The sequence below is a fragment of the Mesobacillus stamsii genome (assembly GCF_030814065.1).
Classification (GTDB): domain Bacteria; phylum Bacillota; class Bacilli; order Bacillales; family Cytobacillaceae; genus Mesobacillus; species Mesobacillus stamsii.
The window spans coordinates 229,470-287,140 of sequence record NZ_JAUSUN010000001.1; the positions used below are offsets into that span (position 1 = coordinate 229,470).

Genomic DNA, 57,671 nt, shown 5'->3' on the forward strand with positions numbered 1-57,671 from the left:
ATCATGAAATCGTTGAAGGGCATATTCCAAGTTCTGCAGCAATCTTTCCGATAATTCAATAAGATTTTGTTCGGCTTCCAAGTACATCACGCTTTCTTTTATCCGATTCTATATTGGACGGTTTGCAGCTTTCCCTAAATCCGCTACTTTCATCTATTCTAGTATATTTTAACAACTGATTTCAAGTTTGACCGAAGCTTGCCCATGAATCGTCTCGCTTGAAAAAGGAATGGGTTGCTGGATTTCCCCTTCCAGTTTATCAAGAAGCATACTTGTGCTTTCTAAATGCACTAAATGGTCACGGTACATTTTTTCTCGGACTATCTGCACAGATTCCTGTAAATTCATCTCAGTGTCTTCTAGGCAATGGGTCATTTCAGTCAACATTCTTACAAAATTTTCTTTTTCCATTCCTGGCTTCATTATCATCTCTCCCAATTTGGTATTTTAAGGTCTAGCAGAATGAACACCCGGTCTCCGACGACGAAACATTCCTTGTAAATTTTCGTCTCTTGACTGTATCATTCTACCTGCAGATATAACCTCCTTCCCAGTTGACAAAACTAGTAGGAATTCGGCAAACAAAGTGTTTTTCAGCACGAAACTTTACAGTCTTCGACATTGGCCAAATCGCATGAAATTTTCCCAAATGAACACACTAATTGTCGGGAGGTGTTTACATGAATAAAAAACAACTTAAAACGGCACAGCAGCCGAATAAAACGGCAGAGAAAAAAGCTGGCTATGGCAACAAAAAGCTGGAAGGACCGAATCGCCCGGCTGAATGATGAGAAAAGCGCAAGCGCCTTGGTCAGCCTCGACAAGCGCTTAACTAGACCATTCTCGAAGTGGAGAAAAAGCAGGGAGAATCCCTGCTTTTTTCTATGCCCACATTAATCTGAGGTGAATAATTCTTTGATTGTTATCAAAGCATGCAATTGTTTTTGCTTTTTTTTATACCATTTGGTCAGATGAATCGGATGCCGATTAGCAGGGTCAAAATATTCCCAATCTTTGCGAAATCTCCGCTGAACATACCAATCCATTTGTTCCCTGTAATGATGCCGGATGATTGGATACGTACAGCGCAGGAATGGCGTGTCCCTTTTTTTGGGCACCGAAAAGAATTGCTCATAATCATGTCTGGATCCGGTATGTTCCGTACTTACTGCAAATTCCAGAAAGGACGAATAAAAACGGGGATCAAAAAGAATTGATGCCAACTGCTTACCAAGATTGATCCGATTGCTGATATATTTGAAACCATGTACGCTTGCTCCGTACAGCTCCCCAGCGCATGTAGGAAAGAGGACGGTACTAAAATGCAGATAATCCTCTAGCATAAATATAGACGTATTGAAAACTCGTTTCTTATATACCGGTTCGTTGATTACTGGTTCCTGGATGACATTCTGTTCGTTAATAATCAAGGCAGTCATGAGCCTTCTTTTGTCTCGAGCCTTCCAAAAGAACTTCCACTCCTTCTCCATATAAGCCGATACATCCAGAAATCTAAGCAAGTGAAACATTGGAGTGCTCCTTTTCGTCGAATAAGAGTACAATAGAAGCTGTGCGTAGGCGTCACGAAAAATCAACCAATTCGCCCGTTCATAAGTAAGGAATAGCCGGTTGCGAATAACAGGGTCAAGCATTTTCGGAAACCATTCCCCTTCCAGGTCACACATATTGTAACCTCCATTTCGTGACACCATGCTTGCTAGAAAGGACCAAATCATTTCGGGATACTCGAGATAGAAATCCAGATAGGCATTTGTTCTTGTGATATTATCCAGGTTTTTTTTGGCCGTTTTGCTTTTGATCTTTCGAATCAACTCTGCTTCCTGTTCAGGGAGTTGATTAAAATGAGGAATATTAGTCATTGACACATTATTTCTCTTCCTTTTCTATAGGTTGTTCTTATAGTGAAGGGAAATAGGGCTTTTTATTCAACCAAAAGACGTTTAAATTTGGTATGATAAAGAGTAGTCTGTGAGGTGATCAACTTGACTTTCCATTATCCAAACGGAAAAAAATTTATTCCTGCTGCAAATAAAGAAGCATTACTTAAAGGAAAAAAACGCAAAAATGCTGCATATAGCAACAGAGGGATGACGTTGGAGGCAGACCTAAATGAAACCAACTCCTTTTATCTTGATCGCAACATCGCGGTAATCCATAAAAAACCAACTCCTCTGCAAATCGTCCAAGTGGATTATCCGCAAAGGAGTGCAGCGGTCATTAAAGAGGCATACTTTAAACAAGCATCTACTACAGATTATAATGGCGTTTATAAAGGAAAATACATTGACTTTGAGGCGAAGGAGACGAAGTTTTCCACATCTTTTCCATTAAAAAACTTTCATGAACACCAAATTGTTCATATGAAGTCCGTTCTAGACCAAGGAGGAATCTGTTTTGTCATTCTTCGGTTCTCGACCGAAGAGGAAATCTATCTCCTAGAAGCGAGTCATTTGCTTGCTTTTTGGAACAGAATGACCAAGGGTGGCAGGAAGTCAATCACAAAGGCAGAAGTAATGGATTGCGGCCATAAAATTCCGCTTGGCCTTCATCCCAGAATTGACTATATCAAAGTTATCGATTATCTTTATAAACTTAGTTAGCTTTTCGATTGCGAGAAAGGAAGGAACTATACATGGCACAAAAACCTCAGACAAGAGAGGAGCGACGCAGACAGCAGGCGGCCAAGAATGAGAAACCTAAAGGCAAGAAGGCGAAAAAAGGATTGTTTAAAAAAATATTCCTAACCCTGATCCTCTTAGGGATCATTGGCATGCTGACTGGTATCGCTACATTTGCATTTATGATAAAGGATACGCCAAAACTGGATGAATCCTTGCTCAAAGACCCGATCTCATCAAAGATCTATGATAAGGACAAACAACTTGTAACAGAAGTAGGCTCACAGAACAGGGATTATGTTTCCTATGAAGACATACCGAAACTAGTTGAAGACGCATTTTTGGCTACGGAAGATGTCAGATTCTACAAACATAATGGAATTGATGTCATCCGTCTTGGCGGAGCAGTCATTGCCAATGTTACAAATGGATTTGGCTCTGAGGGTGCTTCCACTATCACCCAGCAGGTAGTGAAAAACTATTTTCTTGGCTTTGAAAAGACACTGTCCAGAAAAGCACAGGAAGCTTGGCTAGCCTATCAGCTTGAACAGAAATATACGAAACATCAAATCTTTGAGATGTATGTAAACAAAATTTACATGTCAGAAAACATGCACGGTGTCCTGACAGCTTCAAGAACCTATTTTGGCAAAGATTTGGATCAGCTGGAGCTTCATGAAGCAGCTCTGCTTGCAGGAATGCCGCAGAGCCCTAATAATTACAATCCTTTTACAAATCCAGAGAGTGCCGAGAAGCGCAGGAATATTGTTTTATCGCTGATGCACCAGCATGGCTTTATATCAAAGGAACAGATGGAACAAGCACAAAAAATTCCGGTAGAATCCAGTCTCGTTTCGGAAGAAAACAGGAAGAAAAAGAACGAAGAACCTTATGATGCATTTATTGATATCGTCATTGAAGAAGTAACCGCAAAAACCGATTTTGATATTTTTTCCGACGGGCTAGAAATATATACAACACTTGATCCAAACGCTCAGAAGCATGTGGAGAATATCCTAAATACAGATGCTGCAGTTCAATTCCCAAATAATGAAATGCAAGCGGGAATTACCCTACTGGATACAAAAACCGGTGAAATACGCGCTATAGGCGGGGGCAGGAATCAGCAGGTAAAACGCGGACTGAATTATGCGATCGATGTCAAAAGGCAGCCTGGTTCAACCATTAAACCCATTCTTGACTATGGTCCGGCAATCGAGTATTTGCACTGGGGTACCTACCATATGCTTGAAGATAAACCAATGACCTATTCCAACGGGGACCCAATCAGAAACTGGAACAACAAGTATAACGGCATCATGACGATAAGAATGGCTTTGGCAAAATCCATCAACATCCCTGCCCTCCAGACATTCCAGGCTGTTGGTCTTGATAAGGCAAGGGAATTCGGCACCAATCTTGGATTAACACTGGATGATCCTTTCTATGAATCCGCAGCAATCGGTGCGAAAGAAATTGCTCCCATTGAAATGGCTGGTGCATATGCAGCATTCGGAAACAACGGCTTCTATACAGAGCCATACTCAGTCAAGAAGATTGTCCTTCGCGACAAGACAGAAATGGATCTAACTCCTGAAACCAAAGTCGTTATGAAGGATTACACTGCCTTCATGGTATCTGATATGTTGAAAACAGCAATCACACAAGGAACTGGTGCAAGTTACGCTAATATCGCCAATCTTCCTGTAGCCGGTAAAACAGGAACAACGAATTACACGGAAAAGGATATTGAAACATTTGGAATCAAAGATGGAGGGGTGCCTGATTCCTGGTTTGTTGGATATACAACAAGGTATACTGCATCTGTCTGGACTGGTTACAGTGATCGAAAAACCGCACTTTACGGTACAGAGCAAAAGATCTCGCAAATGCTATTTAAGGATCTGATGACCTACGTATCAAAAGATGTTGACACACCCGATTTCACCGTTCCTAACAGTGTTGAACGAGTAAAGATTGAAAAAGGCAGTTTTCCTGCCATGCTTGCAAGTGAGTTTACTCCGAAGGATCAAATCCTTTATGAGTGGGCAGTAAAAGGAAATCTGCCAAACGAAACATCCAAGAAGTTCGAAAAGCTTGAAACGCCTTCAAAGCTTGAAGCAGCCTATGATGAAGTGAAAAATGAAATCATCCTGACTTGGGAATTTAAACAAGATAACAAACAGGATGTCCAATTCGAGGTGACTGCATCACTTGATGAAGGTCCTGAGCAGGAATTAACGAAGACAACGGAAAAGAGTATAACCATCGCCAATGCCGTTCCAGGTGGAATATATTCCTTCAAAGTAACGGCAATCCGTGGAGACCAACGTTCTGAACCAGCCACTGCGAAAATGGAAGTTCCAGATTTCACGGTTCCTGACAATGCGGGGGAAAACGGAGGTACAGACGGAAATGGGAATGGTCGCGGCAACGGGAATGGCGGGGGAAATGGTAACGGAACCGGAAATGACACTGGACCTGGAAGCGGAACTGTACCAGGTACTGATCCCGGTACTGGTACCGATCCTGGTACTGGTACTGATCCCGGTACTGGTACTGATCCTGGTACTGGTACTGATCCTGGTACTGGTACTGATCCTGGTACTAATCCCGGTATCAGACCAGGATCAGGCGACGACACTGGTGGTGCCGCTGGTACAGGAACCACTAATGATAGTGGCAACTGAAGCTGATGCTAAAAAAGCAAACAACACCGTTCACAAATGTGGACGGTGTAAAATAAACTTGTTTCGTTTTCTACACATTTTTACTTTCTAAAGAAATCAGAGATGACAATTATGTACCATATGGAGAGTTAACATACTTTCATATTCTGTAATACAAACGAAACGTCCTGATTAATCAGGACGTTTCTCTTTTGCTTGATGTAAGGCAATCTTGCTAGCATATTGCTTTTCTTGTTCAGTGAATAATTCCACTAGCTGTTTATAAGACTGAAAAAGGCCAGGTCGTGATGAAACAAATTCTAGTCTTTCGCTGACATTCACCGGCTTGAGCTTGCAATGACCCATCGAATCCAAGTTTGGATTCAGACCGTTCGACATAAAAAGAAATTGCTTAAATAAATCAATGGACTTTCTCATCAATGGTAGAGCCTGTTCGTGATCCCTGTTTGCAAAGTGATGGCTCAGCTCTATTTTATAATGATTCCATTCACTAAGGATTCTCTCCATGCCTCTTTCTCTCCCTGATGTAATCTCTTATGGTTTATCCTTCATCCTTTTCTTGCCTTCTCTGCAAACATCAAGCAAAGGACAAGTCTCACATCTTGGATTCTGCGCTTTGCAATGGTACCTGCCAAAAAAGATCATCCTGTGGTGGGTAATCGACCATTCTTCTTTAGGAACTTTTCTCATTAAAGTCTTCTCTACCTCTAAAACAGAATCTTTCCACCGGCAAAACGCAAGCCGCTTGCTGACTCGCTCGACATGGGTATCCACTGCAATAGCGGGAACTCCGAAGGCCACGGAAACTACAACATTAGCCGTTTTCCGGCCTACCCCAGGTAGCTTTGTCAATTCATCCCTATCTGCTGGAACTGTTCCTCCATATTCATCAATTAGCATCCTGCACAGCTTTTGAATGTTCTTCGCTTTGTTACGAAAAAGACCAATCGAGCGGATATCTTGCTGCAGCTCCTCCTGTGTCACTGCCAGGAAATCTTCTGGTGTTTTGTATTTTTCGAACAAATCCTTCGTCACTTTATTGACAAGTGCATCCGTGCATTGAGCCGATAATGCCACTGCGATCACGAGTTGAAAAGGATTGGACTGGATCAGCTCACAGTGTGCATTTGGAAACATCCTGCCCATTTCATCAAGACAGAACCTGATTTGCTGCTTATTCAACATGATTATTCACCCGTTTTTTCCATTTACAGATTTGAACTATTTTATATGGAAGATGAAAAAAGAGAGAATGATGAATTCTCTCATAAATTACTGTTCTAACCAGTTATAAAATGGTACAGGGTTGGCAGAAACTTTTGGCTCTTCCTTCCCTGGTCTTTGCGTACTCTGATGCTGCCTGAATTTTCTTCCATAACTTTTAGCCTGTTCGATTGTTTTGATTCCATTCTTTTTCCATTCGAAAAGAATTCGGTCTATGTACCGGAAATTTAATTTCCCCGATATCACAGCCTCTCTTAAAGCTGCTTTAATGATGATCGGATCGTGGTGATCATCATCCATCCACATAGCAAGCGATTCGCATTCAAACGGCGACAAAGGCCTGCCGAATTCTCTTTCAAACACAGTATATAAATCTGTCTCTTCCTTCTGCTCCACCAGCTCTTTTTCCTGCTGGCGTTTCAGCAGAAACTGGTCAAACAGCTTTTCCCACAATGGTTCCAGTGAATATTTTTCATATCTAATTCCCTCAGTTGAATTTCCATCCATGATCGAAATAAACCCTCTCTGTATCAGGGATCGAAGCAAATCAGTACATTCAAATGCGGATATCGTCATGCGGGCTGCAAGTTCAGTAGGTGTAGGAAATTCATTTCCTTTTTCAGAAAAATAGAAAACATGGAGTATTAAAGCCAATTCTTGCTCGTTCAGTCTCATTTCTTTATATTGCGTCAACAATACAGAAGGAATCGTAACATTTCCTTCTTTCAGCCATTCTAACAAATCTGCTTTTTTCATTCCGGACACCTCTTTTCATAGTATAGCATGAAATAGCCCGGCTGGTAATCAAATAAGAAAGGGAAAAAGGTACCGATCGCCTTACTAAAAAAGAGACCGAGAACCGGTTTCCAGTTCCCGTCTGCTATTTTGTTTTTATACACGTTTGTTGACAAACTGATGAATTCGGCGGATTGCTTCCTCTAATTGGCTTAGTGATATGGCATAGGAAAGGCGCATAAAATCGGGAGCTCCAAACCCAGAGCCAGGAACAACCGCAACATTCGCCTCAGTCAGCAGCATATTGCAAAATTCGTCTACATCCTTGCAGCCAGTCATCGTAGCTGCTGTTTTCGCATTTGGGAACAGGTAGAACGCTCCCTGAGGCTTTAGGCAGCTAATACCCGGAATCTCATTCAACTTAAGATGGATGATCTCAAGCCTTTCTAAAAAAGCTGAACGCATCTTCTCGACCTCCTCCTGCGGTCCTGCATAAGCTGCAATTGTCGCATATTGTGCCGGTGTAGTTGGATTCGATGTGCTGTGGCTTGCAAGGTCGGTCATCGCCTTAATGAGCGCACTGTCACAAGCTGCATACCCGATTCTCCACCCTGTCATGGAATGAGACTTTGAAACACCGTTAATAATGATTGTCTGCTTTTTCAATTCATCTGAAAGTTGTGCGATCGAGATATGTTCAACTTCTCCATAAATTAGTTTTTCATAGATTTCATCTGAAATGATCAGGATGCCTTTTTCCAGACAAACTTCTCCTAGTGCCTGCAACTCCTCTTTTGAATAAACCATTCCCGTAGGATTGCTTGGCGAATTGATGATAACTGCCTTTGTCTTTTCCGTCACCTTTTCCTTCAGCTGAGCTGGCGTGATCTTGAAATTATTTTGTTCCAGCCCTTCAACATAGACTGGATTCCCTCCTGCCAGTTTCACTTGCTCTGGATAGCTGACCCAGTAAGGGGTCGGAATGATGACTTCATCGCCGTCGTTCAGCAGTACTTGAAATAATGTGTACAATGCATGCTTGGCACCACTCGTGACAATGATTTCATTCAACTGATACTCAAGACCTTGATCTGCTTTTAATTTGGCTGCAATTGCCTTTTTCAATTCTGGAAGCCCGCCTGAAGGAGTGTATTTTGTGTATCCCTCATTCATTGATTTCACAGCAGCCTCGATTATATGCTGCGGTGTATTAAAATCAGGCTCACCTGCCCCAAGCCCGATTACGTCTTTTCCTTGTGCTTTCAATTCTTTTGCCTTGGCTGTGATTGCTAAAGTTGAAGAAGGTGTCAGAGCCCTCACTCTGTCTGCTAACTGGATCTTCATTTTTTTCCTCCTCGTTCATTGGAATTTATAAATTATCAATTGCTCTCAGTTTCTCGCCCGTTTCAAAATCAACATAATAATAATTGATGGTTCCGCTGTTTTTACGGTAATAAATTTCCCATGCTGGCCTGTCCGTCATTTGAATCCTGGACATACCAAGCCTTATGGCAATGATTTCATCGGGCTGTTTTTCCTGATAAAGTTTGGTTAACGCTTCTTTTTGCGTGATTCCATTTTTAGCAACTTTCGTGATCAAATCGCCATTTTTTTCATTGATCCAGACATAGACATCCTCCTGCCCAGCGTTTTTCCCAGTCATGACATAATAGGTTTCCTCTCCACTGTACAGCTTGAAATCCGTGAAATCGGAAAGGTACGTTTCTTTCGCTGCAATCTCCACCGCTTTCTTTTCTGCAACACTAACTGGTTCAACCGCATTCAAGTAAACATTCACCACGATACCGATCATAATTGCCACAAAAAGAATCCCTAGCAACATCCACTTTTTCACATGAATCCCTTCTTTATGTAAACTACTCACCGCTCTTCACATTCTAATTGAACAAGCGGTAAAAATTTCTCATTAGGTTCGGTAAATAGTAAAAATAGCCTTCTCTTTATCTTCCTGATCTAAAGCCAGACCAAACATAAGGTCATCATGTTTCAAGGACCTATTAAGAGCATCCACTATTTTATATAAATCCGGTGTATTCTGGACCTTCACCGTAGAGATTATTTCGATTTTACTTTCCATCCTGCAACTCTCTCCTTGCCGATTTTATCACTTTTTTAGAGCAGCATCTAGCTGCAAATAATACAACTAACACCTATTATATCAGGAGATCGCTTTTCTGTAAGGTTAAGGGGAAAAACAAACGAAAAAAATCCTGATGCTAGGCCTACAGCCAATCATGAATCATGTCAACAATTTCATTGATTGATTTTGATTCGACCGGGACATCAGCCACTGATTTTAAAAAAGCATTTCCGTATTTTGTCGTTACGAGCCTTCGATCAAAGACAAAAATCAGTCCACGGTCATCGGAAGTTCGAATCAACCTTCCAAATCCTTGCTTAAAGCGGAGAATTGCTTCTGGCAAGGAGAACTCAGAAAACGGGTTACCACCATTTTGTTTTATCAACGCGCATTTCGCAGCCGTAAGCGGAGCGTCCGGGGGCGAAAAAGGAAGTCGGACGATAATCAAGCATGAAAGATCTTCTCCTGGTATATCGACACCCTCCCAAAAACTGCTCGTTCCAAACAGAATCGCTTTATCGAACCGTTTGAAATTCCTTGTCAATCTTGACCTGCTGCCTGCAGAAATGCCTTGGGCAATTAGGATAAAATCTTCCAGAAGGCCACTTTCCCTAATCAAATTGTACGCCTTTTTCAGCATTTCATTCGAAGTAAACAGAATCAGCATCCGTCCCTTTGTTGCTTCGGCAATCGAGATGATATGTTCTGTAATTGCCACTACATAGTCATCATCTGAAACAGATTTAATATCTGGCAAGTCCTCTGGGACAACGAGTTTCACTTGTGTTTTGTAGGAGAAGGGAGACGGGATCTGTTTCTCTAGCAAAACTTGCTGTAAACCTAATTCTTTTTTAATGAAACGAAAGGAATGATTAACAGATAAAGTCGCGGATGTTACCACAACACTTTTTTTCCTTGAGAAAAATTGTGCCTCCAGAGATTCGGATACATGGACAGGACGGAAAAAAAAGGCTGTTGAATTTTGCATAGACCGTGTGTCGGCTTCAATCCATTTTACATCCCTTCCCTCTTCCGTAACGATTCTTTTTGCCATGAAGCAAGCTTGTTCTAAATCTTGCATCAAATGTACAACTTCATCTAATATCGCCATTTCCCTTGTTGAAAAGCTGTCCGCACTTCTCCAGGCACCATCCATCCTTTTCTCAAGGGCATTCTGTAAATCTCTAAGCTGAAAATAAACCCTCTCAGCAGTTGTTACTAATGCCGACCATACTCGATTTTCTCTGGCTGGAACCAAGCTTGCCTGTATCTTGCTGCCTTTATTTTTCATAGCCTTCCTTGCATAAGTACCTGCGAGCTTAAAGAGGTCTTCGGTTTCATAGATCAAATCGGCTATCAATTGATTGATTTCAGAGGTTTGCTGATGCTGGGAATGGAGAATGCCAGCCTTGTTCAGCAAGTTTTCCAGCTTATAAAATAGCTGATGTTGTTCGTAAAGTCCGAGTTGATTCAGCATTAACCTAACTGACATATAATCGAGTGACTCTCCAAAATATTTGCCCGCTGCCTTTTCGAATTGATGCCCCTCGTCTAGGATCACATGCTCAAATTCTGGCAAGGACCCGTTTTCAGACACTAAGTCGGCAAGAAGCATCGAATGGTTCGTGATAAGTAGATTCGCGTTTTGCGCATTTTCAATGGCCTTATGATAAAAATCATATTCCTCCCAGTGCTTTGTTTTGATAAAAATGGAGCGGTCATTCTTTATTTTATTCCAGTAAAGCATCCCTCCGCTGGACAAATTGAGTTCATCCACGTCCCCAGTTTCTGTTTGGGTCAGCCAGACAAGAATTTGCATTTTTGTAAGAGCCGTATCGTAATTCTCTTCTATTTCCCTGAGAGACTGTTCAAAGCGAGCCATATTGATATAGTGGTTTCTCCCTTTGATCAGTGCAACCTTCACTTTAGTCTCTAATGCTTTGTTCAGTTTAGGAACATCATTCGACAGCAGCTGCTCCTGAAGCTGGGTTGTATATGTACTGACCACTACTCGGTTATTGCTTTCTAGTGCAAAAATAGCGGAGGGGATCAAGTAACCGAGGGATTTCCCTACCCCAGTTCCAGCTTCGATCAACGCATGTCCGTTTTTATGGAACGCATCATATACAAGGTCCATCATCTCAAATTGTCCCGGCCGCATTTCATATCCAGTAAACGCCCTTTTCAGGAGGGCTTTTTTTTCTTCCATTGTTTTTGGAAAATCAATGACCTGATGCTCTTTCATCTCACTCCCTGTTTTCTTTCTTAATGCTATTCCGCGAAAAACTTCTAAATGCTCTGGTAGTGGTTCGATTCTGGTTTCTTTCCCATTTGATATCTCATCAAAAATCAAATGAAGATCACTTTTCAGTCCCTCTGAAAGCTTTGTAAGTTCTTTAATGGTGACAAGCGGAAGCGCCTCAACAACATTCAGCATGATTAACAGAAGTTCTGCTGTCACACGGGCATCACTATCTGCTTGATGAGGCCGGTCGTGTTGCAGACTCTCCTTTGCAGCAAGATCAGTCAATTGGAAACTATCTGAAGTTGGATAGACAATTCTCGCCATTTCCACTGTGTCAATTACCGGACCATAAAAACCTTCCTCGCCTGCATTTATTAATTCTTCCTGTAGAAAGGAAAGGTCAAATAAGACATTATGTGCCACAAAATAAGCATCTTCTAGCAAATTAGAAACCAATGGAGCGATTTCTTCAAACAATGGAGCATTCTTTAACATGGAATCAGAAATGCCCGTCAGTTCTTCAATGAATACTGGTATTTTCTCCATTGGATTGACGAGAGAGGCGAACTGGTCGGTAATTCGGCCATTTTCCACAACAACTGCTCCAAACTGGATAATTCGGTCTCCTTTTTTTGGAGCATTACCCGTCGTCTCTAAATCGATCACAACAAATTTTTGACTCATTTTTCACTACACCTCTTACCTTCAGTCAAACAAAACCGTACCATTAAAAATCTGAAAATGAAAGCAGGAGCTTACTTGTTTTTTGGATTCGCTCTGTTTACCCCATAGTATCACCATTATACTCCGCTTTAGCGCTAAACACATACAGCTTTTTCGTTCGTGCACCGTCTAATATGAGAAAAAACTCCCGGTGATCGGGAGTTTTTTCCCTTATAAAAATACTGTTTTTTCGGGTTCTGCATGGATCAATTCAACGATATGGTTGTTTTCGTCCATCAATGCAACTTTCGGCTGATGGGTCGCCACTTTCTCCTCAGAAATGAGCGCATAGGAAATGATGATCACAACATCGCCTTCCTGAACTAAACGAGCTGCCGCACCATTTAGGCAAACCACCCTGCTGCCTCTTTCTCCTGCAATAATATACGTTTCAAAACGGGCGCCATTATTATTGTTCACGATTTGTACCTTTTCGTTTGGAACCATCCCGACAGCGTCCAGTATCTCACTGTCGATGGTGATGCTGCCTACATAATTCAAATTTGCCTCCGTAACTCTTGCCCGATGGATTTTGCCGTTCATCATGGTGCGGAACATGGAATATACCTCCTAAAGTTTTTCTACATCTAAAATAATATTGTCGATCAATCTGGCTTTCGAAAACTTGACTGCCAAGGCGATGATCATCCTGCCAGTTACTTTTTCAAGCGATTGCAGCTCAGGATAAGAATAGATTTCAATATAATCGACTACTCCGGCGGTATTATCGTTAATATGCTTCTTTATTATTTCGATTAGCCTTGCTGAACTCCGCTCACCGCTTTCGAGCGCAGCTTTTGCCAAAAGAAGACTTTTGAAGAGCTCTGGCGCCTGTTTTCTTTCTTGTTTATTTAAATAGACATTTCGAGAACTTTTGGCAAGGCCATCCTCTTCCCTGACTATTTCGAGCGAAATCAATTCAATAGGGAAATTAAAATCTGCGACCAAGCCTTCAATCACCGCGACCTGTTGGGCATCCTTCAGCCCAAAATAAGCCCTTGCAGGCTGAACGATGTTGAAAAGCTTAATCAAAACCGTTGCAACCCCATCAAAATGCCCAGGTCTCGATTTGCCGCAAAGGACATTCGTTCTTTCAATTACGGATACTTTCAGCGAGGCATTCTTCGGATACATTTCCTCTGCTGTAGGATAGAAAATATAATCTACCCCTTCCATTTCGGCAATCCTATGATCACGATCAAAATCACGCGGATATGCATCGAGATCCTCAGCAGGGCCAAATTGGAGGGGATTCACGAATATACTTAGGACAACAATTTCATTATCCTGGCGTGCTTTTTTCATCAAGGAAATATGTCCTTCATGCAGGAATCCCATCGTTGGTACGAAGCCAATGCTATTGCCTTCAGCTTTTAATGTTTGCATTTGTTGTTGCATTTCTGTAATCGTCCTAATAATTTTCATTCTCTTCCCCCGTACAATGCCTGCAATTCTTCTTCCTTCATCGTGAATGTATGCTTGTCTTCTGGGAATTCTTTACGCCTCACTTCGGAAACATAGGAACTGAGACCTGCTGTAATTTGCTCATTCACATTCGTATATTGTTTCACAAATTTCGGGACACGATCCACTCCATATGTGATGATATCATGGTAAACAAGTACTTGTCCGTCTACTGCTGCACCTGCTCCAATACCTATGGTCGGAATGGTAAGATCTTTGCTGATTTGTTCAGCAAGCTGCTTTGGAACACATTCGAGTACAATGGCAAAAGCACCGGCTTCTTCACATTTTTTTGCATCGTTTATCAGCTTTTTGGCTTCGTCTGCACTTTTGCCCTGGACTTTATACCCGCCAAGTACACCAACAGATTGCGGGGTCAGGCCAAGATGTGCAACTACCGGTATTCCTGCCTTTGTAAGTGCACGGATATGATCAATGACCTCATCAGCACCCTCTACCTTAACGGCATTAGCCCCTGTCTCTTGCATGACTCTGGCACCATTTAATAAGGTGTCTTTGATTGACAGATGATAGCTCATAAATGGCAAATCGACGACAATAAATGTATTGCCTGCTCCGCGCCGAACGGCTTTTGAATGGTGGACCATATCATCCATTGTTACTGGAATGGTGGAATCATACCCCAGCACGACCATGCCCAAGGAATCTCCAACGAGAATCATATCAGCTTCAGCTTGTTCGGCATGTTTTGCTGAAGGGAAGTCATAGGCAGTTACCATCACAATTTTGTTTCCGCTTTGTTTCATTTTCCAGAAATCAGTTGTTTGTTTCATTTCCTTTCCTCCTTTTCTAAAGAGGAGATAAAACAATCCATTCATGCATGCATGACACTAAAAAAAGACCCAACTATGCCAGAAGGATCTTTTGAAGCCTGCATGTGTTTCATCCCTCCGTCCCAGTCCGATTTCGGATCCAGGCAGAACTATTTTTTTATATGCCTACTAAAGGTGCAGTTCTCTCGATACCGCCCAAATTGATTATAGCAAATGACTGTTTTTTTGGCTACATTATGGAATTATTCATTCATTTTAATATCTGCAGAATAGATATGGTGGATGACACCAGCAGAATCTTCGATTAAGAGAACACCATCTTCCGTGATTCCAATGGTTTTCCCGCTTATTTCCCCCGTTATCGTGCGGGCAATGATCTGTTTACCAATACTGATGGCATAACTTTCCCACATTAATTTTATCGGTAAAAAACCTTTTGTTAAATAAAGCAAGTATAGCTTTTCCAATTTTTCAAGAATTGTCCTGATCAATTCTTCCCTGCCTATTGTCCTACCTGCTTCTATGGAAAGCGAAGAAGCGGTTCGCCGAATTTCTTCAGGGAAATCTGCTTCCAGAGTATTGACATTCATGCCAATGCCGATAATCACTGAATGGATGCTGTCTGCCTCCGCTTGCAATTCGGTCAGAATTCCTGTTATTTTTTTCCCGTTTACCATAATATCGTTTGGCCATTTTATTTGAGGCAACAATTCGGTTGCTTCTTCGATGGCCTGTACGACACCCACCGCAGTAATCAGTGTCAATTGTGGTGCTTTCGAGATTGGAATTTTTGGACGAAGCAGAATGCTCATCCAGATTCCAGTGTGTTTTGGTGAATGCCATTTACGGTCCATTCTTCCTCTGCCAGCAGTTTGTTCTTCTGAAATGACCACTGTTCCTTCTTCGGCAGCTTCATTAGCAAGTTTAGAGGCAATTTTTTGAGTCGACTCCACGCTGTCATAATAGTACAGATTCCTTCCAAAGATTTCTGTCTTTAAGCCGAGAGTGATTTTATCCGCCGTCATTGCGGTTGGGATGGAGACAATCTTGTAGCCTTTTCTCCTGACAGCCTGAAACTGAAAGCCTTCTTTGCGGAGTTCTTCTATTTGTTTCCATATTGCTGTTCTGGAACATCCGGCTATATCTGCCAACTTTTGTCCTGATAAGTATTCATTTTCGTTATTGGTAAAAGCCTCGATCAATTTTTTTCGGATTCCCGATTGAACGCGTTCAGCCATTCCTTTAGTTTCTCCTTTTCATTTGGCACTTTGCCAAAGATTACTGCTCGTTCGATTTCAGCCATTGTTTCGCTTAGCCACGGGCCAGGCTGTTTAGTCATCCATGTCATCACATCATTCCCGGAAACAGCTAATTGCCGGCGATTGTAGATTGGCAGTAAGTCGTATAATTGAATAACCACTTCCAGACTGCATTCATCTTGCCGTAGAGAACCGAATACTTTTTCCGCGCTGATGGCGACATCGAGTCCTGCCTTATAAACGGATTCCAGATTCCATTGGTATTCGAAACGATGTAAAAGCATCGAGTGGATTTGCTTATACCTCTTGATCTTCTGGACAGAATGCTTCCATTCCCTCAAGAAATTGTCGACTTCTTTTCCTGACAGCCCTAATTCAAACAGGAGCAATACCCATATCTCCGCAAGGTCAAGATCTGATGTCAAATGGGAGGAGAAGCTTATTAATTGCCTATTTTTTTCATTTAAACCAGGCAAATACCGAGACATACCACTTTTAGAAAGGAGTTGGATCGCCTCTTGCCTTCGGGGTCCGAGCAGCAATTTTTCAAATTCGCTTAATTTTCGTTCGGCAGCTATGTTCTCGAGCCTCTGACTATTTGCCGCTAGCGATTCAAAAGTGTGCTGCTCGATGGAAAAGGATAATTGGGATAGGAACCTGACTGCCCTAAGCATCCTTAACGCATCTTCGCCAAACCGCGCATCTGGATCGCCAACAGTAACAATGATCCTTTGGTCGATCGCATCCCTTCCTCCGAATGGATCGATGATTTGACCTGTTCGATCCATGGCAATCGCATTCATGGTAAAATCACGGCGTTGGAGATCCTCCTTTAGCGAGCGGATAAAGGTAACGCTATCAGGTCTTCGGAAATCAGAATAGCCTGTTTCAGACCGAAAAGTGGTCACTTCATAATGGTTTCTGCCGTGATGGACTAAGATGGTGCCATGCTCAATCCCGACGTCAACGGTCTTGCTGAAAATCCGCTTCAATTCCTCTGGCAAAGCAGACGTAGCAATGTCTACATCAGCAATTGACCGGCCAAGAAGGTGGTCCCTGACAGATCCCCCTACAAAATAAGCTTCATAACCGGCATTTTCAATCAATTCAAGGACAGGTGCCGCCTCTTTAAATAGATTAGGAAGCATCTTCATCATTCTCCAGCAGGCTGTAATAAATGTTTTCGTATACCGAAACAATTTGTTCGGCGCCAAAGTTCGTCTCTGCCCGGTGCAAAGAGTTCAGTGCAAAATGGTCATGGACGCTACGGTTCATAAGGATATGTAGCGCCTTTTCGGTGATTTCTGCTATATTTCCTAGGTCACATATATAACCAGTTTGCCCATCAACAATTACCTCCGGAATCCCTCCGACATTCGTTCCAATGCAAGGTACGCCACATGCCATGGCCTCAAGCGCCACGAGTCCAAAGCTTTCTTTTTCGGACAAAAGAAGCATTAAGTCACTCAATGAGTAAAGCTCCTCCACTCTTTCCTGTTTCCCAAGCAGCAATACTTTCTCTCGAATACCCAGCTCGCTGGCGAGGCTGCATACTCCCTTGATTTCAGGTCCATCTCCGACAAGCAGCAGCTTTGCCGGAAGCTTCTCGGCTATCCCCGCAAACACTCTGATGACATCGAGCGCTCTTTTAACTGGCCGGAAGTTGGAAACGTGGATGATAACTTTTTCATCAGGGAGGATGCCAAGCTCACCCCTGAGGTCTGAAGAATCTACTCGTTTGTTCACCCGAGTATCGATAAAATTGTACACACAGTCAATTTCTTTCTTTGGTTTGATTAATTCATAGGTTTGTTTGATCAATGAAGCAGACACAGCCGTCACATAGTCTGACTTTTCAATTCCGAATCGAATCGCATCCGTCATAGATGGATCATATCCAAGGACGGTAATATCGGTTCCGTGTAGGGTAGTAACGATTTTTAAATCCCTTCCGCTCATCTGACGTGCGAGAATCGCACATACGGCGTGTGGGATAGCGTAATGTACATGAAGAACATCTAAATTCTCCAGAACAGCAACCTCAGCCATTTTGCTAGCCAGAGCAATATCATAGGGAGGGTATTGAAACACAGAGTATTGATTGACCTCTACTTCATGAGAATAAATATTACAGTACATTTTTGTCAACCGGAAAGGAAGACTGGAGGAAATGAAATGAATTTCATGGCCTCTTTCTGCCAGCAGCTTTCCAAGCTCTGTTGCGACAACGCCAGAACCTCCAATTGTCGGGTAACAGGTGATGCCAATTTTTAGTTTCTTCATTTTTCTTCCCCTAACAAATCGTTATCGATCAACAGCGGCTTTTTCGACAAAAAGCCCTCAGCAAAAACCACACCTGCTTCCTTGCCAAATAACCTTTCCCGAGCCTCTACTGTTTCGATATAGCCGTTGATAAGCGGTGTATCAAAAGCAGCAGCGTTTTTCCTGAACTGACTTTCATAAGCATGGAGGGCATCCAATTTCTTATCCATAAACTCAGATACATTTACAACGAAATCAGGTTTATGAAAACCATTGACCATATAGAAATAGATCGCTTTTGGCCGGTGAGCATCCAGCCCCGCCTGTTCATCATATTTTCTTATCGCTGTCGAAAAGACCGCCTCCTCAACAAGGCGCGCACAGCTGCCGTGGTCAGGATGACGGTCGATAATATAGGGTGCAAAGACCAATTCCGGGCGATACCGCCTAATCACTCTAACGATTTCCTTTATGTATTCATCGTTAAGAAACAAGCCCCTATCCGGGATGTCAAGTGTTTCCCTCACCCGAACTCCAAGGATATTCGCCGCCTCTTTCGCTTCTTGCATCCTTGTCTCTACAGTCCCGTTTGAGGACATTTCTGCTCTTGTTAAATCACAGATGCCAATTATTTTTCCCTTTGCAGCAAATTTGGCAATCGTTCCGCCCATGCCGATTTCCACATCATCTGCATGGGCGCCAAAAGCCAATATATCTAGCTTACTAGCTTCCATGTTTCTCACCAAATATCTCTTTCACTACGTTTCTCCAATCAAGATCGCCTCGCTCCATGCCTCTTATCAGTATTTCGGCCGTTCCCATATTGGTTGCAAGAGGAACGGCATATACATCACAAAGACGGACGAGGGCTGTGACATCTGGTTCATGCGGCTGGGCAGTCAGCGGATCTCTGAAAAAAAATACAGCGTCGATTTGATTATTGGCGATCCGGGCGCCGATTTCCTGGTCTCCTCCCAGCGGACCTGAGCGGAATCTTTGAATCTCTAACCCGGTTGCTTCCATGATTCTTAAACCAGTGGTTCCAGTGGCAAATAATTGATGTTTTTCAAAGATATGTTTGTATGCGACCGAAAATCCCACCAAATCATCCTTTTTCTTATCATGAGCGATTAAGGCAATATTCATAAACTCTCCCCTATTCGATGATATTCTCTAATCCATAAACAAAAGCATCCATTTTCATTACAGTATCAACAGCCAGTTTTACACCAGACATAAAGGAGCTGCGATGATAGGAATCATGCCGGATTGTGAGCGTTTGTCCATCAGCACCAAACATAACCTGCTGGTGGGCAATCAGACCTGGCAGCCTCACTGAATGGATATGCATGCCTTGATAATCAGCACCGCGGGCTCCATGCAAGGTTTCTTTTTCGTCCTGGTGTCCCTGTCTTTTTGCTTCCCTGACATCGGCAATCATCTGCGCTGTTTTCACTGCGGTTCCAGATGGCGCATCAAGCTTCTGGTCATGATGAAGTTCAATGATTTCCACATCAGGGAAGTATTTCGCAGCCATTCGAGAAAATTTCATCATCAATACAGCTCCAACAGCAAAGTTTGGTGCAATGATGCAGCCCGTTTCCTGTTCCGAACAAAGCTGCTCCAGTTCAGCAAGATCCTCATCGGAAAAACCAGTCGTACCAACTACAGGACGGACTTTGTATTTCAGAGCTGTTCTAGTATGGAACATGCCGACTTCCGGTGTAGTAAGATCAATCAGAACGTCCGGTTCCGTCTCCTGGAGACATTTCTCGAAATCTGTGTAGATCATCGCATCACTTTCTGGAAAACCGTCAAGATCACCAACTTTGAATCCTTCATATTTTCGGTCAACTGCTCCGACAAGAGCATACGTTTCAGACTGAAGGACGAGATGGACTGCTTCTTTCCCCATCCTTCCTCGTGGACCTGCAATAACAATTTTCACTTTTTCCAATCCAAACCCTCTCCTTTAGCTGTCTTTCCTTGTCCAGCGATCTTTATCCCTAGTTTTAAATTTTTCCATGACTTTGTTATGTGCTTCTTCTAGGTCTATATGTAGCGAGTTGGCAAAGCAAATCATAACAAACAACATGTCTCCCAGCTCTTCTTCGATTGTTTTTTCCTGTTCGGCTTTTTTCTTAGGCTTTTCTCCATAGTAATGGTTCACTTCCCGAGCCAGTTCACCAAGCTCCTCCGTCATCCGTGCCGTCAAAGCCAGGGGACTGAAATAGCCTTCCTTGAACTGGCTGATATAATCGTCCACTTCCTGCTGGAGTTTCTTGACCGTCTTGTTACTCATGAAACCCACCCAATCTTTTTATGTATGCTTATCTATATCGATGTTAGCTCAACAGAGTAGCTTTGACAAACATTTTTATTTCCTATCCTTTTAAAAGATTGCCCTTGCTTGCTATTTTTTATATAATAAAAGCGCTTTAGTCAGGGGTTTTGTCCCTGACACTAGGAGGGAATTCATTTGCTTAATGGCCTGAAGATCAAAAATATCTTGTTCATTTTGCTCGGTGCTGCTATTTTTTCGTTTGGTCTTGTCCATTTCAATATGCAGAACAACCTTGCAGAAGGTGGTTTTACCGGGATCACACTCTTATTGTATTTCGTATATGGCTGGTCTCCTTCCATCACTAACCTGCTGCTGAACCTGCCCCTGTTCTTCCTCGGCTGGAAACTTCTTGGACGAAATATTTTTATTTACACGATCATCGGCACGATCGGTGTATCGCTATTTTTGAGTATTTTCCAAAAATACACAATCAACATGCCTTTGTATGAGGATTTGTTTTTAGCGGCATTGTTTGCTGGGGTTTTTATTGGCATCGGACTTGGAATTATTTTCCGATACGGTGGGACAACTGGCGGAGTGGATATCATCGCAAGGCTTGCTCAAAAGTATTTAGGCTGGACAATGGGCCGGACGATGTTCATGTTCGACTTTTTTGTCATCACCCTGTCACTTATAACTTATTTAAACTATCGTGAAGCGATGTACACGCTCGTCGTCGTATTTGTTGGAGCGAGGGTAATAGATTTTATGCAGGAAGGGGCCTATGCTGCAAGAGGGGCAATGATCATTTCTGATAAAAACGAAGAGATCGCTGCGAACATTATGAAAGAAATGGACCGCGGAGTAACCAGTTTAAAGGCGGTTGGTTCTTATACGAAGGCAGAAAGGGATGTTCTTTACTGCGTTGTTGCGAAAAATGAAATCGTCACCCTTAAGAATGTGATTAACTCAGTGGACCCACATGCTTTCGTTTCTGTTACCGTCGTCCATGATGTTCTAGGTGAGGGCTTCACACTCGATGAAAACAAACTTCCACTGGAAAGATAAAAAAAATCCGGAAAAGTCCGGATTTTTTAGTCTTCACTTGTCATTCCAGTATAAATCATTACTAGACGCACCAATTCCAGAACTGCAACTGCTGCTGCGGCAACATAAGTCAAAGCTGCTGCATTTAAAACCTTCTTTGTTTCTCTTTCTTCATCATTGCGGATAATCCCTGCTGAGACTACTTGGTCCATCGCACGGTTGGAAGCATTGAATTCAACTGGTAAAGTAATTACCTGGAAGACAACAGCCGCCGCCATGAAAAGAATACCAAGCAGAAGCATTCCACTCAAGTTTGCAAAAATCCCTATCATGATCAAAACCCAAGAGAAGTTAGAACCAAGGCTTGCTACCGGAACTAGCGCATGGCGGAATCGAAGAAATGCATAATCTTCGGCATCCTGCATGGCATGGCCAACTTCATGGGCAGCAATGGCTGCTGCTGCAACGGAATGACCAACAAAGTTATCTGATGAGAGACGGACAACTTTTGTCCGTGGGTCATAGTGATCACTTAAATACCCTCTTGTTTCCTCGACACTCACATTATATAAACCGTTGTCATCCAATATTTTTCGGGCGACTTCCGCTCCTGTCATCCGGGATGAGGAAGCCACTTGTGAGTACTTTTTGTATGCGCCTTTGACTTTGAATTGAGCCCAAATCGGGATCAAAATAATAATCGCGAAATAAATAAGATACATCTTTGACCTCCTTTTTTATTCTAGCAGTTATCATTATTTTATTAATACTTATAAAAACTGTCAACTTTTACGTTCGTTTTGAACATCCTTTGTTTTCTGGCGATTGCCAATATATTTTCTCCAGCCAACGTAAGACAATGTAAGGATGATGATGCTTCCGGTCGATATCATCACCCACCACAGCGAAGGATCTGCTTCATCCTCTGTCAAACCATCAAACAGATTTTGCAAATCCGTTTGTAAAGCCTCCAGTTCTTTCCTGTCCGAGGCCTTTTGGAGTAATTGCGGGCGATACTGGTCGATATAACTTACTTTTGCATCCACCTTTTGGATTGTTACCGGGTCGATATCAATGTTCATGCTAGGGTGGATGACGTTGTATAATGCAAGAAATGAGTTAAGCTTCCTGTCAAAACGATCGTTGTCCCCTTGATAGGCAGCAGTTTTCATATCATTAAAAACAGTCATGATTGGATCTTCCATCTCGGCCCACAAAGGTTGGTGGGTGGAGACAATCGCGTCAATCACCAGCCGGAATTTTGTCACCCTATTCATTTTTTCAGCATGTCCAAGATCATTATTGGCAACTGCCTCCAATGCCTCATCATGAGCAACCGTAATGATGCGCAGTTCATCCATTGCAAATGGACGGCCATTTCCTGTCACCAGCAAAAATTCTTCAGAAAAATACTCCAGCAATCTATTTGCATCTTTATACCGATGAAGCTTGACCATTTGCAAAGCTTGGTCTGATATATTGTCCAGCTCTTCAACAGGCGACGTTGGTTCTGCATATGCTGCAAACGGCACAATCCACATTAGCACCGCAAATAATATGAGTAATTTTTTTGCTTTCATTCCTGTCCCCCCCTAAATACTATTAAAAATGTATGAAAGGGTGGACAAGGTTATACCAAAAATCCATGAGGTTATCTTGACCTTTTTAACGATAGATGGAAGCGGGACGGCCTTAGTCCAAAGTAATATCCAACTGCAATCGAGAAAATACTAAGCCAAAAAGTAAAATACCCTATCTGGTCCATATATAAATCTAGCGTATGATACCTTGGCATCATCATAAAAACATAATCGATCATTTCATTATGCAAAACAAACACAGCTGCAACAATCAGATGCCAGGGTTTCATCCGATAAAAAGGAGCATAAAGGACCCCTTCCACTGCCATCGAAAAATGGGAAGCCATCAACATTAGCCCAATCCAATCCAGCTGTCCAGAGACGAAGTAAACCATTAAATTCATGGCCACCGCCCAAAGACCATATTTTACGAGGCTGACGATCGCCAAAGCTTCCATCAGCGGCCAGTTTCTCCCCATTAATAAGGCGGCAAGCACGAATACAAAAAATAAGCTGGCGGTTGGACTATCAGGCACAAAAAGCCAGAATCGTGGCGGCGTGTCCACCAGTTGCCATTTATACCAGTAGTATCCGTAGGCAGTTCCTAGCACATTGACCCAAAGTAAAAGCCAGAGGATCGATCTGTTTCCAAGCAAAGGATAAAGTTTCTTTATCATTCGACTACTCCATTCCTTTTTTCTCATTTGAAAAAAAAGAACCTGCAAAATGTGATTACAGGTTCCTAGCTATTATTTGCTTAGACCGTCGATAAACTCAGATAGCGTCTTAAGTTCTTCGTCCGTCCCTTTAAAAACTGCAGGCATATTGCCTCGCCCATTCTTGGCGACATCAGCAATTTCTTCCGCATTTAATTTTGTTTCAAGCAGGCTCGGTGCTGCAGCTCCGCCGGAAAGTTCCCCGCCATGGCAGGAAGTACAAGTCTGCGCCTGGGCAATTTTGTAACCATCAGAATTCTTATCGATTTCTACATCGACAATCTGTCCCTGTTTCTCTGCAGCAGCCCAGTCATGAGTAGCAACCGATTCCCAAGTAAGGTAAAAAACTGAAGCAATTGCCAGTAGCATAAACCCTGTCGCAAGCGGGCGTTTTGATGGACGGCGCTCAATGCCACCGTCAATAAAAGGAGCCAACAGTAATGCACCGAAAGCCAGTCCAGGAATAACCATAGCACCAATTACAGTATACGGACCTGAAGCATAAGAATATTTCAGCAATTGATATAAGAATAAGAAATACCAGTCTGGCATTGGAATATAAGCCGTATCTGTAGGATCGGCAATCCTTTCTAGCGGAGACGGGTGAGCAATGGTCAAGCTCAAGTATCCGATTAAGAAAACAGCACCAACCATCCATTCTTTCAATAGGAAGTTAGGCCAAAACGCTTCCGTTTTGCCAGGGTATTCCGAGTAATCTTTCGGAATATTAGGCTTGCGGTCTGCAGGAACACGTGAGTCTCCTACGAACTTCATCCCTTTTCCACGATGCATCGAATGATCCCCTCCTTTTTCCGTATCGTTGAACGAATCTTATTTCGCGCAACGTAATTTTTTCAAGTTTTTACAATGGACCAGAAATACCTTGCTTCCGAATCATTAAGAAGTGTGCTCCCATTAAGCCTAAAAGTGCAGCAGGCAGGAAGAATACGTGGATTGCAAAAAAACGTGTCAATGTTTGGGCACCAACGATTGTTGAATGGCCGGAAAGTAATATTTTAATGTAAGGCCCAATCAATGGGACAGCCTCTGCAATTTGTAATGTAACCTTGGTTGCGAATAATGCTTTCATATCCCAAGGAAGCAGATAGCCTGTCAAGCCAAGACCTAGCATAACAAAGAAAATCAGAACTCCGACAACCCAGTTCAATTCACGTGGTTTCTTATAAGCACCCTGGAAAAACACACGAAGAGTATGTAAGAACATCATCACAATAACAAGGCTTGCTCCCCAGTGATGCATGCCACGGACGATTTGCCCAAACGCTACTTGATTTTGAAGATAATATACAGATTCCCAGGCATTCTTTATGTCCGGCACATAATACATAGTCAGGAACATTCCGGAAAGAATCTGAATGACAGTAATAAAAAACGTCAAACCACCAAAGCAGTACACGAACGCAGAAAAATGATGCGCCGGATTAACGTGTTCTGGAACTTCATGATCCGCGATGTCGCGCCACAAAGGCGTAATATCCAATCTTTCATCTACCCAATCGTAAATTTTGTTTAACAAAGATTACGCCCCCTTTCGTGGTTCGGCTTTTCCTACATAAAGGAATCCATCTTTTTCTTTCGTTGGATATACATCCAATGGTGCTAATGGCGGTGTACCCGGAACATTTGTTCCATCTTTTTCATAACGGCCGTAGTGGCAAGGACAGAAGAATTGTTCAGGATGTTCCTTGTCCGTCCCCCAGTCTACTATACAACCGAGGTGTTTACACACCGGCGACAAAGCAACGATTTCCCCAGCTTCATTTTTGAAAACCCATGCTGTTCCTGTTTCTTCTGATTCATACCAAGCATCTTTTTGTTTGAATTTAAAGTTAACTTTTTGCGGTTCAGTATTAATATCTGTGGTCTTCAATGGAGTTGCGATAAAATCTCCTGTGTCTTCCCCTTTTAGCACAGGATCGACGGCAAAACGAACCATTGGCATCAGCATCCCTGCAGCCATGAAACCGCCTACACCAGTTAGTGTGTAGTTTAAGAATTGACGTCTTGAAACACGATGCTTACTCACCTTATTCCCCCCTTTATTCCCAAGTTAAGTACCAAATGGACATAATTTAAACATAATTTAAACACATTTACTACTCGGACATAACCATGATATATCAATCTCATTACAAAATCAATATAATACTATGTTGAAAACATTTTTTGCAGTGATAAAAATAACAGTTGATTATTTTTCATTCCATAGCTCAATGAATAAAGGTAATAATTGCTTTACTTGTTCTTCGACGATCGTTCTCTTTTGCTCGTCCTGCATCTGATCCAGAGACAAGGAAGGAATCCATAGGACGTTTCCTTTCAAGTCTTTTTCCCGCTGCCTCCAGCTGCTGTCAGACGTAACATAAAAAATGTGGTGAAACCTCTTTTCCAGCAGGGTATTTTCCCAATGATTCAAAGCAATTAAGCTGTCCACTTCATCCTTCATGTACACAAAACCAGGAAAAAGGAAGATTCGTCCTCTAAACTGCTTTTCCAGCTGAGTCGTTAGCAGCCCTGTGAACTCAGCCATAGAAGCATGTTGTTTCATCTCGGCGTCCAACGATACCGGCAAAAGCGGGACGATTACCGTGTCTACGTACTCAGCAGCCTTTTGATACATTTCAACATCTGCTGCCATCCATCTCATAACACATCAACTCCATCTTTCTATTAGACTAGAACTGTCTGCATAAGCTCTCCGTTATGTACTTTATACATCCATTCTACCATATCATCTTTAAACCAGGTTTAAGACAAGGGGATTTTTTTACAGCCTTAAGGAATTTTCGTTCATTGGGTTAAATCGGGCAAAATAAAAAGCCTGCGTTTTAGCAAGCTATAAAGAGTTAACTGCACTTAATTTTTTTAGTTGCTCTGTAAGGCGTTCGAAGGCTTCCTGGTCCTGACTGTCCAATGCCTGGTCAATCAGGGACAACAATTTGTCTCTTTGGAAATGATGGATGCTTTCCTCAAGAAATCTTTCTGCCACCAATTTATCGCTTTCACTGATTTGGATCTGTCCTGGCATATATGGATTTTCTTCCAGAACGGCCGCAAACTGATGGGCTTTGTTTGAAGCATGGAAATTTAATTGAATATAAATTTCTTCTTCCCGGTTCAAACGAATATCATGAAAAGACTTCTCAGCATCTGTGGTCATAACATTAGCCTTGAAGAACCGGAAAGGCACCTCATCCACGCAATGGGTGGACATTACTAATCCCCTTGGACAATGCTCGATATTATCCACAAAGTGTACCTTTTCCATCAGCTGATCATGGCTCATCAAGTAGTTAAGGATCCAAACACATTCCCGCTTTTTCAGCTGATAATGGTTCAAAAACCAGCGGATAAAATCCTTTTTCTCGTTGACAGATACAGGGGTTGTCATTTTTGAATCCCTCCTCTGCATAACTCAAATTTTTTCGGTTACTGATTTTCCGTCAAACGCTCCAGCATTTCACGGAATTCTTCATTGCCTGGTTCCTTTTCAACTAACATACTTAGAATTTCGGCAGCGACATCCATTTTTCCTTCTTCAATTAAAAAATATCCGTAGTCTGACAAAAATTCTTTGTCGTCTTTAAAGAAAGTATATGCTAGTTGGTATTTGTTTAATGCCTGTGAATATTCTTCCTTATGCTGATAGGCGATTGCTGCATCCCAGAGAATTTGCGGTTCCTCGTCTTCATTGTAATCCACAATACTAATTAGCTCCAAAACATCCTCATACCGCTCTTGCTTCAATAAAAGTTTGTTCAGCACAAGCATTCCTTCCATGAACCCTGGATCAAGCGCAATCGCCTCACGAATCATCTTTTCTGCAGTCTCCTCATCCGGAAGCTTAAGAGCGAGCTTGCCACCAAAAAAGTATAGCTCTTTATTGTATTCATCCTGCTCAACGCCCTGCTTGACAGCCTCAAACGCTTCCTCAACCATTCCTTCCCGTTCATAGGCCTTGGCCAGATGGAGGTAAAGTGAGTGATATTCCGGGTCGAATGTCTTCAATTCCTCAAATTTTTCGATGGCTGTTTTATTAAAACCAGCCTGCAATGCTGTAAAAGCATAGCCGAATAAAGTATTGATTTCCAGCTTCTGTTCCAAGGCGATATCGTAAAAATGCAGCGCTTCTTCAAAGGATCCTCCGGCGCTTAACGTGTCCGCCAGCCGCTGATTGATGTTTACTCCGCCGATTTCTTCTTGTATTTTTAGGACCGTTTCATAATGCGAAATCGCTTCTGCAAGCCTTCCTTGATGAGCGTAAAGTTCACCTAAAGCAAAATCAATCACCGTTTCATCTGGCAACAATCTTTTTGCTTCGAGCAACTTGTTTTCGCTCACTTCATAGAGACCTTCCATCTGATATAAATCAGCCAACAAGAGCAGAGCCTGAGGAAAAGCCGGGTCATCCTTTTCCACCTTTTCAAGAGCAAGCATAGCCTCTTCTTCTTTGCCGAGTTCTATTCTTGTTTCTGCTAACAGAACAAGGAGTTCTCCCTCATCAGGATAATTTTTTACTAAACTTTCCATCAAAGCCTCTGTTTCTTCCATAAATCCATAACGGAAAAGCTCTTCAGAAAGCAGAAATTTCTCTTCGTCCTTTCCATGATCAAGTATTTCCCTATAAGCAGACATTGCTTTATCAAGCTGTCCATTTTCGATTAGATTAGTTATTTCCTTTACTGCGGCCATTGCAATCATCCTATCCAAATTATTAAGCACTAGTTGTTTTAAAGGTACCCGTTCCGTTTTTCAATCTTGATCAGTAAAAAATCCTGGTGTTTTAATTATAACATTCTCTCCCTTTCCTGGCCGATAATAAACCTCCGTTCCTGCTCGAATGACTTTTCCTTTGTCCACCGTCACTGCTAAATGCTTGGATTGGAAAAATAATGCTTGCTCCTCACAATAATTTGCTACTGCCTCCATATTATAGAGATTATAGCTGACTTCCCCGCCATTGTGCAGATTTGATTTTTCTGGAAAGATTCCGGTCTTTTTTAAAACCGATCTAGAAACCGGAAGGCCATTCTTCAATTCCTCGTATATAGCGGGGATTTTCTCTTTTTTCATCCAACTGCTCCAGCGATTAAGCTGTTTCTGCTTCTCTTTTTCGTACTGTATTTCTGCAAATAACGGAATAATTGGACAGTTGTAAGGAAACAGCGCCTCCCTGATCCACCCCCAAGGCATGATCTCCAGGCTGCCCATCTTATCTATTTCGAGAAAGATAGCCGGTATGTGCAATTTTTTACACTTGCGAATAAAGGAAGGGGTAAGCAATCTTAACGGAATCGAGATTCCCAGGACATAGTCAATTGGACTATCAAGCAAATCCTTTTTTGCCTGCTTGAGACTTTCTTCCAGCTGCCGTTCAAATTGGACGGAGACAGCTGTGAAGAGTACGGTGCTACCCTTCATGAGAAAGTTCTTCAGGAAATATTCTTTTCTGGCTGTAAAGGAACCTGTAAGCGGAACTGTGGAATCAAACAGGACATGAGTCGGGGTCATGATATATTTATCTGCATCCATCTTCATTTGCTGATACCTTTTGAATCCTGAACCTGTCGTCATAATCCGGCCATCTTCCACCAGCATGCTTGTATTAGTGAGAGCCTGTCCCTTCATGAGGTGGACATTTTCGATAATGTATGCCATAAATACCACTCCTTTATCGGTCTTATGACAAACTATGCAAAAAATTCAGGAATATAACGGTTTTGCATTACTGTTACCGCTAAATAACGAATCGAGGGCCAACCATTTTCATGGTTGGCCCTCGATCTGCTTTTTAAGCTTGAACTAAGTTATATAGATCATCGAAAAAACCAGGATAAGAAATGGCGACGGCATCACTTCGTTCCAAAACGACTTCTTGTTCGCAAAGAAGTGCAGCGATGGACAGCATCATCCCGATTCGGTGGTCCCCATGGGCAGAAACGGTTCCTCCCGCTAGGTTTTGGTTTCCGTCAATGACCATCCCATCCTCCGTTGCTTCTATATTCACCCCAAGCTTCTTAAGCTCCTTTACAACCGTATCAATCCGGTTCGTTTCCTTGACTTTCAATTCTGCTGCATCTTTGATTACCGTCTTGCCTTCCGCCTGTGTAGCAAGTAAGGCAATAATCGGTATTTCATCGATCAGCCGGGGAATCAAGGCTCCTTCTATCGTTGTTGCCTTTAGACTTGAATATTGAATCCGGATATCCCCAGCAGGCTCGGCCGCCTTTTCTTGCTCATATGGTTCAATCCTTATATCTGCTCCCATTGTGATCAGAACATCGATGATTCCCGTTCGTGTTGGATTCAGTCCTACATTCCTAAGCACAATGTCACTTCCAGGAACAATCGCACCTGCCACCATAAAAAACGCTGCGGAAGAGATGTCGCCAGGAACAGTAATGTGTGCTGCTTTGAGTGATTGGCCACCAAGCACCCTTACCGAGTCCCCTGTCCGTTCAACTTTGCCGCCAAACTGCTTGATCATTCGTTCCGTGTGATCTCTTGTCCTTACTGGTTCGACGACCACTGTTTCCCCTTCGGCCTGCAGACCGGCAAGGAGGACTGACGATTTCACCTGCGCACTCGCAACAGGCAATGGATAGGTGATTCCTGTTAACTTTCCGCCTTTCACAATCAGCGGAGTGAACTCCCCATTATTTCTCCCATCAATCCTTGCTCCCATTTTGGACAATGGCACCGTTACTCTCGTCATCGGTCTTTTGGCAATTGATTCATCTCCCTCTAGTCGGGATTCAAAAGGCAGTCCAGAAAGAATTCCCAGCATCAGCCGGATGGTCGTTCCGGAATTTCCAACATAGAGCGTTTCTTCCGGATGCTTTAAGCCACCGATTCCGTTGCCAGAGACGATCACCTCGCTGTCCTTGCGGATAATCTTCACACCGAGTTTTTGAAAGCAGGAAATCGTACTCAAACAATCTTCTCCGGGAAGGAAGTTCTTAATTTGGGTGGTCCCTTCGGCGATAGAGCCAAACATGACTGCCCTATGGGAAATGGATTTATCTCCCGGTACGGTAATTTCACCTTTAAGGGAGTATACGTTTGTTTTCAGTGCTTTTGTAGACATATTTCTGCTCCTTCAGTTTACTCGGCTACAGACATCTCATATTCTGTGTATTTTCCGATGCATTGCATTGCTTTTTCCCGATCTTCAGGTGTCTGAAAGCTGATTACTAACACTCCATATATATCTTCGCGAGTTTCCATGATTCTGATATTTGTGATGCTGATCCTTTCCGTTGCCAGATACCCGGTCACTTCAGAAATAATCCCTGGATAATCAGGAACATCCACAAACAAGTCATAAAAGCTTGGAATCGCTCCCTTATCATTTACAGGAAGGCCGTCACGATATTTTTTTGCAGCATCAAAATAATCATGAATTTTGTCTTCATCCTTCGTAGTCAATAACTCCTTGACACGCTCCATCTCAGCCTGCCAGTCGCTTAACAGCGAAACAAGAACATCGCTGTTTTGCAGCAAAATATCTCTCCACATTCTTGGGTTACTGGAAGCTATTCGGGTGATATCCCTGAAGCCACCTGCTGCAAGCCGGTTTACTAGCGGTTTTTCTTTGTCCGCACGAGCAGCTTGATGTACTAATGAAGCAGCAATGACATGAGGAAAATGGCTGACAACGCCGGTAAGATAATCGTGTTCTTCTGGTGATACTTTCAGAAATTTTGCTTTCGTCCCCGAAAGCCATGATTTTAAGCGATCGACTGTGCTGTCCCTAACATGGCTGGCAGGTGTCAGCAGATAGAAAGCATTTTCGAACAATAGTTTCTTCGCCGCAGCTACCCCACTTTTGTGGGAACCGGCCATCGGATGGCCCCCTATGAAGGAAATTCCTTTGTCAGAAAGGATGGACGCTTTCTGGGAGATAAACCCTTTTGTGCTTCCAGTGTCTGTAATAATGACTTCCTGTTTCAGCGGCAAAGATGCTAACGTTTCGATGATCTTCCCTGCGACCATGACAGGAGTCGCTAGGATGATTAAATCTGCCTCCAAAGCTTCTTCTTCCATGCCTTCTGCAGATCTGTCAATAACGCCAAGCATCTTTGCCAGGTTCATCTGGTTCTGGTCCAAGTCATAGCCTACCAATTCTGCATCTGGATGCTTCTCTTTAATACACATTGCCAGAGAGCCGCCAATCAATCCTAGCCCAATGATCAATACGCGGCCTTCCATAAAACCCACTTCCTTATTTAGATATTGCAGCATCAACATTCAAAAATTCTGTCATTGCCTTAATGACCCCTTCATTTTGTTCCTTAGAACCAACGGTAACTCTTATCCCTGTTGGAAAGCCGAGCGCTGTGCCTGATCGAACGATATACCCTCTTTCAAGCAGGAATTGAAACACTTCCTGTCCGTCCGTGTTAAAGTCGATCAAAATGAAATTCCCTTGTGAAGGAAAATAGGTTAATCCGGCATGATCACAAAACTCGTAAAATTGCTGTAATCCCGCTCGATTTTCGTTTCTGCACTCTTCGATGAATTTCTGATCTTCGAGGGCAGCAATTGCCGCTGTCTGAGCCAAAGCGTTAACATTAAACGGTTCCCTGGCTGGTTCCAATACCCTGATAGTATCCTCATTGGCAATTCCATATCCGACCCGAAAACCGGCTAAGCCATAGATTTTCGAAAAAGTTCGTAAAATAATCAGGTTTTTATATTGATCCAATAAATGGATGGAATCAGGGAAATCGTCAGCAACCACATATTCATAATAGGCTTCATCTAGGACTACCAGCACATCGTCAGGAACCCTTGCCATAAATGCAGTCAGTTCTTCTTCTGTTATATGAACTCCTGTCGGATTGTTTGGCGAGCACAGCCAAACGACAGAAGTTTGATGATCGATGGCAGTTGCCATTCCGTCGAGATCATGAGCCCCGTTTACTACTGGGATTTCTTTCGTTTCACTGCCTTCAATGATTCCATTATGCTTATACTGAGGAAAAGTTGGAGCAGCCATCACTGTATTTGTTTGTGGGGAAAGCAGGGCTCTTGCAATAATTTGGATTATTTCATCTGAGCCATTTCCGAGTATGATCTGTCCCTCTTTTACACCCAAATGCTCTGCAAGTGCATTACGAAGTTCAAAGGCATAGCCATCAGGATAAACCGAATAACTTCCTGGATTTCCTGCAATTTTCCTTTTCACGTTTTCTGAAGAACCAAATGGATTCTCATTTGATGCCAGTTTTACGATATCCGTTAAATTATACTGCCTCTTCACTTCTCCGATTGTTTTGCCTGGCTGGTACGGTTTAAGCTTTAAAAGCTGGTCTTTCCATCTCATAACTATCCACCTCAACTATCCAATTCTTAAATTTAAAAAATCATAAATCTGGTCTCAGACCAGCAGCTCCCTCAAGATAAATATGCTTGATTTCATGTTGCTTTTCATCTGTTTGAAAATGGATCATCACCCTGATGCACATTGGAAGCGAGCCAGAGACGGCTAATTCCTTCATGCACATGACAGGTACATATGTCCAGCCGTCTAGATTCCTTAATGCCTTTGCCGGGAAGGCTGCATCGATATCATCCGTAGCAGAGATAAATATGGAAGCAACTTGTTCGGGATCCATCTGATTGGAAGTGATCATTTCTTTTAACAATCTTTCTGTAGTATAAATCACTTCCTGCTCCTCATTGCGTCTTGCCGTGATGGCTCCTCTTACTCCCCTAATCATCATGCCCAACCTCCTCTTCGAATTTCTTTAGATAAGCCGTCAATTTTTTTTCATCTATTTCCATAAGTACAGGCTTGCCGATTTTTTCTAAAAGAACATAGCGAATTGTCCCGCCCACTGACTTTTTATCCTGTTTCATTTTTTCGATCAGCCGCTCTCGGTCCAGCCCCTCTGGAATGGAAGTTTTGTACCCGAGTTTCTTTAGCCATAGCTGAAATCCCTCTAAATGAAATTCGAGCCCAAGCAACTCCTTGCTTAATCCTAGGGCAAAAAGCATTCCGCAGGCGACGGCCTCGCCATGCGTGACCTTCCCATATCCGGCCTCTGCTTCGATTGCGTGACCGAGCGTATGACCGAAATTCAAAAAGGCACGAATCCCTTTTTCCTTTTCATCCTTCGCAACAAATGACCCTTTAATCGATATACCTGTTGTCAAGAAATCTAGCATCTCGGTTTCTGTTATGGCATCGAGTGAATAGATTTGTTCCCTTAGCCGATCATAAAAAGTTTCATCGCTAATCAGAGAGTGCTTGATCACCTCTGCAAAACCTGAACGCACTTCACGCTCCGGGAGTGTCTTCAAATAATCAAGATCATAAATCACAGCTTCTGGCTGATGGAACGCTCCGATCATATTCTTCCCTAGCGGGTGATTAACGGCCACTTTCCCTCCTACGGCACTGTCATGGGCAAGAATCGTCGTTGGAACTTGTATGAACCGAATTCCTCGCATATAGGTTGCAGCGACAAAACCCGCCAGATCTCCTACGGCGCCCCCACCAAAGGAAATGATCAGCGATTTCCGGTCTAGTTTATTTTCAAGAGCAGCAGAAAGACAATCATAGTATACAGGGAATGTTTTCGCTTGTTCCCCTGAAGGTACGATTTTAACAATGATCCGACTAAGCCCAGCCGACTTCTGAAAAGAATCGAGATGAAGCTTCGCGACTGTTTCGTCAGTAATTACCATGACGGAAGTATAATTGTCTGCTTCCTTTTGGATGAACTCGTACAAGAGGTGAATCGCACCTCCCCCTACAAAGACGGGATAAGAATTGGTACTCGTAACGATTTTTAGCTGTTGCATTAAAAATCCCTCGCAGTCCTTCTTTGTTCCTCGATGGTTGCTTTCAGCGTGTCAAACCGGTCAGCGTAGAACTGATCAACCAAAGCAGAAGCGAGCTCCCATGCTACAACATTTTCACAAACGACTGCAGCTGCCGGAACTGCGCAAGCATCTGAGCGTTCTATGCTAGCCGAAAAAGGTTCTTTCGAGTCGATATCAACACTCAATAACGGCTTATAAAGAGTTGGAATTGGTTTCATGACTCCTCGGACGACGATTGGCATTCCGGTTGTCATTCCGCCTTCAAATCCGCCAAGTCGGTTCGTTTTTCGGAAATAGCCGCGGCCTTCTTCCCAGGCAATTTCATCATGAACCTGGCTTCCTGGCTTCCTGGCTGCTTCAAAACCTATGCCGATTTCAACCCCTTTAAAAGCATTGATGCTCATAATTGCTGCAGCAAGCTTCCCATCAAGCTTGCGGTCGTAATGCACATAACTGCCGACCCCAGCAGGCATTCCTTCTGCAATGACTTCCACGACTCCACCGATGGTATCGCCATTTTTCTTTGCCTCATCAATCGCTGCCATCATTTCCTTTCCAGCAGCGGTGTCGAAGCAACGAACTGGAGATTCTTCGGTAACTTCTCTAAGCTCTTCTAATGAGGAATAGCTCAGATTCTGCGCTTTCACTCCGCCAATTTCCACCACATGAGCAACAAGCTCCACACCTAAGAGCGATAGCAGCTTTTTAGCCGCTGCACCTGCTGCAACTCTCACAGTCGTTTCCCTTGCAGAGGAACGTTCAAGTACATTTCTCATATCGCGATGTCCATACTTGATTGCTCCATTTAAATCTGCATGACCTGGTCTTGGTCTGGAAATCTTTCTTTTTACAGCTTCCGAGGAAGGATCATCCAGCGGTTCCTGTCCCATGATGCCGGTCCAATGTTTCCAGTCATTGTTTTCAACGACTAGAGCGATAGGAGATCCTAGCGTTTGTCCATGCCTGATACCTGCAGTAATTTGGACCTCGTCTTTTTCAATTTGCATCCGTCTGCCGCGGCCATAGCCCTTTTGCCTGCGCGCAAGCTCGTTGTTTATATCTTCTGCAATCAACGGCATTCCTGCTGGCATTCCTTCAATTATTGTCGTTAATTGCGGTCCATGTGATTCACCTGCTGTTAAATATCTCATATACTTTCCCCCTTCAACTCGCTAAAGGATTTGTTTTACTATATCACACAGTTTTCAATAAATAAATTAAAAATTTCGATCCATGTATGATTATGTATCAATCCTAGTAAAGATTGGAGCCATTTTATCATGAAACTCTTTCTCTCGCAAAAAACGATAATCGATCACACTGTCTTCTTTCGGTTACCTGCGTTATTTTTTTCTGTAAAAAAAGGTATCCGCAGTCTCAAAGCCGTATGTACCGGGATTGAAAATCTGTTCTGTGCTGCCAACAAATAAAATACCACCCTGCTTTAACGCCGAGCTGAATTTTTGATAGATACTATCCTTTGCCTCTTCGGTAAAATAAATGAGCACATTTCGGCAGACGATTAAATCGAATGGACCGTTATAGCGGTCGGCGAGCAGGTTTTGCTTTTCAAACTGAACCGCCTTCTGTATCTCTTCGGTAATTGTATAATAGGTGCCATCCTTCCTGAAAAATTTGTCAACCATTTCCTTTGGCGCTTCATTTAGTGCCCTTTCAGAATAAACTCCAAGCCTTGCTTTCGCCAAGACGTTTTCGTCAATATCCGTCGCAAGTATTTGGATCCTTGGCAAGGGAAGATGCTTGGAAAGCACCATCCCCAGCGTGTATGGCTCTTCTCCTGTTGAACAGGCAGCACTCCAGATTTTTGGAGTCGGATTTTTGCTCAACAATTCAGGAAGGATTGTTCGATCCAAAACATCCCACCTTTTTGCATTTCTGTAAAACTCGGAAACATTGATAGTCATCCTGTCGAGAAATTCATTCAATAGCTGATTGTCTTTGTCGAGTGCTTGATAGAATTCTTGGAAAGAGGCAAAGCCTTTCTTTTGATAGAGAGAGGTTAATCTCCGCTTCATCTGGGCTTCTTTATAGAGTGAAAGATTAATACCCGTCTTCTGGTAGATTTTCCGTGTAAAGAGTTCGTAATCCTGCTGCATTTGATTGCTCCTTCTCGTTACTAATAAAACCGAACAGTTTCATTATAACGAAAATTTCTGAGATTCGTGCACCATTTTTCAGCTCGCACTTTAGGCAGTCGCAGTTGGAGTATTCAAAAGGACACTTGCTCATAGCAAGTGTCCTGGGATCGTCTAGTATATCCACTCGTTGATTAATTTGCTGTGTTCTGCCAATTCTTCTTGTTTAAAAAATAGTCCCATTTCACGTGCTGCACTTTCAGGTGAGTCTGAACCGTGAATAATGTTCTTACCTACTGTTACGCCGAAGTCTCCGCGAATTGTTCCAGGAGCAGCATCCTTTGGATTGGTAGCACCCATCATCTGGCGTGCAGTTGCGATTACATTCTCGCCCTGCCATACCATCGCAAACACTGGACCAGAGGTAATGAAATCTACCAATTCGCCGAAAAATGGCCGTTCTTTGTGCTCGCCATAATGCTCTTCAGCAAGTTCTCTTGGAATGTTCATAAGCTTTGCACCAACTAGCTGAAAGCCTTTCTTTTCAAAGCGGGTAACAACCTCACCGATCAAGTTGCGTTGTACCCCGTCCGGCTTGACCATCAAATACGTCTTCTCCATGTGTTCCACTCCTATTTCTATATGTAAGTGAACCGCTTACAAAAGCAATCCTAAGAAATAGTATCATTTTTTAGAAAAATCCGCAACTTGCTAATAATTGCGTTTTCCAATAAATTTGGCGATGTCACGCAATGACTTTTTCGCCTTGCTTGGCGGAAGTTGTTCAAGGACGGCTAATGCTTTATCTAAATACCGATCGCTAATTTGTAAAGATTTTTCAATCGCGCCTGAGTTTTTGATCAGTTTCAGTACTTCCTCTAAGTCTTCTCTATCCATTCCTTGATGTACATTTCTAACCTTGCTGTTGATGTATTCATCCTGCATGGCATACAGAACGGGAAGCGTGATGTTTCCCTGTAGGAGATCGCCGCCTGAAGGCTTTCCCAGCTCTTTTTCTGTCCCTGTAAAGTCGAGAACATCATCCGTGATTTGAAAGGACATCCCTACATAGTATCCAAACTTATACAATTTACGATGTTCCTCTACCGGTACTCCGGCCACAACAGCGCCAAGCTGACAGCTAGCAGCAATCAAAAGCGCAGTCTTCCTCTTTATCCTGAGCAGATAATTGCGCAGGTTTTGAGTGAAATCATATTTATCTTTTATTTGTTCAATTTCGCCAATGCTCAATTCAACGATGGTATCTGAAAGAATCTGGTGAGCCATCGGATTGTTAATTTCGGTCATTAACTCAAGTGCTCTTGCAAAAATATAATCGCCAGTGTACATGGCAATCCTATTATCCCATTTCGCCTTGATCGTCGGCTGACCTCTCCGCAATTCAGCATCGTCAATCACATCATCGTGTACGAGTGATGCCATATGGATGAGTTCGAGAGAGACCGCAACATCTTTGATTACATTGATATCATAATCGCCTAATTTTGCCCCGAGAAGCACGAAAACAGGCCTGATTCGTTTTCCTCCGGCTTTAAGCAAATGCAAGCTTGCCTGTCTGAGCAGAAGGGCATCAGCCTGAATTGACTCTTCCAATTCTCTTTCTATTAATGCCAAATCAGCATGTAAATATGTATATAACAGCGTCATCTTCATTATTATCCACCCAGCTTTTGCATTCTCGATCTCCAATATTGCGAATTTCACATCCAAATGTTCCATTTCACAGACAGGAGGCTTCTTTTATTCCGGCTTATTAATGTCCAGGCAAATAGTTTTCCGTTTTTTTTAAAACAACAGAGATAAAAACAGGCTGACCTTCCTTGCCTAGCAATTCAAAAAGGACAGCCAGAGTACATCTGATTATTTTCGGCCTATATGAACAGCAGCTACACCGCCGCTGTACGGTTTATATTCTACGTTTTCAAAACCAGCTGCCGTGAACATCTCTGCCAGTTCTTTCATTCCGGGAAAGTCTTTCGCAGATTCCTGTAGCCAGGAATATTCATCATAGCTTTTTGCAAACAATTTTCCAAACAACGGCATGATGAACCGGAAGTATATTCGGTATGCTTGTTTAAATCCTGGCATGGTCGGCTGGGAAGTTTCCAGGCATACCGCTATTCCGCCCGGTTTAAGAACTCGATGCATTTCACGCAGAACTTGATTGTAATCAGGGACATTTCTCAAACCGAACCCGATTGTGACATAATCGAAGCTATTATCATCAAATGGGAGTTCCATCGCGTTTCCATGAATCAAGTTTGCCTGGTTAAGGTGCCGAGATTTTATTTTTTCTTCCCCGATTTTCAGCATATTTTTGCTGAAATCAAGACCTGTTACTTGACCATCCCTTCCAACCGCTTCTGCAAGAGCAATTGTCCAGTCAGCCGTACCACAGCAAACATCTAAGGCGGAAGCCCCTTTTGGGACACTCATCTTTTTCATTGTGTCATTTCGCCATTTTATATGTTGCTGGAAGCTAATAACAGAATTCATTTGATCGTAATTTTGATAGATTTTTTCAAACACACCATGAACACGTTCTTCTTTCGATTGCTGCATTGCTTTACCCTTCTTCCGCGAAATTTTTAGACATCCGTTGAAACTGCCCGGCAGTAAGGTCTAACCGTTCCAGCAGCAAGCTGTTTACCCCTGAAAGCTGTTTCGAAGCTATTTTTATTTTCGTCATGGAAAATTCGATGTATTTTGTACAGATGGACAAAAGGTATTTTTGCTGCTCCGTAGAAAGCGATGCATTCTTTTGATCTGTTTTTGGCAAGGCAATCTTCTTTAGCGCATTAAACAAGAGGGAATTTCCAGTTTTCAGAAAGACTGTTTCTTCAAAAAGCAGCCTTTTGACAAAAAGCCAATTAGAGGCGAATTCATACCATTCTGACGCTTGATAATAAGCAGTAATCTTTCCAAAAAGCGAAGATTCGATCAGTTTTACGCTTTCCATCAATTGATCGATTGCGATTGAATCTTTCTGATACAGGGATATTTTATGTTCATTCACTTCTTTTACACCTGATGCCAATAATTTGATCATATCAATATCTTCAAGGTCCGCAAGCAACTTATAATACAGACCGCTGTAATAAATACCGGCAAGAACCGTCAATTGACGGTTCTTATATCTTTCATCCTCTTTACCTGGCAGGGAATTGCTTACATGCTCATGGGTATCAAGGGCGATCTGCAGGAGCATGGCTGTCAGAGTATAGCTGACTGCTCTTTGCTGATTTTCTTCTTCCTGCTCAAGCAATGAAATGAGCAACAAGAGTCGATCATCATCGATATAAGGAGCTTCTACATGTTTTTTTAAATAAGGATGTGCAAGTTTTTCTAAAAGAAGCTCCTTGGTGCTGTTTAATTTATTTTGTAAATCTAGCAAATGAATCACCCTTGTTCCCCTTATTTATTCAACTGCCAGCAGCGGGCATGATTTGATGTAACCCAAGAATTAGCAAACATAAAAAGTATGATTCCTTTTCATGAACATTGTAAAGCAGTGACAATTATATCACAAAAGATAAAAACTTGGGGATGATAATATAAATTAAACACAATTTGCGAAAAATCGATTATGATTTTGTAACAAAATAGTTGGTTTTAAAACGCCTTACTTTTTCTCGCTTTCCATTTCTCCAAAAGGTGTCATAATCTTTGCGTGACCTCTAATTTTAATCGCTGAAGTGTGTTCTGTAAACTGTGCAATCATTACTTCACCTTGATCCAGCTTTTCTGAATGATGGAACCGAGTGTCTGTACCTCTCGTAAGTCCAATTACGTTCACTCCATCCTCAATTGCTTTAATTACAACATAATCTGGGTTAACTGTTTGTTTTTTTTCCATTTTTTATCCCCCTCATGAAAAATAGAACGAGACTTGCTTTTGACGATTTACGATAAAACAAAAGGCTAAAAGAGTTTCTTTCAGCCTTTAGGATCTTCCATAGATTTTGTGATAAACGGCTTTTATTGCGGTTAATTTATTAGTCCTTGATTAAAGAAAGAATTTCAGCTCTTGCGTTAACATCCTCCGCTAAATTCCCTCTCACCGCAGAGGTAACTGTTTTAGAGCCAGGTTTTTTGACTCCCCTCATCGTCATGCACATATGTTCTGCTTCCACCACGACCATGACACCATGGGGATCCAGCTTTTCCATAATCGCATTAGCAATGGTTGACGTGATCCTCTCCTGCAGTTGCGGTCGCCTTGCCACTGCTTCAACAGCCCTTGCCAGCTTGCTGAGTCCGGTGACCTTGCCGCCTTTTGGAATATAGGCGACATGAGCCTTTCCAAAAAATGGAACAAGATGATGCTCACACATAGAGTAAAAGGGGATATCCTTCACAAGGACTAGTTCCTCATGGTCCTCGCCAAAAATGGTTTCGAAGTATTCTTTTGGATCTTGGTTCATACCCGAGAAAACTTCCTCATACATCCTCGCTACCCGCTTGGGGGTATCCAGCAGGCCTTCCCTATCAGGGTCTTCACCGATTGCTTCTAATATTAAACGTACCGCTTCTTCAATTTGGGCACGATTGACGTTTGACATCTGCGCTTCCTCCTATTGGTCCCTCAACTCATTATAATCCTGTTTTGTCTTCCCTATTTGATTATAATATTTTCATCTTAGCATAACCAAATCAAAGCAAGCAAAACTTTATGATTTTGATACGTAAAAAAGGCCGCGAACAGGTCGCGGCCTTTGTTTAGCATACGCTCAGTGCGTCGTATGTAATTATTTCACTGCATCCTTAAGTGCTTTACCTGGTTTGAAAGCAGGCACCTTGCTTGCAGAGATTTCGATTTCATCTCCAGTTTGTGGGTTGCGTCCTTTACGGGCTGCGCGCTCACGAACCTCAAAGTTACCAAAACCAATTAACTGTACTTTGTCCCCATCTTTTAACGCATTTAAGATTGAATCAAAAACAGCTTCAACAGCTTTTGTTGCGTCCTTCTTTGAAAGCTCACTAGCTTCTGCAACTGCATTGATAAGTTCTGTTTTGTTCATGCCATTCACCTCCTCCCAAAGAGTCCCATTACTGTTCAGAAATTAAGCGTCTTACATCATTTCTAAACAAAACAGATGAATTGTATACGTTGTTTATAGATTTTATTTATCAATCGATGATAAATTCAACCAAAATCGCTTGAACCCCTATAAAATAAGGCTTTTTAAGCGACAACGCTAATTCTGTTAAAAGATTATCATAATGCTTACCTCTTATCAAGATAATTTCAAGAAATAATGGGAATCTTTTCTTCTTTGAAACATATTTGTAATAAGTTACCCTTCGTGAACTACTCCCACCACTTACCACCCTTACAGGTCGCTTGAAGTGGGGGCTTCTCGACTTATCGTTGCTTTTCCTAGCCAACGAAAACTGACCGAGCTAACCCTCTTGTTCCAAGAGTTTTTGTTTCTATGCTAACGCTAATAATCTTAATCCTTCCTTTTTGATGTTGATAGCTGAATTGTAGTCACGATCTGCCACGTAACCACATGAACAATGGTAGGTACGTTCAGCTAGCGACATAGGCTTTTCTGCACCACAACAAGAACATTTTTTAGTGGAAGGAAACCACTTATCAATTTTCACCATCTGTTTCCCTTGTTCTTTTAGCTTGTACGCTAAGAAAGTGGTGAACATGCCCCAACCATTGTCGTGAACGCTTTTTCCAAAGTGAAGGGCTTGTGACATTCCTTTCATGTTCAAGTCTTCTATCACCACAGCATCAAAATTAGAAGCTAATTCTTTTGATTTGTGGTGGAGAAAGTTCTTCCGTTGATTGGCTGTCTTTTCTTGTATTCCAGCCACTTTCAAGCGCTGTTTTTCCCAGCGTCCAGAACCTTTCTTTCTGCTAGACAAGATACGCTGTTCTTTTGCTAATTTGTCTAATGATTGTCGATAGAAACGTGGGTAATTGGCTTTCTTACCCTGTTCACTTTCCACATATAGACCATCCATAGCAAAATCTAGTCCAACAACTTTCTGAATGGACACTGGTTTAATTTCTTTCTCGTATTCTGTCAAAATCGAAAGATAGTATTTACCTGATTTTCTTTCCGTAGCTTTTTTTTGATATGCGGCAAATCTCTCTTTATCAATCGAGAACTTGCACTCTTATAAACATTGATGAACTTTGATCATTCAGAGTTTGGATGTACTTTGAATAAGATGTGAATAGGGTCTTTATCATGATTCCATTCCACTAAAGAATACTTACTTCCAATCTCAGTGAACATCTCTTTTGCAAAATCAGATATTTCACTGTCAAACACTTGTTTGCGGTATTTTACAACTAGTACAAGATGATATTACATCAAGAATACTGAATGATTATTACTGTCTAATTTCATTGATAAATCAATCCTTTATTCTATCTAAGTCTAATTATACCCAAACCTTTGGCTAAAGCCAACCGAAATTCATCTCCCACCTACTCATGGGCTTTAGCCCTTCCCATTCCTTGAGGATGGGAGACTTCTTTCGGAAATCCGTTAAAAGGATCTAAACTCATCCTTACTAGAGAACAATGTGCAAAAAACAAAAAGACTCCAAAAAGGAGTCAAATTACAGGATAATTGCTATTAGACCACCAGAACCCTCGTTGATGATTCTTTCCAGTGTCTCTTTTAATTTATATCTGGCATTTTCAGGCATAAGGCTCAATTTAGCCGAAATTCCTTCTCTGACAATCGAGCTCAGACTTCTGCCGAAAATGTCTGAATTCCAGATTGAGAGTGGATCATCCTCAAAATCCTGCATAAGATAGCGGACAAGCTCTTCGCTTTGTTTCTCTGTGCCGATAATTGGCGAGAATTCAGACTCCACATCCACTTTAATCATATGAATAGAAGGAGCAACTGCTCGTAAGCGAACGCCGAAACGCGCTCCCTGACGGATGATTTCTGGCTCTTCTAGGCTCATGTCTGTTAAGGAAGGCGATGCGATTCCGTATCCTGTCTGTTTAACCATTTTAAGAGCATCCGAAATTTGGTCGAACTCGGTCTTAGCATATGCGAATTCCTGCATTAGTTCCAGCAAGTGGTCTTTGCCTCGAATCTCCACTCCAACGATCTCTTTGAGAATCTCATCATAAAGATCATCAGGAGCATAAAGGTCGATCTCAGCTATCCCCTGGCCCATTTCAATACCTGCAAGGCCTGCCCGCTCAATGTATTCAAAATCACTGAATTGCTGGACAACTCTGTCTACATCGCGCAGCCTTTTTATATCCTTCACTGTCTCTTTGACAGCTTCCTGGTAGCTCTCACGCAGCCAGTGATTCTCCCGGAGCACCATTACCCAGCTTGGCAGGTTGACGTTTACCTCCAGTACTGGGAATTCATATAGCGCTTCCCTCATGACGCTTAAAACATCTGATTCGCGCATGCTTTCCACGCTCATTGCCAGCACCGGGATATCGTATTTATCTGCCAATTGAGCGCGCAATGTTTCTGTATTTGGGTGATAGGGCTGAGCACTGTTCACCACCATAATGAATGGTTTCCCAACTTCCTTGAGCTCTTCAATCACTCGTTCTTCCGCTTCAATATAATCCTGTCTAGGAATCTCCCCAATTGTCCCATCCGTCGTGATGACGACACCAAGTGTAGAATGCTCCTGAATAACCTTCCTAGTTCCAATTTCAGCTGCTTCATGGAAAGGGATCGGTTCTTCATACCAAGGTGTATTGATCATCCTCGGACCATTCTCATCTTCATACCCTTTCGCTCCAGGAACTGTATACCCAACACAATCTACCAGCCGGATATTCACATCTAGCCCTTCATCCACATGCACGGATGCCGCCTGGTTAGGCACGAATTTAGGTTCGGTCGTCATAATCGTTTTACCTGCAGCACTTTGCGGCAGCTCATCAAGCGCCCTCGCCCTATCAGCCTCATTATTGATATTAGGTAAAACCACCAGCTCCATAAATTTTTTTATAAACGTGGATTTTCCAGTGCGCACCGCACCTACAACCCCCAGATAGATATCGCCGCCAGTTCTCTCGGCGATATCCTTAAAAATATCTACCTTTTCCAAGTGATCCCCTCCCGATCATAGAGTTAGTGGGAATAAATTCATCCAAATTTGTAATCTGGGACAATATATATCTATGATGTTGTCCTATATTGATATGACATTTTTTTATTTTTTTACCTCCTTATTTTTGAATTAACAAAGGAAGTTTTAGTCATATTGATTAAAAATAACCAAAACAACCTAAAAAGATAGCTGATATCTTTTTATAGACAAAAAACCCTGCTTCTATAAATATATTTTATAGAAGCAGGGTTATGACTATTTTGCTAAAAAGACTGGTTCATTGGTCGCTTTATCAACAGTATAAGGGAGAGAATATGCCGGCACGAACATAGAATTCTCAACAAGTATCCAGCGGATATCCTCCCCTTCCTTGAGTCCTTTATCAGAGGATTTCATAGCTTTATAGAGGTCGCTTCGATAATCCACATAGATTTCCCCTTCTGTCGACAGGACAAAGTGCAAGTTATCGGTTGTAAAGGGGCTTTCAACAACTGGCTCTTTCTTATAACCAATCTTTTTAAAGTCGATACTATACACATTTTCAGCTATTTGATCTTTGAATGGAGGGTAGCCATTGGCTTCCATCCGCATTTTAATTTCTCGGATCGTATCTGCTACTCTCAGGTCAAGCAATTTGACGGTCGGATTTGTTTCTGCATCCACCAGGACATACTGAAAAAGACCGCCGCTTTCAAATGCATTCCCCGGTGTTTCCGCAATAAATTGGGGGACAATTTTCTTAAAATCGATCGGATATTTTTGATAAATCGGTGTTTTCGCATCTCTTGTCTTGATTGGCAGCAATCCGCTACTGGCCTGCTGATATTGGTCAACTGCTGACTGGACACTGTCCAGTTGGTCCTTATAGGGCACCTGATTCTGGATATAATTTTCTTCTGGGTACATACAGCCAGTCAATGCAAGCAGTACAACCATGACTGGCAGAAAAAATCGATATTTTTTCATTTAATCCAATCCTTACTTCTATGTATTTTACTCGTTCGTCGGTCCGCTGAAAACAACGAGAATCATAATAATACCTGCCAAAATCATCAACATATAAGCAAGCACTGCCGTGGCAATCTTTAAAAATCCTGTGAACTTATATCGGCTAAAATAAATGGCTATAAGGGACAAAATCATACTGCCCATACCAATGAATGAAATATACATCTTGACTAATCCGGGTGACAACTGAATCCCTCCCTTTTTTCGAACAGTATTATATCATAACCTAGCATTTCAGATCGCTGATTAAGCAAAAAAAAGCTGAAGTAAAGAAGGGGCGGTCAACTTCACTCCAGCTATATGACTAAATACCCGATCACCCAGTTCAAACCACCAGTTTGTTTCGTTGCATCTTATGCAAACCTCGCTTGAATCGCATCCTCGAATGCCTATGTTGAAGTCATTATGCGAAAGAAATTTTTAGCTTATTTTCTCCCACCGAGAATATCTGTCAAATCTTCCATCTCATGTGTTTTTTCCCGTGACATCAAACCATCGACAGCATCCTTTGGATTGACATTGTTAAATAAGACATGATAAAGAGCATTGGTAATGGGCATTTTGACTTCAAATTTTTGTGCTAGTTGATAGGCAGCTTTGGTCGTACGCACACCTTCAACGACCATCCCCATATTTTCCAGAACTTCATCGAGATTTTGCCCCTTGCCAAGCATATTGCCAGCCCGCCAGTTCCGAGAATGGATGCTTGTACATGTAACGATTAAGTCTCCAATTCCAGTCAAGCCGGAAAATGTTAAAGGACTTGCCCCCATTTTTACACCAAGACGAGCTATTTCAGCAAGTCCTCTCGTAATCAGGGCAGCCTTTGCATTATCTCCGTACCCAAGCCCATCGGATATCCCCGCCGCTAGCGCTATGATATTTTTCAGCGCACCGCCTATTTCAACTCCTATTAAATCAGGATTTGTATACACCCTGAAGTGATTATTGATGAAAAGATCCTGAACTTTTTCCGCCTCGTCCATCTTTTTAGACGAGACAGTAACAGTCGTAGGATGGCGCAAGCTTACCTCCTCCGCATGGCTTGGTCCAGAGAGAACAACAACGCTTTCCAAAAGTTTCTCAGGCATTTCTTCTTCAATCATTTCCGAAATACGAAGCAGGGAATCAGGCTCGATTCCTTTGCTGACATGAACGATGATGACTGATTCAGAGGTACTCTCCATCATTTTTCTGATGACCTCGCGGATGGCTTTTGTTGGCACTGCCATAATCACCATTTTCATTCCGTCCAATGCGGCATGAAGGGAAGAGTAACCCATGACGGAGGAAGGCAAGGTAATTCCAGGAAGATATTTCTTGTTCGTATGGTTTTGATTGATTTCTTCAATTTGTGCAAAATTATGCCCCCATAGCCGGACCTCATGCCCATTGTCAGCCAAGACCATCGCTAACGCTGTTCCCCAGCTGCCTGCACCGAGGACTGCGACTTTCTCCCTCTTCCTATCCATTAAAACCACAACCTTTAGCTTATTTTCTTTGTCTTGAAAAAATCTTGATTGGTGTACCTGTAAAATCAAAGGCATCACGTATCCTGTTTTCTAGGAAACGTTCATAAGAAAAATGCATTAATTCTGGCTCATTGACAAAGACAACAAAAGTAGGGGGTTTTACCGACACCTGTGTTGCGTAATAAATTTTCAATCTCTTTCCTTTGTCTGTAGGAGTTGGATTCATCGCTATAGCATCCATGATCACTTCATTAAGGATGTTTGTCTGCACTCTCATTGAATGATTCTCACTTGCTAAATCGATCATCGGCATCAAAGTGTGGATTCGCTTCTTCGTTATCGCTGACAGGAATACGATCGGAGCATAGCTCAGGAATTGGAAATGAGCACGGATTTTCTTCTCGAATTCTTTCATCGTTTTTTCATCTTTTTCAATGGCATCCCATTTGTTTACCACTATGATTACAGCACGACCGGCTTCCTCTGCATAGCCTGCGATGTGTTTATCTTGCTCAATGATTCCTTCTTCGGCATTAATGACTACGAGCACGACATCGGATCGTTCAATCGCTCGTAAAGCTCTTAGAACGCTATACTTTTCAGTTGTTTCGTACACTTTTCCCTTTTTTCGCATTCCGGCTGTATCGATAATGACGTATTTTTGACCTTCATACGTAACCTGAGAATCAATAGCATCTCTAGTTGTCCCGGCAATATCACTAACAATGACGCGATCTTCTCCGAGAATCGCGTTCACCAGAGAGGACTTTCCTACATTCGGTCTTCCGATTAAGGAAAATTTGATCGTATCTTTATCATATTCGTCTCCCTTAGCAGCTGGAAAATGTTTCGCCGCCTCATCGAGTAAATCACCGAGACCAAGACCGTGGGAGCCAGATATTGGAAAAGGTTCCCCAAACCCAAGAGTATAAAAGTCGTAGATCATCGTCCTCATTTCCGGGTTGTCGATTTTATTGACTGCCAAGACGACTGGCTTGTTCGAACGATACAAAATTTTTGCCACTTCTTCATCCGCAGCAGTCACGCCTTCTCTGCCATTTACAAGGAAGATGATCACATCTGCCTCATCAATCGCAATTTCTGCCTGCTGGCGGATCTGCTCCAAAAACGGCTCGTCCCCTAAATCAATTCCGCCAGTATCAATAATATTAAAATCATGTGTCAGCCATTCAGCTGAACTGTATATACGATCCCTCGTTACTCCAGGAATATCTTCAACGATCGAAATACGTTCACCAACGATTCGATTAAAAATCGTAGACTTGCCGACATTCGGACGCCCAACGATCGCAATCACTGGTTTCGCCATGAATATCACCCTTTCCATTTCCTTTTCATGCGGGTCATTTGACCTCGCAATAACAATGCCAACTTGCTCAATCCTTTTGTCATTCACCATCACCCCTGTTGCAGCAATCAACCTAGATGACGTTTATAAGAAAAGCGCAAGCGCCTTGGTCAGCCCCGACAAGCGCTGCCCGCCTAGAACGCTACGTCCTGTGGCTGGCGGGTCTAGCACATCCTGTGCCTCGGAGGTCCGCCCATTGAAGTCGTTCTTTGACTTCAATGGGCGGACCGAAACCGAAAAGTATAGCCGACTGCCCAGAAACGCAGAAACTGGAGACTACACCAGAAGAAGCGCTTTTTGCTTCTGCCGGTGTAGTTGAAGTTTCGGAGTTTCTAGGAGGCGACACTAGACAATTAGAAATGCGAAGGCGACTGTTCAACTCCGACAAGCGCTGGAGGGCCTGACAGTGAAGTCGTTCTTTGACTTCATTGGCAGGACCGAAGCGTCTCGAGGAGTTAGGAGCCGCAGCTAGACAAGCGACTCGAGGGGCTAGGAGTCTGTCCGACGGAGTGAAATCCACGTATTTTTATTCAAAATGAATGTTTTTATACAATAAAACGGATGAATAGGAAGCATTCTCACATAATTATACGCTAAAAATTTTTATTGGACAGACTCATAGGCGCTGGATCTAGACAATTCTCAAAGTGAATTTTATACTTTCTTATTCTTTAAAAGAAACCCTTCTTATTACAGAAGGGTCTGGCTTAATCAGTTTATCAAAAGATGCTGTAAACAAGCAATGAAAACATTTTTATCAGTGTTTCACAATAATATATAAATCCTCAGAAAGTGCATGGGCGATTCCATCAAGGATTGCTTCCAGATTAGCAGCAACCTGCTCCATTTCTTTCTTTGAATCGCAGTGGAAAACAGCTGTTCCAGAAGGGATTTTTTTAGGATTGGTCGTAATGGCTGCAAGAATAAATTTCTCGAGCATCATGAAGCATCACTCCCTTCTTTTTTCTTTTTCTCAGAAGGCATCCTTATTGCATTCTCCAATGTTGGCACATCCCCAATAACAGTTATTGCCCTTTCGATATCCCGTTCCTGTGGCAGAACAAACACTCCAACTCTGCCATCATCAAGATCCCTCTTTGCCAGTGGTACAAGTGCAGGCGTCCCAGAATCGCGATACACCCCAAGTGCGGTGGATAAATCGTACAGTACTGCCTGCCTCTGGCCAAGATTTGCGATGGTGGACCGCGCATTCATATTTTTTGGTTTTAAAATAAAACCCATCCCATAACGAAGAACTTCTTTTTGTCGTTCCGGGAGACCGATGTTCATGATATAAATATTATCCAGATACAACCCTGCTCCATCAAATCTTGGTTCTGCATATTCGATCTCGACAATATCCTTCAGCTTTCCGCCCGCCATTAACTTTTTGGAAATCAGCATCGCCAAAATTGCAGCGATGATTCCTGCCCATATATTAAAGATCAGATAGGCAAGCGTGCTGACCAGCGAAGTGAAGATCACCAGATAATTTCGGCTTTCAAACGCGATCGCAATTCCCTCGATATATGTTTTTCCACGCGAAACAAGTTCATAGCCATCAAGTTCTGTTAAAGTGTTTCTTTCCATGTTTCTCACTTCTCTGAACTGCGAGGCAGCAAGCGTCAAAAACGTAATTGCCGTAAATTCCTCTTCCATGATTGCCGGTCCTGCTACTGTGCCAAGTCCTGCAGCAATGAATCCGAGCGCTATATGAATGATTTTCCCATGCAAATAGGTAGGATATTGGCGGTAGTCTGTCCGCAGCATCAGCAGCCTGGACATTGTGCCAATAGCAATCCCAAAAGCAATTGGTAACGTATATTCATTCATGAAGTCTTCTGTTCCTCCCCTTCTGCTTCCTTTACTGTAGCTTTCGACATAATTGAAATGAGTGCCTCAACAGCTGACCAGGCGATTAGCATTCCAGAGGAAATAAATAGGATATCCATAAAGGTCATCGAAGCAACTTCATATGGAAAATGAAATTTCCATAAAACAGCCGAAAATAGGAAATCACCCGCCAAAAAACCTGTTATTAGGGCAAGCATTCGATCACGTTTTTCATTGTGCAGCAAGATCGCCAAATAAAAACCCACAGCGCCTAACATAAATTTTCGGTCAAATAATACCCAGACGGGATCAAATAATTCGAACATCAGAAAACTTGTATAGGCAAGCATAATGATGAAGGAAGTTAAAAATAAGTACAGGAATGTACGAGTTTTTTTCCGTCTTGTTTCGAGAAAAATAAATCCGGCGATTACGAAAGCGGACAAGTGAAACTGAAAAAACAAAAAATCATCCTTATAAGGTGCAGCGATAATGACAGTTAACAGATAAATGGCCCATTTCCGCCTATAAGGATGCTTCTTATCCATGAAGAAAGTAATCAAAACCCATCCGCTCCAGGCAAGCCAATAAAAGTAAACACCATTCATTCAATCCCTCCTATCCTTTCCAGTATGGTAATTTGTTATGTAATTTAATCTTTATTGAATAAGATTTTTTTGCCTGCACCATGTTAAGAAAAGCAGTATTTTTCAAATTGCAGGCAAATCGCGCTGAACCGAACACGATGAATGTCCGATAACATGGCCACCACTGCTGAAATTTTTTCTGGATTCCTTTTAGAGGAGGTGATTAGATGAGCCAAGACAGACAGGAAAGGAAACTAAAGAAAAGCGGAAAGGTAGAATCTGACCGCGACCAGGCACTGCACTATCCTGGAGCGACAAAAATGCAAAGTCCTGAAGAAGCTCGAACTTTGAATGACGGAAAGTATAGCTAGGGTAACTGCAAAAAAACCGGGCAAAAACCGCCCGGTCCTTTTTTGGGTTTGGCTGATAATCGATTTCCACTTCAGACACTCGCTTTCTGCGGGGCAACAGGTGAGCCTCTCCTCGCTTCGTTCAAAACTTTCCGATAGCAACCGAACCGCGCCTATCATAATTTCACCCCAAACCATCACAGGATCGGTTTTTTTGATAAGAACATAGAACCTGTCAAAATAACGGGGCTTTCTTGACACCTTTTCGCTCTACACCCTCAAACCTGTCAAAATAAATTTGTCCAGCACTAGCACATAGCCCAACGCTTAGGCAAGCCGTTTGCCGCTAACTCCTCGAGACGTTTTTCGCCTTCGTGTCTATTAACAAAAAAGATTCGTTTCAGAATATTTGGCTCCATGCCTCAATTTTCCCTAAATTACAAAAAAAGGTAAACATATAAATTCTGATATTACAAAAAAAACCCTCTACTGCGTGGTAGAGGGCCTTCTCTATTTCAAGTCTCTTCTTTGAGCGAATGCTTTAGTATCGATTCCTCTTTGACTAAGCCAATGATGTGTTTCTCCTGAAATGACAATAGGAACATGGTGAAGTTCCTCGATCGTTTGTACCCCTACGGCCGTCATAAGGATGGCAATCTCTTCTTTTATGTTAGAAATTTCTTTGATCAAGCCCTCTGTTCCTTGCTCTAGCAAAGTTTTCAGCAAGTATCCTGCCATCGCAGCCGCAGCAGCTCCTGAGGCTAGTCCTTTCACGATATCAAAGCTTGTCTGGATACCTCCTGAAGCAATTACAGTCATGTCCTGAACGGCAGACTTCGCTTCCATTATAGATGCTACAGAAGGAATCCCCCAATCTTCAAAAAAAGTGAGCAACCGCTCCCTCCGTTTATTTTCGATTTTCGCGAAGTTCGTTCCGCCAAACCCGCCAATATCAAGATAACGAACCCCATGTGCATAAAGTTTCGCTGCAGTCTCTGAGCTAACGCCAAATCCCACTTCTTTGACAATTACAGGCACACCGATGTTTTCTACAATTTCCGCGATTCTCGCTAATGCACCGCTAAAGTATCTGTCTCCCTCGGGCATTGTTAATTCCTGGACAACATTTAAATGTATTTGCAGACCATCCGCTCGAATCATTTCGACCGCAGCTTTCGCCTGCTCAAGCGTTGCTTCACTTCCTAGATTGGCAAGCAAGATACCACCAGGGTGCATTTCCCTGACAATTTCATAAGTCCTTCGCTCCTCCGGATTTCTTAAGGCTGACATTTGCGAGCCAACAGCAATAGCCGTCCCTGTCTCTCTTGCGGCGATCGCCAAATCCCGGTTGATTCGGAAGGTCCGTTCTCCGCCGCCTCCAGTCATTGCATTGATAAAAATTGGCGAACTTAAAGAAAGTTCGCCAATTTCAGTTTGCAATTTAACTGAATCAAAATTCATTTCCGGCAGGCTTTGGTTTACAAACTTAATATCGTCAAAGCCAGATAGCCGCTTCTGTCCCATTTCTAGGGCATATTGAATATGGTCCCATTTCCTTTTAGATCTTGACAAATCGATCACCATTATTGTTTAAGATTCTTTAGTTTGTCTCCAATCATATCCCCAAGACTGAAACCTTTATTTTCTTCAGGAAGTTCATAAGAAAAAGCTTCATTGTTCCCTCTTTCCTCGAACTCCTTCATGCTGAGTGATACTCGTTGGTCTTCTTTGTTAACATCCAGGACTTTTACCTTTACAGTCTGCCCTTCCTTGAGAACTTCATGTGGTGTTCCGATGTGTTTATGTGAAATTTGCGAAATATGCACCAAGCCTTCTACACCTGGGAATATTTCGACAAACGCACCATAAGAAACCAAACGTTTGACCGTACCCTCAAGAATGCTGCCCTTTGATGCTTTTTCCTCAATATCAGCCCATGGTCCTGGCAGTGTTTCTTTAATGGAAAGGGAGATTCGCTCATTGTCACGGTCCACGCTCAAGACCTTAACCTGCACCTGCTGTCCTTCCTGAACAACATCAGATGGTTTTTCTACATGCTCATGGGAGAGCTGTGAAATATGCACCAAGCCGTCCACTCCACCAATATCAACGAACGCACCAAAGTCCGTTATCCTTTGAACAGTACCTTCCAATACCTGTCCTGGTTGGATGGAAGCAAGCAGATCCTGTTTTTTCTTTCCTTGCTCTTCCTCCACAACCGCGCGATGCGAAAGGATCAGCCGGTTTTTCTCCTTGTCAAGCTCAACAATCTTGAAGCTTATCGTTTTCCCTTTATAATCCGAGAAATCCTCTACAAAATGTGATTCAACCAAGGATGCTGGCACAAATCCGCGGACACCAAGATCGACAACCAAACCGCCTTTTACAACATCTTTCACTTCAGCATCGAATACTTCTCCGCTTTCAAATTTTCCAATTAGATGTTCCCATGCTTTCTCGGCGTCCACTTTTCTTTTCGAAAGAATTAAAGCTTCTTCCTCTACCTTTTGGACTTCGAGTTCAAGTTCATCTCCGATCGAAACCGCGTCTTCTGCTTTTTCCACATGAAGGCTTGATAACTCACTGATTGGAATAATTCCATCAAGTTTGCTTCCATCAATATCTACCAATACCTGTTTTTCTTCCACTTTTGTTACGGTACCCGTCACACGGTCTCCAGCCTTAAAATTCTTTACTTCTACTTGGTTCATATCTTCTGACATATGTACTCCTCCTTAATCCATCACTGCTGGCAAATAGGAAAAGTGATGCTTCCACCACTTAAAAAACACCTTAACTAGTACTTAGTGAAAATTCGAAAAATATCTCTTCTTACTAACTTCTTACAAATAGCCATTTTTGTCAAGCATGAAACCTTAGTTATATTGGTTGATTAGTTTCTGAATTTCTCCCATGATCAAATCAGTCGTCTGTTCGGCATTTAATTTTTTTGCTTTAATGGGTGCCATATCCATTGGTTTGCCATAGACCACCTTTAATTTATTGAATGGTTTGTATGGACCGATCACCGCACACGGCACAACATATGCATCGGAACGGAGGGCAAAGAAGCCCGCTCCAGCAAGACCTTTGCCCAATTTCCCTGTCTTGCTTCTTGTTCCCTCTGGAAATAAACCTAAAACCTTGCCATCCTTTAAAATCCCAAGACCCTTCCTTAACGCTTCCCTGTCACTCATTCCTCTTTTAACTGGAAAAGCATTCAAGTGTGGTAAGATTTTTCCAAGGATAGGAACCGAGAATAACTCCTCTTTTGCCATGAAATAGACCGGTCGCGGGGCAGTAATGCCAACAACCGGTGGATCAAGATTGTCTATGTGATTGGAACACAGCAGGATGCCTCCGTCTGCAGGTATATTTTCCATGCCGATTACCTCAATCCGATAAACTGTTTTTAATGCCGCCTTCACTAAAGACCTTACAAATGAGTAAATTGTCATTTTCATCCGATCCTTTCAAGCGCCAATTCCATTATTTTATCGACTACATCCGGAATCGAAAGCGATGTTGTATCTATTTCCACTGCATCGACCGCCTTTTTTAAAGGGGCCACTTCTCGTTCAGAGTCAATTTTATCCCGTTCGGCGATTTCTTCTTTTAACTTTTCAAAATTGGATGGAAATCCTTTTTGGATGTTTTCGGCATTTCGACGCTGGGCTCTTTCCTCGACACTTGCAAGCAAAAAGACCTTCACTTCGGCATCGGGTAATACATGTGTGCCAATATCCCTGCCATCCATCACTACTCCGCCATTTTTGGCCAAGTCTTGCTGCCGCATGACCATTTCTCTCCTGATCAGTCTATGGACAGCAACGTAAGAAACCTGATTTGTGACCTCTGAACTTCTAATGTCAGTGGTGACCTCGACTCCATCCAGAAGCACTTTCTGTCCCGTTTCACCAGGCAGAAGTTCAATCAATGTATCATTTAAAATTTTAATCAGCTGTGCTTCCTGATCGAGCCTGGCCCCTTTTTGGATTGCTTTGTATGTAAGCGCCCTGTACATAGCACCCGTATCGATGTATAGATATTTTAGTTTTTCAGCTACGATTTTAGCTACCGTGCTTTTGCCTGCTGCGGCAGGCCCGTCGATGGCAATTGAAATTTGCTTCTTCATATTTCCTCCTGGTACGCCTTGTTGATCAATGTGCTACTCTTTTATTTTAACACAAAAATCTTTTCCACTTCATTAAAAATAAGCAAGCTCTCGCCTGCTTATTCTTTGCTGCGGATCAAATTCAGGACTTCTGAATAATTATTCTCTGTAACACCCTCGTACTGCGTAATCTGTTTCAGCTCCGGAAATGCGTCCAGTTTATGAAAAAATATTTGAGCAATGAGGAGAAAAATAATTTGGATGATCGCGATTTTGATTAAAATTCTTTCAAAGGTTTTCATCATTTCTTCGCTCCTGTATCAATGCTAACTATATGTAGTATGGGAGCAAACCGAAACATTTATTCTTTTTAAACAGGCAGTCCTTTTTTCTTCATTTCGAGCTGTCGTTCAAAACAAAATCTTAACAGAACTTGCCTGTCTGTCCCTGAAGAATCAAAAAACTGGACAGAAGCCTTGTTCATAAAACCTGAACCTTCAATGATTCTAACTATCTTTCCGTGGAATTTGCGGTATTCATATTCTCCGTTTTGCATCGGCAAGGCAAACCAGCACAATATCTCCATCCCCTGTTTCAAACTGCTTTTTTTATTGATTAGCAGGGCAGAACCTCCTGCACTGATATCATCAGTGACAGTTGTAAACGGAGGAAATTCTCCTTTTACAGAATGGATTGCCACATCAACGGCAGTTTCCACCCGAACAAATTGCCGTCTCTGGATTTTGATTACATGCTCCTTGCCTGGGCAAGAAATTATGACCATCGGAATAGTTTGCTTGATTCTTCCTTTAACTTCTGTTTGAAAGGTATAGCTCGAACCAGAATCAGTCACAAAATTTGCCTTCAACGGTGTTCCTTCCAACAGGAACACCGTTCTATTTGTGGCCAAATTTACAGGATAATCAATGTACAGGTCGTTTCCTTTTCGATCAACCAATTTGCACTTATATTGTTCATAACTATCGAAAGTCTTATGTTCAAGGATGATATTATCACCAATTTTTATCATTGCTAACCCACTTCCCCATTTTCTGAACAAGCTGATGTTCACTATATATTGTTATTTTTATTATGACACGCATCTTTTAGTTGGTACAATAATTAGATTATTTTTACTATAAAAAAAGGGAAAGCATCTTGCTTTCCCTAAACGACATCTTCATAAACGGGTTCTGCATTATGAAGCTTTTCAACCATTTCTTCTGTCCCATCTTCCGCATTGATGTAGATTCTGAAAGTATCTTTTCCGAGGGTACCTGTAAATTCGTAACATAGTACCTCTTCATTGAGATCATTCATGATGACGGCTTTTTTCTCATCCATTATTTTCAGTTTTGGATTTACCTTTTTCTTTGCCTCTTCATTCGTAATTGCTGGCTGCGGAATTTCCCTTGCTTTATTGGATTTCAAATAATTCTCAGCTGAAAAGCCAATGATATCCCCGTTATCCAGGGCAATCTTCAAATTAATCGCATCAGGATAGATTCTGACCTGATCTTGAACACCGACAAAGGTAAAAACGCCGATATTATCATATTGAGCACTTTCAAACAGGTCCAGATTCGCAAACTTACGCTCCTTCAAGAAGGTGATCGCCTTGTTGGATGCATCATTCAAACTCAGTTTACGCTCCTTTACATCACGGTTTAGTAAAAACCAGATTGGATACCCTCCTTTTTTCGTGATATCCATATTAGCCTCAAGCTTTGTTTTTGGATCCTCTATCGAAACGCTGTAAAAACCATAATCCGATCCCTTTCCACTTTCGGTAACCTTCACATGACCAGCATTGCCGACAGGAGCATATTTCCGAGTGATCTGGACTGCCTCATCTTTTGAAATGGTTTTACCAGGTAACTTTTTAAAGTTTTCATCTTTTTTTTGAAGATTGATTTGCGCCGGGCCAAAATCCGTTTCAGAATACCCTTCGACTGTCTTTTCGACTGTCTTAAATCCATCAATAATGGTATTATCTGATTGCCCCTTTTCGGTAGCAAGCGCGAGCTCGACATCCATCCAGCGAAGATTATTTTTCAGTACCATATGCTGTACCTCTCTTAAATCTTGCTGAATTTCACCCGATTGCTCATATAGAGTTTTTAAGGTTTCATATTCT

The 57,671-nt window shown here is 42.3% G+C and carries 63 protein-coding genes and 2 pseudogenes (2 of these 65 cut by a window edge); 4 read left to right on the top strand and 61 right to left on the bottom strand.

What is annotated here, in order from left to right:
• The 3 genes from J2S25_RS01230 to J2S25_RS01240 all read right to left on the bottom strand — a co-directional run.
• A protein-coding gene (locus J2S25_RS01230; RefSeq protein ID WP_044396134.1) for a YppE family protein crosses the window boundary here: on the bottom strand, positions 1-87 show its beginning. 303 nt of this gene lie to the left of the window's left edge; only the first 87 of its 390 coding nucleotides appear in the window; its start codon is at positions 85-87; its stop codon lies beyond the left edge, outside the window.
• 81 nt (positions 88-168) lie between these two features.
• A complete protein-coding gene (locus tag J2S25_RS01235) occupies positions 169-423 on the bottom strand; it encodes a hypothetical protein (protein WP_044396133.1) in 255 nt (84 codons plus the stop codon).
• Between the two features lie 470 nt (positions 424-893).
• Complete coding sequence (locus J2S25_RS01240; RefSeq protein WP_044396141.1) at positions 894-1,880, bottom strand: DUF2515 domain-containing protein; 987 nt, start codon at positions 1,878-1,880, stop codon at positions 894-896.
• A 123-nt stretch (positions 1,881-2,003) separates the two neighbouring features.
• Here J2S25_RS01240 and recU point away from each other — a divergent pair, with 123 nt between their 5' ends.
• Complete coding sequence (gene recU / locus J2S25_RS01245) at positions 2,004-2,621, top strand: Holliday junction resolvase RecU (RefSeq protein WP_044396132.1); 618 nt, start codon at positions 2,004-2,006, stop codon at positions 2,619-2,621.
• Between the two features lie 32 nt (positions 2,622-2,653).
• Positions 2,654-5,329 (top strand): penicillin-binding protein 1A, encoded by a 2,676-nt coding sequence (locus tag J2S25_RS01250; protein ID WP_307191013.1) that lies wholly within the window; start codon positions 2,654-2,656, stop codon positions 5,327-5,329.
• A gap of 171 nt (positions 5,330-5,500) precedes the next feature.
• Here the strand turns inward: J2S25_RS01250 and J2S25_RS01255 are convergent, their stop codons facing one another.
• The 17 genes from J2S25_RS01255 to J2S25_RS01335 form a co-directional block, all read right to left on the bottom strand.
• Positions 5,501-5,836 (bottom strand): YpoC family protein, encoded by a 336-nt coding sequence (locus J2S25_RS01255; RefSeq protein WP_307191014.1) that lies wholly within the window; start codon positions 5,834-5,836, stop codon positions 5,501-5,503.
• 27 nt (positions 5,837-5,863) lie between these two features.
• Positions 5,864-6,514 carry an endonuclease III gene (gene nth / locus J2S25_RS01260; RefSeq protein WP_307191015.1) on the bottom strand — a complete coding sequence of 217 codons (651 nt, stop codon included), beginning with the start codon at positions 6,512-6,514 and terminating at the stop codon, positions 5,864-5,866.
• Between the two features lie 87 nt (positions 6,515-6,601).
• Complete coding sequence (locus J2S25_RS01265; protein WP_044396128.1) at positions 6,602-7,309, bottom strand: DnaD domain-containing protein; 708 nt, start codon at positions 7,307-7,309, stop codon at positions 6,602-6,604.
• 135 nt (positions 7,310-7,444) lie between these two features.
• A complete protein-coding gene (locus J2S25_RS01270) occupies positions 7,445-8,626 on the bottom strand; it encodes a pyridoxal phosphate-dependent aminotransferase (RefSeq protein ID WP_307191041.1) in 1,182 nt (393 codons plus the stop codon).
• A gap of 31 nt (positions 8,627-8,657) precedes the next feature.
• Positions 8,658-9,143, bottom strand: coding sequence for a cell wall elongation regulator TseB-like domain-containing protein (locus tag J2S25_RS01275; RefSeq protein WP_044396126.1), 486 nt, complete (start codon positions 9,141-9,143; stop codon positions 8,658-8,660).
• A 72-nt stretch (positions 9,144-9,215) separates the two neighbouring features.
• Positions 9,216-9,386 carry a YpmA family protein gene (locus tag J2S25_RS01280; protein ID WP_084221898.1) on the bottom strand — a complete coding sequence of 57 codons (171 nt, stop codon included), beginning with the start codon at positions 9,384-9,386 and terminating at the stop codon, positions 9,216-9,218.
• Between the two features lie 145 nt (positions 9,387-9,531).
• Complete coding sequence (gene dinG, locus J2S25_RS01285) at positions 9,532-12,318, bottom strand: ATP-dependent DNA helicase DinG (protein WP_307191016.1); 2,787 nt, start codon at positions 12,316-12,318, stop codon at positions 9,532-9,534.
• 210 nt (positions 12,319-12,528) lie between these two features.
• Entirely contained in the window at positions 12,529-12,915 is a 387-nt protein-coding gene (gene panD, locus J2S25_RS01290) for an aspartate 1-decarboxylase (RefSeq protein ID WP_044396120.1), read from the bottom strand.
• A gap of 12 nt (positions 12,916-12,927) precedes the next feature.
• Positions 12,928-13,782 carry a pantoate--beta-alanine ligase gene (panC, locus tag J2S25_RS01295; protein ID WP_044396117.1) on the bottom strand — a complete coding sequence of 285 codons (855 nt, stop codon included), beginning with the start codon at positions 13,780-13,782 and terminating at the stop codon, positions 12,928-12,930.
• Complete coding sequence (panB, locus tag J2S25_RS01300) at positions 13,779-14,615, bottom strand: 3-methyl-2-oxobutanoate hydroxymethyltransferase (RefSeq protein ID WP_044396115.1); 837 nt, start codon at positions 14,613-14,615, stop codon at positions 13,779-13,781. Before panB ends, panC begins: the two co-directional genes overlap by 4 nt.
• A 242-nt stretch (positions 14,616-14,857) precedes the next feature.
• Positions 14,858-15,853, bottom strand: coding sequence for a biotin--[acetyl-CoA-carboxylase] ligase (locus tag J2S25_RS01305; protein WP_044396113.1), 996 nt, complete (start codon positions 15,851-15,853; stop codon positions 14,858-14,860).
• Positions 15,814-17,022: a CCA tRNA nucleotidyltransferase gene (locus J2S25_RS01310; RefSeq protein ID WP_044396111.1), complete on the bottom strand. Its 1,209-nt coding sequence runs from the start codon at positions 17,020-17,022 to the stop codon at positions 15,814-15,816. Before J2S25_RS01310 ends, J2S25_RS01305 begins: the two co-directional genes overlap by 40 nt.
• Positions 17,012-18,157 carry an N-acetyl-alpha-D-glucosaminyl L-malate synthase BshA gene (bshA, locus tag J2S25_RS01315; RefSeq protein WP_307191017.1) on the bottom strand — a complete coding sequence of 382 codons (1,146 nt, stop codon included), beginning with the start codon at positions 18,155-18,157 and terminating at the stop codon, positions 17,012-17,014. The genes J2S25_RS01310 and bshA overlap by 11 nt, the downstream gene beginning before the upstream one ends.
• Positions 18,154-18,870: a bacillithiol biosynthesis deacetylase BshB1 gene (bshB1, locus tag J2S25_RS01320; RefSeq protein WP_044396107.1), complete on the bottom strand. Its 717-nt coding sequence runs from the start codon at positions 18,868-18,870 to the stop codon at positions 18,154-18,156. Before bshB1 ends, bshA begins: the two co-directional genes overlap by 4 nt.
• Positions 18,860-19,282 carry a methylglyoxal synthase gene (gene mgsA / locus J2S25_RS01325; RefSeq protein WP_044396105.1) on the bottom strand — a complete coding sequence of 141 codons (423 nt, stop codon included), beginning with the start codon at positions 19,280-19,282 and terminating at the stop codon, positions 18,860-18,862. Before mgsA ends, bshB1 begins: the two co-directional genes overlap by 11 nt.
• Positions 19,283-19,292: 10 nt before the next feature.
• Positions 19,293-20,093 carry a 4-hydroxy-tetrahydrodipicolinate reductase gene (gene dapB / locus J2S25_RS01330; RefSeq protein WP_044396103.1) on the bottom strand — a complete coding sequence of 267 codons (801 nt, stop codon included), beginning with the start codon at positions 20,091-20,093 and terminating at the stop codon, positions 19,293-19,295.
• Positions 20,094-20,108: 15 nt separating this feature from the next.
• Complete coding sequence (locus tag J2S25_RS01335; protein WP_044396101.1) at positions 20,109-20,438, bottom strand: nucleotide pyrophosphohydrolase; 330 nt, start codon at positions 20,436-20,438, stop codon at positions 20,109-20,111.
• 177 nt (positions 20,439-20,615) lie between these two features.
• On the opposite strand from J2S25_RS01335, the gene J2S25_RS01340 reads away from it, so the two are divergent.
• Positions 20,616-21,488 (top strand): YitT family protein, encoded by an 873-nt coding sequence (locus J2S25_RS01340; RefSeq protein ID WP_128721582.1) that lies wholly within the window; start codon positions 20,616-20,618, stop codon positions 21,486-21,488.
• A gap of 26 nt (positions 21,489-21,514) precedes the next feature.
• Here J2S25_RS01340 and J2S25_RS01345 read toward each other — a convergent pair whose 3' ends face one another.
• The 34 genes and pseudogenes from J2S25_RS01345 to J2S25_RS01510 all read right to left on the bottom strand — a co-directional run bounded on the left by J2S25_RS01345 (position 21,515) and on the right by J2S25_RS01510 (position 51,091).
• Positions 21,515-22,189, bottom strand: a complete 675-nt coding sequence (locus J2S25_RS01345) for a zinc metallopeptidase (RefSeq protein WP_044396097.1) — start codon at positions 22,187-22,189, stop codon at positions 21,515-21,517.
• Between the two features lie 60 nt (positions 22,190-22,249).
• Positions 22,250-23,047: a sporulation protein YpjB gene (ypjB, locus tag J2S25_RS01350; protein WP_044396095.1), complete on the bottom strand. Its 798-nt coding sequence runs from the start codon at positions 23,045-23,047 to the stop codon at positions 22,250-22,252.
• A gap of 71 nt (positions 23,048-23,118) precedes the next feature.
• Entirely contained in the window at positions 23,119-23,721 is a 603-nt protein-coding gene (lhaT, locus tag J2S25_RS01355; RefSeq protein ID WP_307191042.1) for a lipoprotein heptaprenylglyceryl N-acetyltransferase LhaT, read from the bottom strand.
• Positions 23,722-23,796: 75 nt separating this feature from the next.
• Positions 23,797-24,555, bottom strand: coding sequence for a menaquinol-cytochrome c reductase cytochrome b/c subunit (locus J2S25_RS01360; protein WP_044396093.1), 759 nt, complete (start codon positions 24,553-24,555; stop codon positions 23,797-23,799).
• Positions 24,556-24,625: 70 nt separating this feature from the next.
• Complete coding sequence (qcrB, locus tag J2S25_RS01365) at positions 24,626-25,300, bottom strand: menaquinol-cytochrome c reductase cytochrome b subunit (protein WP_044396091.1); 675 nt, start codon at positions 25,298-25,300, stop codon at positions 24,626-24,628.
• A 3-nt stretch (positions 25,301-25,303) separates the two neighbouring features.
• Positions 25,304-25,810 carry a Rieske (2Fe-2S) protein gene (locus J2S25_RS01370; protein WP_307191018.1) on the bottom strand — a complete coding sequence of 169 codons (507 nt, stop codon included), beginning with the start codon at positions 25,808-25,810 and terminating at the stop codon, positions 25,304-25,306.
• A gap of 165 nt (positions 25,811-25,975) precedes the next feature.
• Positions 25,976-26,431: a YpiF family protein gene (locus tag J2S25_RS01375; RefSeq protein ID WP_307191019.1), complete on the bottom strand. Its 456-nt coding sequence runs from the start codon at positions 26,429-26,431 to the stop codon at positions 25,976-25,978.
• Positions 26,432-26,620: 189 nt separating this feature from the next.
• Complete coding sequence (locus tag J2S25_RS01380) at positions 26,621-27,175, bottom strand: ReoY family proteolytic degradation factor (RefSeq protein WP_044396085.1); 555 nt, start codon at positions 27,173-27,175, stop codon at positions 26,621-26,623.
• A gap of 38 nt (positions 27,176-27,213) precedes the next feature.
• Complete coding sequence (locus J2S25_RS01385; protein ID WP_044396083.1) at positions 27,214-28,476, bottom strand: tetratricopeptide repeat protein; 1,263 nt, start codon at positions 28,474-28,476, stop codon at positions 27,214-27,216.
• Between the two features lie 60 nt (positions 28,477-28,536).
• On the bottom strand, positions 28,537-29,442 hold the full coding sequence (locus J2S25_RS01390) for a hypothetical protein (protein ID WP_307191020.1): 906 nt from the start codon (positions 29,440-29,442) through the stop codon (positions 28,537-28,539).
• Between the two features lie 133 nt (positions 29,443-29,575).
• The gene (gene aroA / locus J2S25_RS01395; protein WP_044393485.1) at positions 29,576-30,871 is read right to left on the bottom strand and encodes a 3-phosphoshikimate 1-carboxyvinyltransferase; all 1,296 of its coding nucleotides are present in this window, start codon (positions 30,869-30,871) and stop codon (positions 29,576-29,578) included.
• 17 nt (positions 30,872-30,888) lie between these two features.
• A complete protein-coding gene (locus J2S25_RS01400) occupies positions 30,889-31,995 on the bottom strand; it encodes a prephenate dehydrogenase (RefSeq protein WP_044393487.1) in 1,107 nt (368 codons plus the stop codon).
• 13 nt (positions 31,996-32,008) lie between these two features.
• Positions 32,009-33,112, bottom strand: a complete 1,104-nt coding sequence (gene hisC, locus J2S25_RS01405) for a histidinol-phosphate transaminase (protein ID WP_044393488.1) — start codon at positions 33,110-33,112, stop codon at positions 32,009-32,011.
• 40 nt (positions 33,113-33,152) lie between these two features.
• Positions 33,153-33,509, bottom strand: coding sequence for a chorismate mutase (aroH, locus tag J2S25_RS01410; protein ID WP_044393510.1), 357 nt, complete (start codon positions 33,507-33,509; stop codon positions 33,153-33,155).
• Positions 33,502-34,596 carry a 3-dehydroquinate synthase gene (gene aroB, locus J2S25_RS01415; protein ID WP_307191021.1) on the bottom strand — a complete coding sequence of 365 codons (1,095 nt, stop codon included), beginning with the start codon at positions 34,594-34,596 and terminating at the stop codon, positions 33,502-33,504. The genes aroH and aroB overlap by 8 nt, the downstream gene beginning before the upstream one ends.
• Positions 34,596-35,768: a chorismate synthase gene (gene aroC, locus J2S25_RS01420; protein ID WP_044393490.1), complete on the bottom strand. Its 1,173-nt coding sequence runs from the start codon at positions 35,766-35,768 to the stop codon at positions 34,596-34,598. Before aroC ends, aroB begins: the two co-directional genes overlap by 1 nt.
• A gap of 192 nt (positions 35,769-35,960) precedes the next feature.
• Positions 35,961-36,734 carry a CheR family methyltransferase gene (locus J2S25_RS01425; protein ID WP_044393491.1) on the bottom strand — a complete coding sequence of 258 codons (774 nt, stop codon included), beginning with the start codon at positions 36,732-36,734 and terminating at the stop codon, positions 35,961-35,963.
• A gap of 153 nt (positions 36,735-36,887) precedes the next feature.
• The gene (gene ndk, locus J2S25_RS01430; RefSeq protein ID WP_044393493.1) at positions 36,888-37,334 is read right to left on the bottom strand and encodes a nucleoside-diphosphate kinase; all 447 of its coding nucleotides are present in this window, start codon (positions 37,332-37,334) and stop codon (positions 36,888-36,890) included.
• Between the two features lie 90 nt (positions 37,335-37,424).
• Complete coding sequence (gene hepT, locus J2S25_RS01435) at positions 37,425-38,387, bottom strand: heptaprenyl diphosphate synthase component II (protein ID WP_044393511.1); 963 nt, start codon at positions 38,385-38,387, stop codon at positions 37,425-37,427.
• A 207-nt stretch (positions 38,388-38,594) separates the two neighbouring features.
• Entirely contained in the window at positions 38,595-39,296 is a 702-nt protein-coding gene (locus J2S25_RS01440) for a demethylmenaquinone methyltransferase (RefSeq protein ID WP_044393495.1), read from the bottom strand.
• 4 nt (positions 39,297-39,300) lie between these two features.
• Entirely contained in the window at positions 39,301-40,137 is an 837-nt protein-coding gene (locus tag J2S25_RS01445; RefSeq protein WP_307191022.1) for a heptaprenyl diphosphate synthase component 1, read from the bottom strand.
• A gap of 219 nt (positions 40,138-40,356) precedes the next feature.
• Positions 40,357-40,590 (bottom strand): trp RNA-binding attenuation protein MtrB, encoded by a 234-nt coding sequence (gene mtrB / locus J2S25_RS01450; RefSeq protein WP_044393499.1) that lies wholly within the window; start codon positions 40,588-40,590, stop codon positions 40,357-40,359.
• A 139-nt stretch (positions 40,591-40,729) separates the two neighbouring features.
• Complete coding sequence (folE, locus tag J2S25_RS01455) at positions 40,730-41,296, bottom strand: GTP cyclohydrolase I FolE (RefSeq protein ID WP_044393501.1); 567 nt, start codon at positions 41,294-41,296, stop codon at positions 40,730-40,732.
• Between the two features lie 186 nt (positions 41,297-41,482).
• Positions 41,483-41,755 carry a non-specific DNA-binding protein Hbs gene (gene hbs, locus J2S25_RS01460; protein ID WP_044393505.1) on the bottom strand — a complete coding sequence of 91 codons (273 nt, stop codon included), beginning with the start codon at positions 41,753-41,755 and terminating at the stop codon, positions 41,483-41,485.
• A gap of 412 nt (positions 41,756-42,167) precedes the next feature.
• Positions 42,168-42,815, bottom strand: a pseudogene (locus tag J2S25_RS01465) (RNA-guided endonuclease InsQ/TnpB family protein); the annotation flags it as partial.
• Positions 42,806-43,105 (bottom strand): annotated as a pseudogene (gene tnpA / locus J2S25_RS01470) (IS200/IS605 family transposase); the annotation flags it as partial. The pseudogenes tnpA and J2S25_RS01465, both read right to left, overlap by 10 nt.
• A gap of 214 nt (positions 43,106-43,319) precedes the next feature.
• Positions 43,320-44,798, bottom strand: a complete 1,479-nt coding sequence (gene spoIVA, locus J2S25_RS01475) for a stage IV sporulation protein A (protein WP_044395844.1) — start codon at positions 44,796-44,798, stop codon at positions 43,320-43,322.
• A 258-nt stretch (positions 44,799-45,056) separates the two neighbouring features.
• Entirely contained in the window at positions 45,057-45,767 is a 711-nt protein-coding gene (locus tag J2S25_RS01480; RefSeq protein WP_307191023.1) for a YphF family lipoprotein, read from the bottom strand.
• A 27-nt stretch (positions 45,768-45,794) separates the two neighbouring features.
• Complete coding sequence (locus tag J2S25_RS01485; protein WP_044395840.1) at positions 45,795-45,995, bottom strand: DUF2768 domain-containing protein; 201 nt, start codon at positions 45,993-45,995, stop codon at positions 45,795-45,797.
• A gap of 239 nt (positions 45,996-46,234) precedes the next feature.
• Complete coding sequence (locus J2S25_RS01490; protein ID WP_307191024.1) at positions 46,235-47,281, bottom strand: NAD(P)H-dependent glycerol-3-phosphate dehydrogenase; 1,047 nt, start codon at positions 47,279-47,281, stop codon at positions 46,235-46,237.
• Positions 47,282-47,300: 19 nt separating this feature from the next.
• Positions 47,301-48,611, bottom strand: coding sequence for a ribosome biogenesis GTPase Der (gene der, locus J2S25_RS01495; protein WP_044395849.1), 1,311 nt, complete (start codon positions 48,609-48,611; stop codon positions 47,301-47,303).
• A 796-nt stretch (positions 48,612-49,407) separates the two neighbouring features.
• Positions 49,408-49,593 carry a capping complex subunit for YIEGIA gene (locus J2S25_RS01500; RefSeq protein WP_044395837.1) on the bottom strand — a complete coding sequence of 62 codons (186 nt, stop codon included), beginning with the start codon at positions 49,591-49,593 and terminating at the stop codon, positions 49,408-49,410.
• Positions 49,590-50,483 (bottom strand): YIEGIA family protein, encoded by an 894-nt coding sequence (locus tag J2S25_RS01505; RefSeq protein ID WP_044395835.1) that lies wholly within the window; start codon positions 50,481-50,483, stop codon positions 49,590-49,592. Before J2S25_RS01505 ends, J2S25_RS01500 begins: the two co-directional genes overlap by 4 nt.
• Entirely contained in the window at positions 50,480-51,091 is a 612-nt protein-coding gene (locus tag J2S25_RS01510; protein ID WP_307191025.1) for a YphA family membrane protein, read from the bottom strand. The genes J2S25_RS01505 and J2S25_RS01510 overlap by 4 nt, the downstream gene beginning before the upstream one ends.
• Before the next feature lie 206 nt (positions 51,092-51,297).
• Between J2S25_RS01510 and J2S25_RS01515 the strand changes: the two genes are divergently transcribed.
• A complete protein-coding gene (locus tag J2S25_RS01515) occupies positions 51,298-51,441 on the top strand; it encodes a YpzI family protein (protein WP_084221892.1) in 144 nt (47 codons plus the stop codon).
• A 489-nt stretch (positions 51,442-51,930) separates the two neighbouring features.
• Here the strand turns inward: J2S25_RS01515 and fni are convergent, their stop codons facing one another.
• The 7 genes from fni to ypeB all read right to left on the bottom strand — a co-directional run.
• Positions 51,931-53,004, bottom strand: coding sequence for a type 2 isopentenyl-diphosphate Delta-isomerase (gene fni / locus J2S25_RS01520; protein ID WP_307191026.1), 1,074 nt, complete (start codon positions 53,002-53,004; stop codon positions 51,931-51,933).
• Positions 53,004-54,143 (bottom strand): 30S ribosomal protein S1, encoded by a 1,140-nt coding sequence (rpsA, locus tag J2S25_RS01525; protein ID WP_307191027.1) that lies wholly within the window; start codon positions 54,141-54,143, stop codon positions 53,004-53,006. The genes fni and rpsA overlap by 1 nt, the downstream gene beginning before the upstream one ends.
• A gap of 153 nt (positions 54,144-54,296) precedes the next feature.
• On the bottom strand, positions 54,297-54,878 hold the full coding sequence (locus J2S25_RS01530) for a lysophospholipid acyltransferase family protein (RefSeq protein WP_044395536.1): 582 nt from the start codon (positions 54,876-54,878) through the stop codon (positions 54,297-54,299).
• A 2-nt stretch (positions 54,879-54,880) separates the two neighbouring features.
• Positions 54,881-55,555: a (d)CMP kinase gene (cmk, locus tag J2S25_RS01535; protein WP_307191028.1), complete on the bottom strand. Its 675-nt coding sequence runs from the start codon at positions 55,553-55,555 to the stop codon at positions 54,881-54,883.
• 98 nt (positions 55,556-55,653) lie between these two features.
• Positions 55,654-55,839 carry a YpfB family protein gene (locus J2S25_RS01540; RefSeq protein ID WP_307191029.1) on the bottom strand — a complete coding sequence of 62 codons (186 nt, stop codon included), beginning with the start codon at positions 55,837-55,839 and terminating at the stop codon, positions 55,654-55,656.
• A gap of 65 nt (positions 55,840-55,904) precedes the next feature.
• Positions 55,905-56,564 carry a flagellar brake protein gene (locus J2S25_RS01545; RefSeq protein WP_044395540.1) on the bottom strand — a complete coding sequence of 220 codons (660 nt, stop codon included), beginning with the start codon at positions 56,562-56,564 and terminating at the stop codon, positions 55,905-55,907.
• 137 nt (positions 56,565-56,701) lie between these two features.
• Positions 56,702-57,671 carry the 3' portion of a germination protein YpeB gene (gene ypeB / locus J2S25_RS01550; protein WP_307191030.1) on the bottom strand. It continues 380 nt past the right edge of the window, so 970 of the gene's 1,350 nt are visible here — the last part of the coding sequence; its start codon lies beyond the right edge, outside the window; it ends in the stop codon at positions 56,702-56,704.

Bases quoted from the DNA above. Each gene is read 5' to 3' on its own strand.
- J2S25_RS01510 (WP_307191025.1), bottom strand. From the start codon at position 51,091: ATGAATGGTGTTTACTTTTATTGGCTTGCCTGGAGCGGATGGGTTTTG.
- J2S25_RS01310 (WP_044396111.1), bottom strand. From the start codon at position 17,022: ATGCTTCCTAATCTATTTAAAGAGGCGGCACCTGTCCTTGAATTGATT.
- J2S25_RS01530 (WP_044395536.1), bottom strand. From the start codon at position 54,878: ATGACAATTTACTCATTTGTAAGGTCTTTAGTGAAGGCGGCATTAAAA.
- folE (WP_044393501.1), bottom strand. From the start codon at position 41,296: ATGTCAAACGTCAATCGTGCCCAAATTGAAGAAGCGGTACGTTTAATA.
- mgsA (WP_044396105.1), bottom strand. From the start codon at position 19,282: ATGAATATTGCCTTAATCGCTCATGATAAGAAAAAGGATGATTTGGTG.
- aroC (WP_044393490.1), bottom strand. From the start codon at position 35,768: ATGAGATATTTAACAGCAGGTGAATCACATGGACCGCAATTAACGACA.
- cmk (WP_307191028.1), bottom strand. From the start codon at position 55,555: ATGAAGAAGCAAATTTCAATTGCCATCGACGGGCCTGCCGCAGCAGGC.
- panD (WP_044396120.1), bottom strand. From the start codon at position 12,915: ATGTTCCGCACCATGATGAACGGCAAAATCCATCGGGCAAGAGTTACG.
- J2S25_RS01505 (WP_044395835.1), bottom strand. From the start codon at position 50,483: ATGAATGAATATACGTTACCAATTGCTTTTGGGATTGCTATTGGCACA.
- hepT (WP_044393511.1), bottom strand. From the start codon at position 38,387: ATGAAGATGACGCTGTTATATACATATTTACATGCTGATTTGGCATTA.
- ndk (WP_044393493.1), bottom strand. From the start codon at position 37,334: ATGGAGAAGACGTATTTGATGGTCAAGCCGGACGGGGTACAACGCAAC.
- J2S25_RS01480 (WP_307191023.1), bottom strand. From the start codon at position 45,767: ATGAAAAAATATCGATTTTTTCTGCCAGTCATGGTTGTACTGCTTGCA.
- J2S25_RS01240 (WP_044396141.1), bottom strand. From the start codon at position 1,880: ATGACTAATATTCCTCATTTTAATCAACTCCCTGAACAGGAAGCAGAG.
- hbs (WP_044393505.1), bottom strand. From the start codon at position 41,755: ATGAACAAAACAGAACTTATCAATGCAGTTGCAGAAGCTAGTGAGCTT.
- J2S25_RS01515 (WP_084221892.1), top strand. From the start codon at position 51,298: ATGAGCCAAGACAGACAGGAAAGGAAACTAAAGAAAAGCGGAAAGGTA.
- aroA (WP_044393485.1), bottom strand. From the start codon at position 30,871: ATGTCTACAAAAGCACTGAAAACAAACGTATACTCCCTTAAAGGTGAA.
- J2S25_RS01540 (WP_307191029.1), bottom strand. From the start codon at position 55,839: ATGATGAAAACCTTTGAAAGAATTTTAATCAAAATCGCGATCATCCAA.
- hisC (WP_044393488.1), bottom strand. From the start codon at position 33,112: ATGAGATGGAAAGACCAGCTTTTAAAGCTTAAACCGTACCAGCCAGGC.
- bshA (WP_307191017.1), bottom strand. From the start codon at position 18,157: ATGAAGAAACTAAAAATTGGCATCACCTGTTACCCGACAATTGGAGGT.
- J2S25_RS01335 (WP_044396101.1), bottom strand. From the start codon at position 20,438: ATGAGTAACAAGACGGTCAAGAAACTCCAGCAGGAAGTGGACGATTAT.
- panB (WP_044396115.1), bottom strand. From the start codon at position 14,615: ATGAAACAAACAACTGATTTCTGGAAAATGAAACAAAGCGGAAACAAA.
- J2S25_RS01380 (WP_044396085.1), bottom strand. From the start codon at position 27,175: ATGACAACCCCTGTATCTGTCAACGAGAAAAAGGATTTTATCCGCTGG.
- dinG (WP_307191016.1), bottom strand. From the start codon at position 12,318: ATGAGTCAAAAATTTGTTGTGATCGATTTAGAGACGACGGGTAATGCT.
- der (WP_044395849.1), bottom strand. From the start codon at position 48,611: ATGGCGAAACCAGTGATTGCGATCGTTGGGCGTCCGAATGTCGGCAAG.
- ypjB (WP_044396095.1), bottom strand. From the start codon at position 23,047: ATGAAAGCAAAAAAATTACTCATATTATTTGCGGTGCTAATGTGGATT.
- J2S25_RS01250 (WP_307191013.1), top strand. From the start codon at position 2,654: ATGGCACAAAAACCTCAGACAAGAGAGGAGCGACGCAGACAGCAGGCG.
- J2S25_RS01375 (WP_307191019.1), bottom strand. From the start codon at position 26,431: ATGAGATGGATGGCAGCAGATGTTGAAATGTATCAAAAGGCTGCTGAG.
- J2S25_RS01360 (WP_044396093.1), bottom strand. From the start codon at position 24,555: ATGCATCGTGGAAAAGGGATGAAGTTCGTAGGAGACTCACGTGTTCCT.
- J2S25_RS01235 (WP_044396133.1), bottom strand. From the start codon at position 423: ATGAAGCCAGGAATGGAAAAAGAAAATTTTGTAAGAATGTTGACTGAA.
- J2S25_RS01390 (WP_307191020.1), bottom strand. From the start codon at position 29,442: ATGGCATACATTATCGAAAATGTCCACCTCATGAAGGGACAGGCTCTC.
- aroH (WP_044393510.1), bottom strand. From the start codon at position 33,509: ATGATTAGGGGAGTAAGAGGAGCCATCACGGCAAGACGCAATGAGGAG.
- J2S25_RS01440 (WP_044393495.1), bottom strand. From the start codon at position 39,296: ATGCAGCAATCGAAAGAAGAACGTGTTCATGGTGTGTTTGAAAAAATC.
- J2S25_RS01265 (WP_044396128.1), bottom strand. From the start codon at position 7,309: ATGAAAAAAGCAGATTTGTTAGAATGGCTGAAAGAAGGAAATGTTACG.
- J2S25_RS01255 (WP_307191014.1), bottom strand. From the start codon at position 5,836: ATGGAGAGAATCCTTAGTGAATGGAATCATTATAAAATAGAGCTGAGC.
- J2S25_RS01280 (WP_084221898.1), bottom strand. From the start codon at position 9,386: ATGGAAAGTAAAATCGAAATAATCTCTACGGTGAAGGTCCAGAATACA.
- aroB (WP_307191021.1), bottom strand. From the start codon at position 34,596: ATGCAACAGCTAAAAATCGTTACGAGTACCAATTCTTATCCCGTCTTT.
- mtrB (WP_044393499.1), bottom strand. From the start codon at position 40,590: ATGGAAAAAAAACAAACAGTTAACCCAGATTATGTTGTAATTAAAGCA.
- fni (WP_307191026.1), bottom strand. From the start codon at position 53,004: ATGGTGATCGATTTGTCAAGATCTAAAAGGAAATGGGACCATATTCAA.
- panC (WP_044396117.1), bottom strand. From the start codon at position 13,782: ATGAAAATTATTAGGACGATTACAGAAATGCAACAACAAATGCAAACA.
- J2S25_RS01345 (WP_044396097.1), bottom strand. From the start codon at position 22,189: ATGTATCTTATTTATTTCGCGATTATTATTTTGATCCCGATTTGGGCT.
- bshB1 (WP_044396107.1), bottom strand. From the start codon at position 18,870: ATGGAAGCTAGTAAGCTAGATATATTGGCTTTTGGCGCCCATGCAGAT.
- J2S25_RS01490 (WP_307191024.1), bottom strand. From the start codon at position 47,281: ATGGATAGGAAGAGGGAGAAAGTCGCAGTCCTCGGTGCAGGCAGCTGG.
- J2S25_RS01305 (WP_044396113.1), bottom strand. From the start codon at position 15,853: ATGGCTGAACGCGTTCAATCGGGAATCCGAAAAAAATTGATCGAGGCT.
- J2S25_RS01545 (WP_044395540.1), bottom strand. From the start codon at position 56,564: ATGATAAAAATTGGTGATAATATCATCCTTGAACATAAGACTTTCGAT.
- J2S25_RS01400 (WP_044393487.1), bottom strand. From the start codon at position 31,995: ATGGAAGGCCGCGTATTGATCATTGGGCTAGGATTGATTGGCGGCTCT.
- J2S25_RS01425 (WP_044393491.1), bottom strand. From the start codon at position 36,734: ATGCAGCAGGATTACGAACTCTTTACACGGAAAATCTACCAGAAGACG.
- J2S25_RS01500 (WP_044395837.1), bottom strand. From the start codon at position 49,593: ATGATGCTCGAGAAATTTATTCTTGCAGCCATTACGACCAATCCTAAA.
- rpsA (WP_307191027.1), bottom strand. From the start codon at position 54,143: ATGTCAGAAGATATGAACCAAGTAGAAGTAAAGAATTTTAAGGCTGGA.
- nth (WP_307191015.1), bottom strand. From the start codon at position 6,514: ATGTTGAATAAGCAGCAAATCAGGTTCTGTCTTGATGAAATGGGCAGG.
- J2S25_RS01385 (WP_044396083.1), bottom strand. From the start codon at position 28,476: ATGGCCGCAGTAAAGGAAATAACTAATCTAATCGAAAATGGACAGCTT.